Annotated in this window: 45 protein-coding genes; 11 read left to right on the forward strand and 34 right to left on the reverse strand. The window is 36.7% G+C overall.

What is annotated here, in order from left to right:
• Positions 1–75: 75 nt before the first annotated feature.
• The 9 genes from galU to KO495_RS01120 form a co-directional block, all read right to left on the reverse strand.
• Entirely contained in the window at positions 76–1005 is a 930-nt protein-coding gene (gene galU, locus KO495_RS01080) for a UTP--glucose-1-phosphate uridylyltransferase GalU (RefSeq protein WP_215978550.1), read from the reverse strand.
• Between the two features lie 64 nt (positions 1006–1069).
• Positions 1070–2245, reverse strand: coding sequence for a nucleotide sugar dehydrogenase (locus tag KO495_RS01085; RefSeq protein WP_215978551.1), 1176 nt, complete (start codon positions 2243–2245; stop codon positions 1070–1072).
• Positions 2246–2306: 61 nt separating this feature from the next.
• Positions 2307–3434: a UDP-N-acetylglucosamine 2-epimerase (non-hydrolyzing) gene (wecB, locus tag KO495_RS01090; RefSeq protein WP_215978552.1), complete on the reverse strand. Its 1128-nt coding sequence runs from the start codon at positions 3432–3434 to the stop codon at positions 2307–2309.
• A 3-nt stretch (positions 3435–3437) separates the two neighbouring features.
• Positions 3438–4148 (reverse strand): WecB/TagA/CpsF family glycosyltransferase, encoded by a 711-nt coding sequence (locus tag KO495_RS01095; RefSeq protein WP_215978553.1) that lies wholly within the window; start codon positions 4146–4148, stop codon positions 3438–3440.
• Between the two features lie 27 nt (positions 4149–4175).
• Positions 4176–5267, reverse strand: a complete 1092-nt coding sequence (locus tag KO495_RS01100; RefSeq protein ID WP_215978554.1) for a glycosyltransferase family 4 protein — start codon at positions 5265–5267, stop codon at positions 4176–4178.
• Positions 5268–5274: 7 nt separating this feature from the next.
• On the reverse strand, positions 5275–6150 hold the full coding sequence (locus tag KO495_RS01105; protein ID WP_215978555.1) for a glycosyltransferase: 876 nt from the start codon (positions 6148–6150) through the stop codon (positions 5275–5277).
• On the reverse strand, positions 6143–7438 hold the full coding sequence (locus KO495_RS01110; protein ID WP_215978556.1) for an O-antigen ligase family protein: 1296 nt from the start codon (positions 7436–7438) through the stop codon (positions 6143–6145). Before KO495_RS01110 ends, KO495_RS01105 begins: the two co-directional genes overlap by 8 nt.
• Positions 7438–7989 carry an acyltransferase gene (locus KO495_RS17645; RefSeq protein ID WP_215978557.1) on the reverse strand — a complete coding sequence of 184 codons (552 nt, stop codon included), beginning with the start codon at positions 7987–7989 and terminating at the stop codon, positions 7438–7440. The genes KO495_RS01110 and KO495_RS17645 overlap by 1 nt, the downstream gene beginning before the upstream one ends.
• Complete coding sequence (locus tag KO495_RS01120; protein WP_215978558.1) at positions 7989–9209, reverse strand: glycosyltransferase; 1221 nt, start codon at positions 9207–9209, stop codon at positions 7989–7991. Before KO495_RS01120 ends, KO495_RS17645 begins: the two co-directional genes overlap by 1 nt.
• A gap of 246 nt (positions 9210–9455) precedes the next feature.
• On the opposite strand from KO495_RS01120, the gene rfbB reads away from it, so the two are divergent.
• Entirely contained in the window at positions 9456–10523 is a 1068-nt protein-coding gene (rfbB, locus tag KO495_RS01125) for a dTDP-glucose 4,6-dehydratase (RefSeq protein ID WP_215978559.1), read from the forward strand.
• A 1-nt stretch (position 10524) separates the two neighbouring features.
• The gene (gene rfbA, locus KO495_RS01130) at positions 10525–11394 is read left to right on the forward strand and encodes a glucose-1-phosphate thymidylyltransferase RfbA (RefSeq protein ID WP_215978560.1); all 870 of its coding nucleotides are present in this window, start codon (positions 10525–10527) and stop codon (positions 11392–11394) included.
• A 73-nt stretch (positions 11395–11467) separates the two neighbouring features.
• On the opposite strand, the gene KO495_RS01135 is transcribed toward rfbA, so the two are convergent.
• From KO495_RS01135 to KO495_RS01145, 3 genes are read right to left on the reverse strand one after another with little or no spacing between them, the layout of a single operon-like run.
• Positions 11468–12649, reverse strand: a complete 1182-nt coding sequence (locus tag KO495_RS01135; RefSeq protein ID WP_215978561.1) for a glycosyltransferase — start codon at positions 12647–12649, stop codon at positions 11468–11470.
• Positions 12650–13939, reverse strand: coding sequence for a lipopolysaccharide biosynthesis protein (locus KO495_RS01140; protein WP_215978562.1), 1290 nt, complete (start codon positions 13937–13939; stop codon positions 12650–12652).
• A complete protein-coding gene (locus tag KO495_RS01145; protein WP_215978563.1) occupies positions 13940–14881 on the reverse strand; it encodes a Wzz/FepE/Etk N-terminal domain-containing protein in 942 nt (313 codons plus the stop codon).
• Positions 14882–15105: 224 nt separating this feature from the next.
• Here KO495_RS01145 and KO495_RS01150 point away from each other — a divergent pair, with 224 nt between their 5' ends.
• Positions 15106–16419 carry a flippase gene (locus KO495_RS01150; RefSeq protein ID WP_215978564.1) on the forward strand — a complete coding sequence of 438 codons (1314 nt, stop codon included), beginning with the start codon at positions 15106–15108 and terminating at the stop codon, positions 16417–16419.
• Positions 16420–16453: 34 nt separating this feature from the next.
• A complete protein-coding gene (locus tag KO495_RS01155; protein WP_215978565.1) occupies positions 16454–17500 on the forward strand; it encodes a sulfotransferase domain-containing protein in 1047 nt (348 codons plus the stop codon).
• A gap of 12 nt (positions 17501–17512) precedes the next feature.
• Here KO495_RS01155 and KO495_RS01160 read toward each other — a convergent pair whose 3' ends face one another.
• Entirely contained in the window at positions 17513–19378 is a 1866-nt protein-coding gene (locus KO495_RS01160) for an acyltransferase family protein (protein WP_215978566.1), read from the reverse strand.
• 230 nt (positions 19379–19608) lie between these two features.
• Here KO495_RS01160 and KO495_RS01165 point away from each other — a divergent pair, with 230 nt between their 5' ends.
• Positions 19609–20097: a DUF2919 family protein gene (locus tag KO495_RS01165; RefSeq protein ID WP_215978567.1), complete on the forward strand. Its 489-nt coding sequence runs from the start codon at positions 19609–19611 to the stop codon at positions 20095–20097.
• A 58-nt stretch (positions 20098–20155) separates the two neighbouring features.
• On the opposite strand, the gene KO495_RS01170 is transcribed toward KO495_RS01165, so the two are convergent.
• Positions 20156–20902 carry a Stf0 family sulfotransferase gene (locus tag KO495_RS01170; RefSeq protein ID WP_215978568.1) on the reverse strand — a complete coding sequence of 249 codons (747 nt, stop codon included), beginning with the start codon at positions 20900–20902 and terminating at the stop codon, positions 20156–20158.
• A gap of 167 nt (positions 20903–21069) precedes the next feature.
• On the opposite strand from KO495_RS01170, the gene KO495_RS01175 reads away from it, so the two are divergent.
• From KO495_RS01175 to KO495_RS01200, 6 genes are read left to right on the forward strand one after another with little or no spacing between them, the layout of a single operon-like run.
• On the forward strand, positions 21070–22164 hold the full coding sequence (locus KO495_RS01175) for an aminotransferase class I/II-fold pyridoxal phosphate-dependent enzyme (protein WP_215978569.1): 1095 nt from the start codon (positions 21070–21072) through the stop codon (positions 22162–22164).
• Positions 22161–22868 (forward strand): WbqC family protein, encoded by a 708-nt coding sequence (locus KO495_RS01180; protein ID WP_215978570.1) that lies wholly within the window; start codon positions 22161–22163, stop codon positions 22866–22868. Before KO495_RS01175 ends, KO495_RS01180 begins: the two co-directional genes overlap by 4 nt.
• 33 nt (positions 22869–22901) lie before the next feature.
• On the forward strand, positions 22902–23861 hold the full coding sequence (locus KO495_RS01185) for a hypothetical protein (protein ID WP_215978571.1): 960 nt from the start codon (positions 22902–22904) through the stop codon (positions 23859–23861).
• A gap of 13 nt (positions 23862–23874) precedes the next feature.
• Entirely contained in the window at positions 23875–24834 is a 960-nt protein-coding gene (locus KO495_RS01190) for a hypothetical protein (RefSeq protein WP_215978572.1), read from the forward strand.
• On the forward strand, positions 24834–25286 hold the full coding sequence (locus KO495_RS01195) for a GNAT family N-acetyltransferase (RefSeq protein WP_215978573.1): 453 nt from the start codon (positions 24834–24836) through the stop codon (positions 25284–25286). Before KO495_RS01190 ends, KO495_RS01195 begins: the two co-directional genes overlap by 1 nt.
• Entirely contained in the window at positions 25279–26019 is a 741-nt protein-coding gene (locus tag KO495_RS01200; RefSeq protein WP_215978574.1) for a class I SAM-dependent methyltransferase, read from the forward strand. The genes KO495_RS01195 and KO495_RS01200 overlap by 8 nt, the downstream gene beginning before the upstream one ends.
• Before the next feature lie 338 nt (positions 26020–26357).
• On the opposite strand, the gene KO495_RS01205 is transcribed toward KO495_RS01200, so the two are convergent.
• The 20 genes from KO495_RS01205 to KO495_RS01300 all read right to left on the reverse strand — a co-directional run bounded on the left by KO495_RS01205 (position 26358) and on the right by KO495_RS01300 (position 48093).
• Positions 26358–28229 (reverse strand): hypothetical protein, encoded by a 1872-nt coding sequence (locus KO495_RS01205; RefSeq protein WP_215978575.1) that lies wholly within the window; start codon positions 28227–28229, stop codon positions 26358–26360.
• A 125-nt stretch (positions 28230–28354) separates the two neighbouring features.
• Complete coding sequence (locus KO495_RS01210) at positions 28355–28918, reverse strand: hypothetical protein (RefSeq protein WP_215978576.1); 564 nt, start codon at positions 28916–28918, stop codon at positions 28355–28357.
• 496 nt (positions 28919–29414) lie between these two features.
• Positions 29415–30872, reverse strand: coding sequence for a hypothetical protein (locus KO495_RS01215; protein WP_215978577.1), 1458 nt, complete (start codon positions 30870–30872; stop codon positions 29415–29417).
• A 315-nt stretch (positions 30873–31187) separates the two neighbouring features.
• Entirely contained in the window at positions 31188–33308 is a 2121-nt protein-coding gene (locus KO495_RS01220) for a secretin N-terminal domain-containing protein (RefSeq protein ID WP_215978578.1), read from the reverse strand.
• Entirely contained in the window at positions 33295–33822 is a 528-nt protein-coding gene (locus KO495_RS01225) for a hypothetical protein (RefSeq protein ID WP_215978579.1), read from the reverse strand. The genes KO495_RS01220 and KO495_RS01225 overlap by 14 nt, the downstream gene beginning before the upstream one ends.
• A complete protein-coding gene (locus tag KO495_RS01230; protein ID WP_215978580.1) occupies positions 33822–34406 on the reverse strand; it encodes a hypothetical protein in 585 nt (194 codons plus the stop codon). The genes KO495_RS01225 and KO495_RS01230 overlap by 1 nt, the downstream gene beginning before the upstream one ends.
• The gene (locus tag KO495_RS01235) at positions 34396–35568 is read right to left on the reverse strand and encodes a hypothetical protein (protein WP_215978581.1); all 1173 of its coding nucleotides are present in this window, start codon (positions 35566–35568) and stop codon (positions 34396–34398) included. The genes KO495_RS01230 and KO495_RS01235 overlap by 11 nt, the downstream gene beginning before the upstream one ends.
• A 2-nt stretch (positions 35569–35570) precedes the next feature.
• Positions 35571–36464 carry a type II secretion system protein GspK gene (locus tag KO495_RS01240; protein ID WP_215978582.1) on the reverse strand — a complete coding sequence of 298 codons (894 nt, stop codon included), beginning with the start codon at positions 36462–36464 and terminating at the stop codon, positions 35571–35573.
• A complete protein-coding gene (locus KO495_RS01245) occupies positions 36464–37162 on the reverse strand; it encodes a prepilin-type N-terminal cleavage/methylation domain-containing protein (protein ID WP_215978583.1) in 699 nt (232 codons plus the stop codon). The genes KO495_RS01240 and KO495_RS01245 overlap by 1 nt, the downstream gene beginning before the upstream one ends.
• A 4-nt stretch (positions 37163–37166) precedes the next feature.
• Positions 37167–37583: a prepilin-type N-terminal cleavage/methylation domain-containing protein gene (locus KO495_RS01250; protein WP_215978584.1), complete on the reverse strand. Its 417-nt coding sequence runs from the start codon at positions 37581–37583 to the stop codon at positions 37167–37169.
• Positions 37573–38010: a type II secretion system protein gene (locus tag KO495_RS01255; RefSeq protein ID WP_215978585.1), complete on the reverse strand. Its 438-nt coding sequence runs from the start codon at positions 38008–38010 to the stop codon at positions 37573–37575. The genes KO495_RS01250 and KO495_RS01255 overlap by 11 nt, the downstream gene beginning before the upstream one ends.
• Positions 37994–39196: a type II secretion system F family protein gene (locus tag KO495_RS01260; protein WP_354668350.1), complete on the reverse strand. Its 1203-nt coding sequence runs from the start codon at positions 39194–39196 to the stop codon at positions 37994–37996. The genes KO495_RS01255 and KO495_RS01260 overlap by 17 nt, the downstream gene beginning before the upstream one ends.
• Entirely contained in the window at positions 39193–40851 is a 1659-nt protein-coding gene (locus tag KO495_RS01265; protein ID WP_215978586.1) for a GspE/PulE family protein, read from the reverse strand. Before KO495_RS01265 ends, KO495_RS01260 begins: the two co-directional genes overlap by 4 nt.
• The gene (gene gspG / locus KO495_RS01270; protein WP_215978587.1) at positions 40848–41243 is read right to left on the reverse strand and encodes a type II secretion system major pseudopilin GspG; all 396 of its coding nucleotides are present in this window, start codon (positions 41241–41243) and stop codon (positions 40848–40850) included. The genes KO495_RS01265 and gspG overlap by 4 nt, the downstream gene beginning before the upstream one ends.
• A 71-nt stretch (positions 41244–41314) precedes the next feature.
• Entirely contained in the window at positions 41315–42487 is a 1173-nt protein-coding gene (locus tag KO495_RS01275; protein ID WP_215978588.1) for a polysaccharide pyruvyl transferase family protein, read from the reverse strand.
• Positions 42488–42574: 87 nt separating this feature from the next.
• Positions 42575–43654, reverse strand: coding sequence for a nitroreductase family protein (locus tag KO495_RS01280; protein ID WP_215978589.1), 1080 nt, complete (start codon positions 43652–43654; stop codon positions 42575–42577).
• A gap of 121 nt (positions 43655–43775) precedes the next feature.
• Positions 43776–45431, reverse strand: a complete 1656-nt coding sequence (gene fadD, locus KO495_RS01285; protein ID WP_354668351.1) for a long-chain-fatty-acid--CoA ligase FadD — start codon at positions 45429–45431, stop codon at positions 43776–43778.
• A 342-nt stretch (positions 45432–45773) separates the two neighbouring features.
• Positions 45774–46757, reverse strand: a complete 984-nt coding sequence (locus tag KO495_RS01290; RefSeq protein ID WP_215978590.1) for an alpha/beta hydrolase — start codon at positions 46755–46757, stop codon at positions 45774–45776.
• Between the two features lie 10 nt (positions 46758–46767).
• Complete coding sequence (locus tag KO495_RS01295) at positions 46768–47460, reverse strand: M50 family metallopeptidase (protein ID WP_215978591.1); 693 nt, start codon at positions 47458–47460, stop codon at positions 46768–46770.
• 192 nt (positions 47461–47652) lie between these two features.
• A complete protein-coding gene (locus tag KO495_RS01300) occupies positions 47653–48093 on the reverse strand; it encodes a hypothetical protein (protein ID WP_215978592.1) in 441 nt (146 codons plus the stop codon).
• Positions 48094–48199: the final 106 nt, after the last annotated feature.

The raw sequence follows: 48199 nt of genomic DNA on the forward strand, positions 1-48199 counted from the left end.
TTCGTTTTTTGTTTAATTAACTTTGCTTTGCTTAAGTTAACTTAGTTTGATTTAGCTTAGTTTAGTTAGGCTCATTCAAATTAACGCCTTTAAAAAAGCTTTAAAGTCTTCACCTAGTTCATCATGACGCAGCGCATACTCAACATTGGCCTTCATATAACCCAATTTAGAGCCACAATCGTGCGACTTACCAGTCATATGAAAAGCATCAACAGGCTCTAATGCCATTAAACTAGCAATAGCATCAGTTAACTGAATTTCATCCCCCGCACCAGGCCTTGTTTGCTCAAGTAGCCCCCAGATTTTCTCAGATAAAACATAACGCCCCACTACCGCTAAATTTGACGGAGCTTCATCAATACTCGGTTTTTCAATAACCGCCGTCATCGCTTTAGACTCGCCAGCTAACAGCATTGTTCCACCACAATCAGCAACACCATAATTACTAACATCTTCAATAGCAACAGGCTCAACCATAATTTGGCTTACACCTGTTTCATGATAACGACCTAGCATGGCAGACAGGTTTTCAGTCTTTAAATCACTACTAGCATCGTCTAAAATTACATCTGGAAGTACAACCACAAAAGGGTTATCGCCAATAATAGGGTAAGCTTTTAGTACTGCATGCCCCAACCCTTTAGCTTCACCCTGTCTGATATGCATAATAGTGACATCTTTAGGGCAAATGGCCTGAATTTCATCCAGTAATTGACGCTTTACACGCTTTTCTAAAGTTGTTTCTAACTCAAACGACTTATCAAAATGGTTTTCAATAGCATTTTTTGAGGAATGAGTGACTAAGACAATTTCTTTAATACCCGAAGCGACACACTCATCGACAATGTATTGAATCAAGGGCTTATCAACAATAGGCAGCATTTCTTTAGGAATAGCCTTAGTTGCAGGTAACATGCGGGTACCTAAACCTGCCACAGGGATTACTGCTTTAGTAATTTTTGTACCTTGCTGCTTGATTGATTTACTTACTGACTTAATGCTCATTATTATCCTTATTACTCAACTAGCTACTCTAACATTAATACTTAAGTGCTAGCTGTATATCAATTTAATCTTTACCAAATAAATCACGCGTGTAAACCTTACCCATAACATCTCTTAAATCATCAGCCATTCGGTTTGAGACAATCACTTCACTTAACGCTTTAAACTCAGCTAAACTTGCGATAACACGAGAATTAAAAAATTGCTCTTGCGCCAAGTCAGGTTCATATATGATAACTTCAATACCATGGGCTTTAATACGTTTCATTATGCCTTGAATTGATGATGCTCTAAAGTTGTCAGAGCCAGTTTTCATGATTAATCGGTATATACCGACAACTTTTGGCTTTTTCTTTAAAATAGAATCGGCAATAAAGTCTTTACGTGTAACATTGGCATCAACAATAGCACTAATTAAGTTGTTCGGTACATCTTGATAGTTTGCCAATAATTGTTTGGTATCTTTCGGTAGACAGTATCCGCCATAACCAAAAGATGGATTATTGTAGTGATTGCCAATACGTGGGTCTAACCCCACCCCTTTAATAATTTGCTTAGCATCTAAACCATGCGATTCAGCGTAGCTGTCTAATTCATTAAAATAAGAGACTCTCATTGCTAAATAGGTATTCGAGAACAGCTTAACCGCTTCTGCTTCGGTGGGATCTGTAAATAAAACCTCAATATCACTTTTGATTGCACCTTGCTTTAATAACTCGGCAAATTTATGTGCTCGAGGAGTCTCCCCTCCTTCATCACCAATAATAATGCGTGATGGATGTAAATTATCAAAAAGAGCATGCCCTTCTCGTAAAAACTCTGGAGAGAAGATTATATTATTACAATGATATTGTGCTTTTATTCGTTGCGTAAAACCCACAGGAACCGTAGATTTTATCACCATAACAGCATTCGGGTTTATCAACATAACGTCGTTAATTACCGACTCTACCGAGCTGGTATTAAAATAGTTAGTGTCTTCATCGTAATCTGTCGGCGTTGCGATAATCACAAAATCAGCATCACTATAAGCACTATTTTTATCTAGCGTTGCCGTAAAATTCAGCACTTTATTCTGCAAAAAATCATCTATTTCTGAGTCGCTAATAGGAGACTTTTTATCATTTAATAGCTTGATGCGAGCTTCGACTATATCTAGGGCAACTACCTCGTTATGCTGAGCTAGCAATAATGCATTTGATAAACCAACATATCCAGTGCCGACTATGGCTATTTTCATTTGTGCCTACTTAGAAGAATAAAGAAAACCAATCACAACTTACGATTAAACATTTATAAGATTAGTCGTCTTTAGTGCTATATAAAAAATCAGCAATACGCTGACAGGCTTTACCGTCGCCGTATGGGTTATGAGCAAAAGTCATTTTTTCATAAGCTTGGGCATCCGTTAGTAACTCTGTAACACTCGACACAATAACATCGACATCAGTGCCAACTAATTTCACAGTACCCGCTTCAACAGCTTCTGGTCGTTCGGTAGTATCACGCATCACCAACACGGGTTTACCGAGTGATGGAGCTTCCTCTTGTACCCCGCCAGAGTCAGTTAAAATAATGGTCGCTTTATCCATTAAATAAACAAAAGGTAAATAGTCTGCGGGTTCAATTAAGAAAACATTTCCTTTATTAGCCAGTAAACGATTTACCGGCTCTCTAACATTAGGGTTTAAATGCATAGGATAAACAAACTGCGCCTGTGGGAATTTATCGGCTAACTGTGAAATAGCCTGACAGATACGCTCAAAACCGCCACCAAAACTTTCTCTTCGGTGACCTGTAATTAAGACCATAGGCTTATCGTTATCGATAAAAGCAAACTTAGAAATCATTTGTTTTTCAATTTCAGAGTCTTCAGCTAACTTTGCTTTTACTTCAAGTAACGCATCAATCACAGTATTACCCGTTATGGTAATTTTATGCTGTGATACACCTTCATTAAGCAAATTCTGCTGAGAGGTTACGGTTGGCACAAAGTGCACTTCCGCTAAGGCACCTGTTAATTTGCGATTTCCTTCTTCTGGCCAAGGTGAATACAAATTACCTGTACGCAAGCCAGCTTCAACATGCCCAACTTTAATTTGTTGGTAGTATGCCGCTAAGGTACTAGAAAATGTTGTCGCGGTATCGCCATGAACCAATACATAATCTGGTTTAAATTCAGCTAGAACGGGCTTTAGGCCTTGTAATATGCCACAAGTAACATCAGTCAGGTCTTGGCCTGGCTTCATTAAATTCAAATCGTAATCTGGGGTTATCTCAAAAAGTTCTAGCACTTGATCAAGCATTTCTCGATGCTGGGCAGTAACACAAACTTTCGCATTAAAGCGCTCATCTTCTGCTAATTTTTGCACTAAAGGCGCCATTTTTATAGCCTCAGGGCGCGTACCAAATATAGATAATACTTTCATATGTTAACCTTTAAATAACCAAATAAAATAACTAAAAATTTTTTTATAGCGCGGTAGTCTTCTTAAATCACTCAATAAGCGAAAAAGCCATTCAAGCTTTATTTTCTGCCAAACAGAAGGCGCTCGTTTTAACTCGCCAGAAAGTACATCAAATGCTCCACCAACGCCAATAAAAATACCGTTAATACCTGACGCCTTTAATAAAGCGATAACTTCATCTTGTCTGGGCGCGCCCATGGCAATTGCAATAATGCTAGGATTAAGCGCCTTAATTTCTGTGGTTAGTGCTGAGATAGTTTTATCATCAAGAGAAAAGAAACCATCTCGATAACCACATACATGAGTTCCTTGCTCTGTAAGGTTTTCAGCTGTTTTAGTTACCGTGGTTAATTTAGCTCCCAGTAAATAAACACCTTTTTCACCTAACTTACTATCTCTAAGCAAAGCCTCAAAAACATCAATACCAGGGACTCGCTCACTCTGATAGCCAGCCCAAGATAGCGGTAATGCGACACCTATACCATCAGCAATTACTAAGTCTGCTTGATGAAAAATATTAGCAAAAACAGGATTATTAACCGCTTCGTAAATTATCTCAGGGTTAGCAGTAATAATATGGTAAGGCTTTTCAATGTGACAGTGTTGATGAATATGCTCTATTACCGCAGCTTTTGAGTCAAACGGAGTTACATTAAATGTTGTTAAGTCTTTCACTTAGATTTCCTAATACCTTTCTACTGACTAAAATATTGCTTCAATTGCATCATGCAAACGCTTGGCAACATGCGTCGATTTATATTGCTCAGCTGAGTTGATAGCACTTTGACTCAATACTAAGTAATCCTCAGGAGCAAGAGAGAAACAATGAGAAATACTACGATATAAATGCTCGGCACAACCATCCGTAAATAGAAAACCATTATTGTTATGAAATACCATATCGGTTAATGGCTCTATTTCACTGCAAATAACAGGCGTGCCACAACCTAGAGCTTCAACAGCAACTAAGCCAAAACTTTCACGTCGAGTAGGAAATAAAAAATAATCAAAGCTACGATATTTAGCGCCCAACTCTTTTTGGGATAATGGACCATAATAACTAACAACATCACCAAGGTTTAATTTCGACACCATATCAATAAACGCCGCCGTTTGAGCGCCTGCACCATAAACAGATAATGTCGCTTGGCTGTACTCTTTAGGGTTGTTTTTTTGCAAAAGTGAAAATGCTGTTAGCATTAACTCCCACCCCTTACCTTCATCAACACGCGATATATAACCAAAATGTAATCCAGTTTTAGCTTTAGTTAATTGTGTTGCATCTTTTGCATAAAAAATATCTTCTCGAAAACCTGCTGATTCAGAAATAATAATATGGCTTTCTTTAATAAAATTATGGCGAGCTAATAGTTGGCGCTTGAAGTATAACGATGGCACCACAACAGCTTCTGCATGTTTCAAAATATATGATGATGGCAGCCCCATAACTTTATGAATAAAACGAGTACCGACTAAATCATCGCCATGTATGTTAACTAAGTACTTTATTTTTTTAAACGGCAATACCGGCAATAAGCATAATGTTGAATACGTTAAATAGTGGATGTAAAAAAAATCATATTTATTACTTAATAAAGCACTCACTCCTGAGCTAACAAACTTGACATACGCAAGTAGCTTTTTCAAGGCAGAAACCCTAGCATCAATAACGATAGGCTCAGATAACTGATACCCCATAGCTTGCAATTGTTGATAACTTAAACCGACAAAACTACCAAAAGTAGGGTCTTTTTTTGACGGAAATAAATTAGAAATAAAACCAATTCTTTTCATTATAACTCTATTTTTTTCGTAAACGGGCAAGACGTTTTTCGGCTAACTGCGGAAATTGAGAAGCAATGAAATAACGTATAATTTGTTCTTTAATCGGCCAGTTAAATAAACATAAGAACTCATAAATACTTAGTCGTTTTTCTGCGTTATAGCATCTTAAAAAGTCGAAACACTTATTATTTTGTGCCGTCATTAAATGTTTATGTTTACTATAAAACTGTTCAAGCCCTTTAAGCCGATTACTTATATTACCTGTAATTCTCGGTTTATCGTGAGCAGTATGCACAATATAAGAAGCGCCAGCTATGCGTAATGCCGTACCATATTTAATAATAAGTCGCGTCCACATGTCCCAATCTTGACAAGACGTTAGATCTTCATCAAATAACCCAGCTTCAATAATACGTTCCCTACTCACTAAAGCCTGATTAGAGGTTTGGTTAAAGTTTAACTGAGCATGTAAATCTACGTCCATTGCGGTATCTATTTTAGCTTTACGGTAGGCGCCATAATCCCAAAAGTATCCCGTACAAACAAAAGCAAAACGTTCATCATAAGCAGCAACTAACTGTTTTATGCGCTGCGGTAAAAACTCATCATCATCATCAAGGCCAGTAACCAGCTCACCTTTCCCGTGCATAATCGCATAGTTTCGAGCTGCGCAAGCACCTTTATTTTCAGTAAAGCGATGATAAACAATATTATTATGCTTTGCTTGATACTCAGCAACAACCGCTTCAGTATCGTCAGTAGAGCCATTATCAACAATAAATATTTCAAGGTTGCTATAGCTTTGACTTAATACTGAGTTAAGCGCGCGTTTTAACATCTCTTGCCTATTCAATGTTGGGATCCAAACAGTAACCAAAGGTAAATTATGCATTTAATCTTTCCTTTGGCTTATTCTCAAGCAGTAATAAAGCATTTAATAATCCCAAACCAATTCCTAATGTCCCTGACATCCATACATGCCCACTAAATTGGGCTAAAAACAATAATAATAAGTTCACTAATAAAACACAGGGAGCAAACTGACTATTTGAATGTAAAAATAATTTTGCTGCGCTTTTAATAAAGTAAAATGACATACTTAAACAGACCAATAACCCAGTAAAACCGAACCAAACCAAAGCATCAACAATATCAACCTCTGCTGAATACTTTTTACCTATATGTTCAAAAACACCACCGCTACCTTGGCCAAAAACTTGTTGAAATAAAGTGCTTTGATCAATATAAATAGTGAGTAAGTCTAATGAAAACTGATCACGTCCTGACCAAATAACTCCAATCACACCTTTTTGCGATAACACCCACAACATTTTATCGTATAAACCTAAACCTTGAAGTAGGTCCACAATAAAGATAATTACCGCCCCTAACAAAATTAAAGCGGGTAATAATAGTTTTATTTTTAACCATGTAAGACGGAAAAAAAGGTTTCTCTCATTCACTAAAGGAATAAGAAAAACCAATAAGAATGCTGATAACATTGCTGTTTTAGTTGCTATTAATACCCCACATAATAACGATAAAATAGACATAGCAATATAATAACGACGGTATTTATTCCAGAACATATGCAGTGCAAACCCGAATAGAACAATGAGAATGGCGCCTAATTCATTAGCTGCGTATATATAACCGTTAGAGCCAACAGTTTCATCATTTGACAAAGTATAAGATGAGCGCCCAAATCCCATAGCACCTAACATTAGGTTAGCTATCAAAATAGAAAAATTTGACCATAAGCCAAAAACAATCCATTTTTTAGTAAACCTCGGCGCAACTGGATAAATAGCACTGAAATAAAAAAAGACTGCCAAAGGCATCAATATCTTGATGATATAACCAAAGTCAGAAACAAAATGCGGTATATTGGGTAAGCGAAATAACTCAGCCACTGGACTAACAAATAACAGTAGTATAGTGAACAGTATCACTAAAAAAGCATTGAATTGATAACGAGCCAACATTAAGAGTAATAAGACAAAAAGCACCATTTTATAAAGTAAAGATACTTTTAAATCAACTCCAAGCTGAATTACAAAAAATCCAGAAACAATATCAGCTAATAAATAAAAGCTAAACATCCAGACAATAATATGATGACAGAAAACTAGTCGCTCTTTAGTAGCATCGAATGGCTGTTGAACCGTAGCATCAAACATTAAAAACGCTCCGGGAAATCACTAAGGCGCTCATAGTAAGACAGCTTATAACTTTCAATATCCTTTAACACCTTTGCAGGGTTCCCAGCAGCGACGCTATTCTCAGGAATGTTTTTACTGACAACACTTCCAGCACCAATAACGACATTATCACCAATAGTTACACCGGGTAATATAATAGAGCCCCAACCAATAAAAACATTATCACCTATGTGGATTGGATCTCGATAGGAACGGCGAGCACCAGGTAAATAAGCGGGTTCAAAATTGACTAATTCGGGTAAAAAAATGGTTGGTGATGCATCATGCGCTAAAAGTGTAACTCCTGTTAAAGTGCAATTATTACCAATATAAAAACGATCACCTTTACTTGAGCCAGACAGTTTACATTCAATTAGCGTAGTTCCTTCGCCAATTTCAGCACCTTGCATACGATACTTTGCAAGACTGAACTCTGCATAATACCTAGCAATACGCTTATGAAAAAAGCGATTTAAGGTGATAAGCTGAAGTATTCTCCATAAATAAAAACGTAATTTTAAATAAAGCATTAGCTACGCTCACTTAATAAATCTTTGGCGAGTGCAGCCCAACTAAAGCGCTCTTGAGCTTTCTCTCGATTAAAATGGCTGATTATTGAGTACTCAGCCGCTGACATTTCTGCCACTTGCATAAAGGATTCAGCGAACGCCTCAACACTATGTTCGCGTGTAAATATGTTTTTATCATCATCAAGCACCTCATGGCTTGCCGTTACCACATTTTCAGAACAAGGAGCAGCAATAACCGGCAAACCACAAGCCATAGCTTCTAAAATGGTTTGTCCTAAAGCTTCATGAATTGATGACATTACAAACACATCAGCGGCGCGATAATATTTTTCAGGAGCCTGTTGGCGCCCTAAAAGTTTAACCTGCCCCTGACAACCTAATTCTATAATTAGCTGTTGAAATGTTTCTAATAATGGCCCATCACCAAGTAACCAAAGCTCCATATTTTTCTTTTTAGCACCGGCAATAGCTCTGATAGCGGTATCAAAACCTTTTACTTTCACCAAACGACCTACACATAAAAGTACCTGTCGTTGAGTTACTAAACCTAACTCTTGGCGAGCCAAGCCTTTCTCTTTCATTGTTAATGGGTAAAACCGTTCTAGAGATACGCCAGGTTTAGTAATATAAACATCTGCTCTTGAGGTTAGTTCAGCAACTTGCGAACGCATATTTTCACTAAAAACATACAGGGTTTTTGCTTGCTTAACCGCTTTAGCTTGTAAATATTTATGAAATGCAAAAGAAAGGTTGTTTCGTATCTTCGCAAGACCAGTCTGCCCTTGTTGCATACTAATTTTGGATTCATTTTTAACGATGCTTGGAATCAAATAAAGTACACCTTTACAGCCTGCAAGCCCTAATAACACTAAGTTAAAGTGATAGCGACAAACAACAGTCAATGGTTGGTAATCTTTTAATATTTTCTTATAAAGCTTAATTGCGTGATTAATATGCTTTAAAAAGCCTATTACACCTTTTTTAGTACATGCTCTATAACGAAATATTTCAATATCTTCATCAACTTCATATTCAGGTAGAATAATACCTGCATCATTGATATCACTGGTAACAATAATAGGAGAATAACCTAATGCTTTATATTCAACAGCCAAGTGATATAGCGAATTTTCAATACCGCCAACACTAGGTCGATACATATTGCTGGTAATCAATACATATTGATTACCAGAAGAATGATTAATTAACGCATGTTTCAAAAGTAAATTCCTATTGAACGTACAATAAAATGTATAGATGAACTAAGAAAAAAGCTAATAACAATTTTATGCTGAATAAGTAAAAGTAAATTAAGTCTCGATTATAACAATGAATTTTTCATATTGATATTAATAGTACAGAGCGATTGAGCTTTAAAGGGACTTCAAGTAAAATCTTTTGAAAGTGAGTTAATTCTCAACCTCAGAATTTATTTAACAAGCACTCCCCGCCTTAAGGAAACTTATATGAACATAATTATTACCGGAGGGGCAGGTTTTATTGGCTCTTCGGTTGTTAGACACCTAATAGATGCAACTAATGATAATGTTCTCAACATAGATAAACTAACTTATGCTGGTAACTTAGCCTCTTTAGCTGGTTATGAAGATAGTGCTCAATATCAGTTTGCTCAAATTGATATATGCGACCAAGCACAATTAACGAAAACACTGTTTGATTTCAAACCGGATGCTATTATGCATTTAGCAGCTGAGAGTCATGTTGATCGCTCGATAGATGGACCAGCCGCTTTTATGCAGACCAATATTATTGGTACATATAATTTACTAGAAGCTAGCAAAGCATATTGGTTAACACTAACTGCTAAGCAACAACAAAATTTTCGCTTTCATCATATTTCTACTGACGAAGTTTATGGTGACTTAGATAGCCCCGAAGATTTATTCACCGAAAAAACAAGTTATCAACCCAGCAGCCCTTATTCTGCGTCAAAAGCGGCTTCTGATCATTTAGTTCGAGCATGGCAGCGAACTTATGGCTTACCTACGATTATAACCAATTGTTCTAATAATTATGGTCCATACCACTTTCCTGAAAAGTTAATACCTTTAGTAATAATTAACGCCTTACATGGAAAACCATTACCTATATATGGCACAGGTCAGCAAATAAGAGACTGGCTTTATGTCGAAGATCATGCCCATGCACTAGTTACGGTTATGAAGCAAGGTAATATTGGCGAAACATATAATATTGGCGGCCATAATGAAAAAACCAACCTAGAAGTCGTCAATAGCATTTGTGATATTTTGAATATGGAGATTACTGAAAAGCCAAATGCAATTAAAGACTTCAAAAAATTAATAACGTATGTGGAGGACAGGCCAGGTCATGATTTACGCTACGCTATTGACGCAAGTAAAATACAAGTAAAACTGAACTGGGTGCCAAAAGAAACCTTCGAAACAGGTTTACGAAAAACAGTTTTATGGTATTTAGAAAACAGAAAATGGTGGCAAGACATTTTAGATGGCAGCTACCAAACTGAACGACTTGGATTACAGGGAACATAAAATGAAAGGTATTGTATTAGCAGGTGGCTCAGGAACACGTCTTTATCCTATCACTCAAGGAATATCTAAACAGTTATTACCGGTGTATGACAAACCGATGATTTATTACCCATTATCAGTACTAATGTTAGCGGGGATCAATGAAATACTGATTATTTCAACTCCTGAAGACATGGATGGATATAAACGGTTACTTAACGACGGCTCACAACTAGGTATAAACATTAGCTATGCTGAACAACCTAGTCCTGATGGCCTAGCACAAGCCTTCATTATCGGTGAAGAGTTCATTGGTGATGATAGTGTATGTTTAGTTCTTGGTGATAATATTTTTTACGGTCAAGGTTTTGTCGATAAGCTAAAATCAGCTGTAATACAACCTAGCGGTGCAACTGTTTTTGGTTATCAAGTTAAAGATCCTGAACGCTTTGGTGTGGTTGATTTTGACGAAAACTATACAGCCCTCTCCATTGAAGAAAAACCAATCACTCCTAAATCTAATTGGGCTATTACTGGTTTATATTTTTACGATAATAACGTAATAGAAATGGCAAAGAAGGTTAAGCCATCGTCCCGAGGTGAGTTAGAAATAACTTCCATCAACCAAATGTACTTGGAACAAGAAGAATTAAATGTACAAATATTGGGCCGAGGTTTTGCTTGGTTAGATACTGGCACACATGACTCTTTACTTGAAGCAGGTCAGTTTGTGCAAATAATCGAGCATAGACAAGGTTTGAAAATTGCTTGTTTGGAAGAAATTGCATTCAGAAATGGCTGGTTAAACGAGAGTGACTTACAAAAAATTGCCAAACCATTGGTAAAAAGTGGCTATGGCCAATATTTACTAGCACTAGTTGATAAGAAGTAGCTAGCGGCTCATAAGTACTGTTATAACCAATAAGCGCCTGAGAACATAGCTCAGTTGAGGAGCAAAAAAATAATCAAGATGGCATCTTAGCTATTAACTCTTTATATATTTTTATAATATTTTCAGTATTTTTCTGTTGACTTAAACGTGTAATTACAGCTAAACGGAATGCTTCATCCCCAGAGAAATTACTATCATACATTTTTTGAATACTTTTCATCAAAGCACTAATGTCGTGTTGAGGATAAATACATCGAGCTTGAGTGTCAGGCCCATCCACAACCTCAGGTAAGCCCCCACAATCTGAAACAATAACAGGTAAACCAATAGATACAGCTTCTAAAGCAGCGACACCAAAAGATTCAGCTTGTAAAGTAACAGGATCAGTAATTGAAGCCTGAATATATAAATCGTGGGCTCTCATCGTTTCAGCAACTTGCTGATGACTAAGACTAGCAATAAACTCAACCTTCTCTTGTAAGCCTAAACTATTTACTAACGTTAAAAGCTCAGGTTTTAATGGACCGTCGCCGACTAAAGTTAAAGTAGAGTGGATACCAGAAGTCGCTAACCATTGGCTAAAGGCATGTAATAAATTTTGATGCCCTTTGCAGCTAACTAAGCGACCAACCATAATTATTTTATAGGGAGCTTGTGTACCTTGTTGATAAAAGTCACACTTAGGGTTATCTGAAAAGTGAGGACTAAAACCGTTTGGCAATAGACGTAATTTATCACTCTTAATAAAAAGGTTTTCAATCGCTTTTTGTTTTAAAAAGTGAGTAGGAACTGTACTAAGTGTATTAATAGCATTAGAGAACTTTGACAGATCTCTCTGGTAAAAGCGCCTTTTAAGCGGCTCACTAGTAACATCAGATCCATAGTAAGCAATAACCACTGGGATCTTCAGTTTTAATTTATTCAAAATATGATAAATAGTTTTGATACCATTACCTGTGTGGCAATGTATTACATCAGGCTGCTCTTTTGCTAATACTTCTCGCCACTTATCATAATCAATAAAATAAGCCAGCTGCTGAAAGCGAAACGCAAGAATTCCAGTTATGCGTGGTGAAATAAACTGCTTAATAGGAATATGGTGAATATTATCAAAGGGGCGCGACTCTAAATTAGTTAAATATGAGGCAACAATAACATTATCAAACTCGGCATATTTTTGCACCGCACATATTTGATCATAAATAAACGTTTCCGTTTGCATCGAATAGTTTGGTGTGTAATGTAATATTTTCATTTAAGATGTCTTTAATGTACGTTTGATTAAAAATAATTTGATCCCAATAGTGCCAGCATACTGTATAGCTAAAGCGATAATCACGCCAAACAGGGCAATATACGCACTAAATACATAAGTGCATAATATAAAGGCAATATTCAAAAAAACAGTTAACCATAACTGCTCTCTAACAAAGCCTAAAGCAACAAATAATGGATGTATTCCCATAAAGCTTACCGTTAACGCCTGTATAATAAAAAACACGCCTAGCTGAATAACATAGTCGGACATATATTGCCCAAAAATAAGTGGCAACCAATAAACCGCACTTAAAGAGAGTACGATAGCAAAAGGTACTGCTACCGCCATAACAACTGAGGTCACTTTAAATATTAACCTACTTGCCTGTGCATATTGTTTGTCTGCCAGAAGTTTAGAAAACTCAGGGAATAAAACTTGCGCTACAGGTCCGGTAAACTTATCAATAATAGTACCTAACTGCCTAATAATTTTATAAACACCTGCAGCTTCAACCGTCAATAAAGCACCGACAAAAATAGTATCTAAAAATTTAACCGGTATGTCTGCAACGTTAGTAAAGTGGGTATATATATTAAATCGCACCACATCTTTCCAATTAAAATTCTTGGAAGTTATCCCCTTTAATGTAAAAGTTCCCACTTGATTTTTTAGTGAGTACAGTCCCAAAAAAATTAAAAGAATAGCCCCTAATGACATCGATAGCGTTAATAAGAATAAAATATCACTAATGGCTAACTTATAATATATTGTCGCCAAAGCCACAGCGAAATTTATCATTGCAGCAAAGACTACCTGTAATGCAACGGTTGAAAATTTTCCTGCTAAACGAAGTACCCCAATTCCCAGCCCTATTTGACTAAAAAAAATAACAAGACAAAAAAGCTGGAGTGGTTCAGCCAACGTAGCTGATAAATTAAAGTAGCTAATAAAGTAAGGGGATAAAAAATACGCAATAATTGCGCCTAAACAAGCATAAATAATGTCTTGTATAGCACAAACAAATACAACGGCTTGATAAAGCAAGTTATTCGAGTTTTTGTGTTCAGCGCCAAATTTAATTAACGCCTGCCACGATTGCGGATTAGCTAAAGCACAAAATACAAAGACGTAGCTCTGTAATAAGACCAACGTACCAAATTCAGCAGCACCTAAATAACGGGAATATAAAGCAGTCGAAGCAAAAGCAAGAATCGCCGCAATTAAATTGCCTGAGAGGGCATGTGCTATACCTCTAACAAGCCCTTGAACTTTCATTGTAAAAAACAATTAGCTACCTTCTACTGGTCTCATTGACGCATAAACAAATGAAAAAACCAGAGAAAATAAAGCACCAAAAAAAGTACCAACCACACACAATAAAGCACGTGATGGTGCCGACTTATCTTCAGGTACCACAATAGGCGCTAAAGTTTTAAACAAATACTCTTTCCTTACTTCTGCAAGTAAGTTTTGTTTAGTTTGCTCAGCAATAATCGTATAAAAAATAGTGCGCATTTCGGCATTAGTAGTACGCTCTATCTGTTTGTTCAAATAGTCAATGCTATCATCAGCCAGCTTCTTTTCTTGTGAGCGCCAATAGCTATTTAAATCAGCAATCAACCAACCCAACCATTTAGCCGACAACTCAGGGGAAAGGTAGGTTAATGAAATATTAACGACACCTTTTTTACGTAAATATTCAACACTAATTAAATTTTTCAGTGAATAATAACCTTCCCAGGGGGTTGGAATAACGGCTTTACTAGGAGGAGCGCCTCTAACCCATTTATTATTTGTACTATCATAAATGGTTTCATCATAAATAAAGGTCTTAGTGGTTTGATCCCAACTTTCCCCGGCAAGTAGCTCTGGTAATATTTTTCGCTTTTCGATAAAGGCTTGTAAGAAGCTTCTTGACTGAAGTAATTCAACGGCAACTTCTGTTTCATCAGTACTACCGCCACCTAAATTAATCCCTGCCATACTCGCTAAACCGCCAAACTGCCCTGCAAGTTGTGAAAGACCGCCACCCGATTGGTCTTTGGCTGGCACAAACATTCCTTTCGCGGTATAAACATTAGGCATGTTTTTAGCGTAATACACTGAGGCAGCGGCAAAGGCTAACGTAGTTAACAAAATGAACCACTTCATACGAAAAATAATGCGAAAGAGCTTTTTAAAACTCACTATATCGCTAGAAGTTTCCAATGCTGATAATTCATGCTTCATTTTTTACGTCGTCCTGTAATAATTAATGGCGCGCATTGTAGCATTTTACCCAAAGGAAAAAACTACAAATATGTCAATAAAATCAAGTAGCAGGTTCACCTTATAAAAAACAAGAAAAAATTTTGTATATTAAAGAGCAATAAAAAGATAAAATAAAGTAAAGTGCATACTCTTCAACATGATATATTACCTCCAATATTAACTAAGATATTAAACGCAGATTTATGCAACTTTCAATTAACGTGAAAAATAGCCTTTTGCTTGTTGGTGAAAAAGCTATTTTGTTAGGGATGGGCTTCATAACAAGTGTTTTAATGGCTCGAATTGGTGGCCCAGCGTTTTTTGGTGACTTCTCATATATAACTGCTTTTGTTGCATTATTTATTCCCCTTTGTTCTATGGGCTTAAACAGTGTTTCCACAAAATACTTCGTTTTATATCCTAAGCACAATCATATCCACTTTAAAACCATCTTACTTTTAAGAGCATTGGGAGCAGTTTTTTGTATTACCATTGGTACATTAGCAGCTCTGTTCTTTCTCCCTACAAATGAAAGTACCATTTATATATTGGTGCTATTAGCACTACAAAGTTTTTCCTTTATTTATCTAGTAGAACATTATTACCTTGCTAAACAAAAAGTTACTTACACATTAAAAATAAGGCTGATTGTTTGCCTACTTATTAGCGTTGGAAAGATTATCGCGCTGTTGTTAGAGTATTCCTTATTAACCCTTATTTTAATACACGGACTTGAGTTTATTCTAATTGGCATCAGCTATATCACGTTATATTACCAACACAAACCAACACAAAAAGAACAACTCTATACTCGTCTATCTACTGGTACTGCTTTAGCTTTTTTTCATAAGGGAAAGTGGCTACTATTATCATCTTTTGCCGCTATTTTATATCTTAAAATAGATCAAGTAATGCTCGCTAGTATGTATGGTACTGAAGAAGTAGCCTTTTATGCAGCAGCATCAAAACTTTCTGAATTTTGGTATGTATTTCCTGTATTGATTGCTAATGTGTTTCACCCAAAGCTACTTAAATTAAAGCAGCAAGGACAAGTACTATATAGCCACTTCCTGCTCAAATCTCTTAGCTATATGGTCGCTATATCTTTACTTATCAGCACAGTCATATTCATACTGGCACCCATGATTATTAATATAATATATGGAGAAGAATACAAGGCGAGTGCTTCTATTTTAAGTATCCATATATTTGCCACACTTTTTATTTTCCAACGAGCTATTTTTAGTAAGTGGCTAATAATTGAAGGCCATTACAAGTTCAGTTTATTTAGTCATGCTGCTGGTGCTATAACTAATATCACACTTAATTTAATATTAATTCCAAATTATGGCGGTGTAGGTGCTGCTTGGGCCACCTTGTTATCCTATATGGTGGCAAGTTTTCTTAGTTTAATCGTTACAAGAAAAACACGTGAGTTTATGCTACTTATGATAAATGCTATGATTATGTGGCCTAGATACCTAACCCCAACTAAAGTAGACAATGCAGTTAAATAAACCTACTCGACCTCTGATTTCAATATAAGTACACATGAAAAGCACCATAAAAAAAATACTAATGTCATATATTCCCTTTGCATGTAAAAAATACCTTTTTAAATGCAAACTGTATCTACGTGAACCAAAATTACTATTATTAGCCAATTCAAAATACCGCACTAATGCTCCAACACTTTTATTATTATCATTTCCAAGAAGTGGCTCTAGTTGGGTTGGCTCTATTTTAGGCACAGGTGAACATGTTCGCTATTTAAGAGAGCCAGTTACAACAAGTTATACACTACAAAAAAAACACAGAATTTCAGTATTTGATAAAACAACTTGTGACAATTGGAATGAGTACCAGTCATACATTGATAAGAGTTTGCACGGAAGCGCTAACTTCTCCAGCTCAATCATCAAGTTCACTAAGCAATGGCTTAAACCCCACTTAAAAAAAACCTTGGTCATTAAAGAGGTTAATCCGTTAGTTATTGATAACTACCTTAGCAAACCAATTAAATTGGTCTATCTAGTAAGGCACCCTTTTTCAGTAGCTAAAAGTTATAGTGCGCTTAACTGGCAACCAACAGAAGTATTTTCAAATAAGTTTAATAAGGCTACGCTAAACACTTTACAGCAAATAACGCCAAACCTTTTACAACAAAGTTTTTGGTTTCAAATGGGCTACTTACAAGGTTGGGTTGAAGCAACGGTCAAACGTGAGATATCAGTAGCCCCAAAAAAAAACAAGGCAATAATACTCGTGAGGTATGAAGACATTTGTAGAGAAGCAGAAAGTGAGTTTATAAAACTATTCAGCTTTGCAAATTTACCTTTTACTGAAAAAGTGAGTTCAGCTATAACCAACTCACTAAAAAGGAAGGAAAAAGTATCCGCAGGAGACTTTAGCTTGACGCGAAGTAAAGAGGATATCGAAACAATAAAAGTAAACACGAACGAACAAGAAAACTACCATGAATTAATGCTCGCATATCATCAAGCAATATTAGACTTTTGTCAGCACCAATCACCTACAATAAAAAACATTACACCATCATTTACCCTCAACTCTTCGCTAGTAAAATTACTTAAATAAGAGCAGCGTAGTTTAAAGTTGTAGTACGATATAGTTAACTAATTCAAGGGCACCTTCATGTGTTAAGTGACCGTAGTCATATTGTAAAGGTACTCCTTCTTTAGTACTTGTTTGACATAAAGCTTGTTGATTACACATCAAGTCAAGCATCGATATATAGTGTGTTGTTGTTGAATTCAGAGTACTTGAAAATAATAGATCTCGTTCAAGCACACTTTCGTAGTTACTGTAAGAAGGCAAATCTTCTGCTTTATTTGTTGCTAACAACCTTGGCAAAGGTAAACTGTACTCAATAATTGGTCCAAGTATAATCACTTTTTTCGCATATTGTTCTAGCAAAATCCGGGTTTCATTAAGTGCTTCGACGTCTGAATTAAACCATCTAGCCGAAAGAATGACAGTATCAAACCGTTTATTGGCAACTAACTCAGTAAATACCCACTGCATTAGCTCTGTACAGCGTTTTGCACCTTTATAAAGAGTAACGGGTTTACACCCTGAGGATGTTGCCTGAGATAATGTATAGTTTTCAGGTAAAGCTATTGCCAAAGAGCTATACCAATGCGCTGCATGACTATCGCCTATTAATAACGCATTATGCTTTTTGGTATCATACTGAATACACTGTTCCTCTTTAAAAAAACTTACGTCATTATACTTAGAGGTTAAAAAACAACTTCCCTGACGGTAATAATCCTTCCGATCGTAATTCATATAAGAAGAGTAAGTTAATTGCTGTTCATTATATCTATAAGAGAACCCCGTCATAAATAAAGCAGCAATTATCACAGCAAAAATAGTCATAATCACTGAGCCACCGACAATCTGAATCGCTGACTTGCTCGTTAAATATTTCGCTGTAGGTTGCTCAACACACAACCAACTTAAATAGCCGGCACTAATAGACAAAATAAATATCGTCATTTGTTCGTACATTGAGAGAGTGCTATCTACACCTAAAATGTAAAACGTAATAATTGGCCAATGCCATAAATATAGCGAATAAGATATTTTGCCAAAAAAAGCCGCTACGGCACAAGAAAGTAACCGATAACTATAACTATTATTGCGGCATGCAAAAATAATTAGCACCGTTGCTAACGACGGTAGAATGGCGTTAACGCCAGGAAATGACATCGTTTCACGATAAAAAAACAAACAAGCAATCAATACCCCTAATGCACTTAATGAGATAAGTTCTAATTGAGTATTCGAAAAGTAGCGCTTGCTAAGCTCAAATTTAGGGCTTATAGCAACAATCCCCCCCAAAATAAACTGCCAAAATCGAGAGGGTGACGCATAGAACGATAATGAAGGGTTTATGTAAAGCAACACTTCACTTAGTACAAAGCTCAATAGAGCAAGCGTAACTAAGAACAAAATTATACAGGTGCTTTTACGGTAGAAAATACCGAGCATAATTAACGGAAAAATAAAATAAAACTGCTCTTCTACCGCTAACGACCATGTATGTAACAAGGGAGAAGTAGCTAATGCACTATTAAAATAATCAGACTGTGCGTAAAAGTAAAAGTTAGACACATATAAAAGTGAAGAGAGTAAACTCGTGCCATAATTAACGGTCTCTGTCGGCAGTAATAGAAAATATGCCGCGACGCTAGCGCAAGTAACCATCACTAAAAAAGCAGGGAGTAAGCGCTTTATTCGACGGGCATAAAAATCTAATAAGGTAAAGCTTTGCTGTTGTAAGTCACGCCAAATAAAACCAATAATTAAATAGCCCGAGATAACAAAAAAGATGTCTACCCCTAAAAACCCTCCAGGTAATAAATTAGGGTTAATATGAAAAACAACAACGGCTAATACGGCAATAGCTCGTAGCCCTTGAATATCCCATCGATACACATTGTTACTCATGCACAAACACCTTTAGCATTAAGTCGTTTGAAAATATAAAGTTGTCGCTATTATAAGGTGAATCATATGGAAAGGAATAAATACCCACTTAAAAACAGAATTAACTTTTGTAAGCTAGGCACAAACTTTATTTTTACGTATAGTAACGTCAAATAGCGTCACGTAATTAAAATATCGTCACTCAACCTATAAGCAACACAAAATAACTCGTGAGAACCTTTGGAAAGAACATGGATAAAAAGACACTTAAAAACCTCCCTTTAACTGCTTTTAACGAAGCTGGCTGGCTTAAGCCACCACTATGGGTTTACATCAACTTAATCTTTATGGCGAAAGGGTTAATAATATTTATTCTTTCACTTGCCTCGCTACGTACTGGTGATCAAATATTGGCGGTACTTTACCCAGACAAGAATACGCTTTATATTGCTATAGCGTTATCTGTTGTACCATTAGCGACATTAGTATCATTTACCTTAGGTGAAATCCAAGACAATTTAAAACTAAAAAAACTCTTGTTTTTATTGTGTGCTGCTGAAATAGCGGGTGAAATTTCATTTGCAATAAAGGTGATAGCAATGGACTCACAACCTTTATCTTCACCGACTCTCAAGTTATTAATCATTCAAGTTTCATTATTATTCTTTGCAATAACCTCAAAAAAAGTTATTGCCTTTTTTCAACAGATAACCAATGAAGAAGCCATACTAAAAGACTAAATTGAGTATAATAAGAAGCTTCATGATAAAACTAGCTTCTTATTCCCCAACTAACAGACTAACTACCAAGTAAGTATTGCTTAAATGAGGTAATCGTTTCTTTCGAAAAACCGTCCCTTTGTTTTTTCATGGTAGTTTTAAACTCTCCTTGATAATCAATATCTAGTAGTTCAAATAGTTTTTTGTAGTCATTAGGCGTAACCAGTTGACAGAAATCTTCGTAATAAAATTCCGCATGCGTAAAGTCGGCTAACTTCTCTTGGTAAGCAGTATCTGACTCAATGATATACTGTAATGATTGAGCAATACCTGCATTATTAAGCTCAGCTAACTTATCTGTATCTGGTTTAACATCACTCGACCAAGAGTCGGTCAATTTAGATTTTTCAAGAGAAACGGCTTGCGCAACTTTATCTTTACGCGACACATAAACAACAGCAGTAAAACCGAGTTTGAGTAAGTTAATATTTTTATTCAGCAGAAAAAACATGTGCTCTATATGAGCATTTACAGCAAAAACACCTGTATTTCCTACTGTTTTTTCAAGAATAAAGTTTAGATACTCATCAAATTTAACATTAGATGTATTGGTCATCCGGCCATAGGCGTTTATATAGCGTTCATTAAACCACTCGGCACACTCCCCAATTTGAGCGGTATTGTTTAAGACATCACAAAATAATGATGAGCCAGAGCGTGGGGTAGATAAAATTAAAACCTTATTCTTAATTGTACTGGTTGCAACACTGTCATTTTTACTTAATTTAACCATTAAGTTTAACAACACATCATCAGTAGCGAGCATATTTATACTTTCCTTTTATATTTACGTAAACATGCAATATGTTAACAATTAATTCTTAATTCTTAAAATAACTAACGATGATATTAAAGGCATACAAGCATTGCTCGTTGTTTTTACGAAAAAGTCCCGTTAATATATAACAACTCATTATAAATTTAAGATTAGTTGTGCAAAAAAACGTTTATGTCACCCGCCCTTATTTTCCTCCGATAGAAAAGTACTTTAACTATATTCAAGGCGCTTATGATAATGAGTCATTAACCAATAATGGACCTTTAGTTCAAGAACTTACCGAGAAGCTAAAAGGTAAATTAGGAGTTAACCATCTACTACTAGTAAGTAACGGTACCGTCGCTTTACAAATTGCTTACCGCCTTAAAGAGCTAGCAAATAAAAACGTTATCACTACTCCCTACACTTTTGCAGCAACCTCTACCGCTTTAGCGTGGCAAGGTGCTAACCCAACTCTTGCTAATATTAATAAAAACAGTTGGAATATTGAGCCAAACGAAGTAGAGAAGCTATTAAAAAATCAACAGGGGAATGCAATTGTTGCAGTAAACTTATTTGGACAACCTTGCGACTTGGACGCTTTAGAGTTGCTTGCTCAAAAATACAATGTCCCCTTAATTTATGACTCAGCTCATGCATTATTAAGTACATATAAAGGTAAAAGTATTTATGAGTATGGCGACATTCATTGCATTAGCTTTCATGCCACAAAGTTATTTCATACCATAGAAGGCGGAGCTATGGTGTTTAAAGACGAAGCCGACTATTTATTAGCAAAAAAGTTAATTAATTTTGGTATTGCTGAAGATGGCATTATCGAGCAAGCCGGCATCAATGGCAAACTAAGTGAAATACATGCGGCTATGGGCTTATGCGTATTCGATGACTTACCAGCACTAGTATTAGAGCGAAAAGAGCTTATTGCTTATTATCACGAGCTATTAGGGAATACGGTTACATACCAAAGTGATAGATTCCCTCACGAAACGCAACCTATTTACATGCCAGTACAGTTTTCTTGTGAATCGCAAGCCCTGCAAGTAGAAGAAGCTCTTAATACTCAGGGCTACTACCCTCGCCGTTACTTTATGCCTCAGCATTATCAATTTTTATCAAACGCACAAACCTCTATAATCAATGACTGTAGCTTATTAGCCAATAAAACATTATGTTTACCATTAATGAATAATATGAAGAAAGCAACGGTTAATAATATCTGTGAAATTATCTTAAAGGTATTGCGCAAATGAAACTAGCTATCATGCAACCTTATTTTTTTCCTTATATTGGATATTTTCAGTTGATCAATGCTGTTGATGAGTTTGTTATATATGATGATATTCAATACACAAAAAAAGGTTGGATTAACCGCAATAGAATCCTGCAAAATGGCTCTGACAGCTATATTACTCTGCCACTAAAAAAAGCATCAGATTACCTGAACGTCAATGAACGATTTTTATCTGACACTTGGCCGAAAGAGCGCCAAAAGCTACTTAATAAAATAGCAAATAGCTATCGTAAAGCACCATACTTCTCAGCGGTATATCCAGTAATAGAAGAAATAGTAACATATGAAAGCAACAACCTTTTTGACTACTTATATAACAGCATCACTTTATTAATGGAGTATATGAATATAACAACTAAACTGGTTGTTAGTTCAACTTTGGCCATAGACAATAACTTAACTTCAGAAAACAAGGTTTTAGCTATTTGTAAAGCGATGATGGCCACTGAGTATATTAACCCTATCGGCGGCACTGATTTATACCAACATGAGCACTTTGCCCAAAATAAAATTAATTTACATTTTTTACAATCAGAGCCTCTCAGCTACCCACAATTCAATAGTGAGTTTATTCCGTGGCTTTCAATCATAGATATTTTAATGTTTAATTCATTGCCAGCCGTAAAGGAACTTCTGACATCACGATACCAATTAATTCAATAAGTAAAAACGAACAAAATACCCTTAAGGATAAAAATGTTTAAATGGGATAAGCTTGGGAAAGTATTTGACCCAACAACCGTAAATGACAGACCTTGGTTAAAAGAGTTTGCTCAAGCACCAAGTACACTGATATTCGATAACTTTGTTAGAGTATATTTTTCATGTCGCCCTCCCGCGGACAGTAATGGTCAATATGCTAGTTACTCTGCTTTTGTGGACTTAGATAGGAATGACTTAACTAAAGTAGTCGCGGTTGCAGAACAACCAATCCTCCCTTTAGGCGGGCTAGGCGAGTTCGATGAGTTTGGCACCTACCCGGTGTCCGTATGCCGTCATAAAAACAAAGTTGTTGCTTATTATGCTGGCTGGACACGTTGTGAAAGCGTTCCATTTAATACAGCTATAGGTATGGCAACAAGTGATAATGAGGGGATATCTTTTCAAAAGGTTGGTAGTGGCCCCATTATCCCTTACTCCCCTTTTGAGCCATTTGTTATGAGTGGCCCGAAAATACGCTACTTTAATAATCAGTGGTATTTATTTTATATTGCGGGCACTCAATGGATACTTGATGAAGGTAAACCCGAGCCTGTTTATAAAATACGTTCAGCAACCTCTTCCGATGGTAAAAACTGGGTTAAAACCAATAGCTGCCTTATCCCCGATGCTATTGATGAAAATGAAGCTCAGGCAAGCCCTGATGTGTTTTTTAGTAACGGCCGTTATCATATGTTTTTCTGCTACAGGCATGGCAAAGGCTATCGCGGCAAAGAGAAAGGCTATCGCATTGGCTATGCGTATTCAGAAGATCTACTCAACTGGGAGAGAGATGATAGCAAGGTTGGCATTGATGTGTCAGACAGCGGTTGGGATAGCGAAATGATTAGTTACCCACATATTTTTGAATTAGATGGTAACATTTATATGTTTTACTTAGGTAACCAAGTCGGTAGATGTGGTTTTGGCCTAGCTAAACTCAACGGAAAATTATAGGTAGAATAGAATCATGAAGTGGAAAAAACTAGGTAAAATATTTGATCCTACTGAACATCACTTACCTAACAACTGTATTGAGTATGCACAATCACCGCAAGTCGTTGTTAAAGATGACGTTGTTCGTATTTACTTTAGTACACGAGAAAGAGATCCCAAAAATGGTAAATTTCTTAGTCACGTAGCTTTTGTTGATATGGACAAAAAATTTGAAAACATAGTAAAAGTTGCTGATAGCACTGTAATTCCTTTAGGTGAACTAGGCACTTTTGATGAACATGGCATATTTCCAATTAATTTACTCAAACAAGGTAATGAAATATTTGCGTACACTTGTGGTTGGAATCGACGTAGTTCTGTATCAGTAGATACAGGCGTAGGTTTTGCCAAAAGTACCGATGGTGGCTTAACCTTCAACAAGCTTGGTAACGGCCCGATTTTAGGGCCGTCGATCAATGAGCCTTTTTTGGTTGGTGACGCCTTTGTGCAGAAATATAGCGATACTTTTCATATGTGGTATATGTTTGGCACTCAGTGGCAAGCATACGAAGCAGGAGCGGCTCCCGACAGAACTTATAAAATAGGCCATGCAACTTCAACAGATGGTATTAACTGGCTTAAAGAAGATGGTATTCAAGTTATTCCCGATAAGCTCAATGCTGATGAGAGTATGGCATTACCAACCGTAGTAGAACATAACAACCAATACCACATGTTATTTTGTTATCGTGAATCATCTGACTTTCGTAATACCAGTAGTAGAGGCTATCGCCTTGGTTACGCCGTTTCAAATGATTTAGAAAACTGGCAACGAGATGACGAGCAGGTTGGTATAGATGTTAGTGACGATGATTGGGATTCAAAAATGCTGTGTTACCCGCACCTTTTTAAATGCGATGGAAAAGTGTACTTACTCTATAACGGTAATGAGTTTGGGCGTTTTGGCTTCGGTTTGGCTGTATTAGAAGACTAATGTCAAAAGTGACTAACCACCAACAGACGGCTCAACACAGTGATATTGAAGCACACTTATTATCATGTGACGCTTTATTTACGCCAAAGCTTAGTAGCTATGTTAATATTCACGCCTACTCAGGTAAAATAGCTTCTAACGCTGTAACGTTTGAAGCCTGGAGCCAAAAAAACTTAATTGGTCTCGTTGCCGCTTATTACAATACCAGTGGCGAAGTATTTATCACAAATGTTAGCATTACAAAGCCTTTTACTGGTCAAGGTATTGCCCGTACGCTAATAATGCAATGTATTAAAAAAGCAAAAGAACACAGTGCTACTAGCATATGTCTTGAAGTTCATCCAAGCAATACAAGCGCTTTACTATTTTACAAAAAGCTTGGCTTCACAATAAAAGAACAAAACTCAATGACTGTTAATATGTCATACAATTTAGAGATAGCTCATGGATAACAAAAGAAATTACAACGAAGAAATAAAAGATACTTCAGATCATCAATACGCATACAACTTTGACTTTGATGTTATGCACCCCTATATGATTAAAGCGTTTAAACCTTTCTTTAATTCAGGAAACTTTCTGGAGTTAGGTAGCTTTAAGGGTGACTTTACCAAACGCTTTAGCAGCCTTTTTAATGACATCACCTGTGTTGAGGCTTCTGATGAAGCAATTACTCTAGCCAAAAAACACATTAGTGAAGATGTGAAGTTTATTAACTCTCGATTTGAAGAAGCTCAATTACCAGAAAAATACAATAATATTGTTATGACTCATGTATTGGAACATGTTGATGACCCTATTAAAGTATTAAAAAGAGTCAATGACGAATGGTTAGCTGATAATGGTCGATTTTTCCTTGTTTGCCCAAATGCGAATGCTCCTTCACGACAAATAGCAGTGAAAATGGGCTTAATTAGCCATAATTCGGCGGTTACACCAGCAGAACACGAGCATGGCCATCGTTGTACGTACACCCTCGATACTCTCGAGAGAGATGCTAAATTAGCAGGATTAAAAGTGGTTTACCGCTCTGGTATATTTTTTAAAGCATTAGCCAACTTTCAATGGGACAAATTACTACAAACTGACATTATCTCACCTGAGTATTTGGAAGGCTGCTACGAGTTAGGTCAACAATACCCTGACTTGTGTTCGAGTATATTTATACTATGTGAAAAAGGCTAAAACATTATTAACAACCCAAAAGCGCAAGATTAAATAGAGCACTTCAAAACACCTAAAAAAATACCACGATAAACGTGGTATTTTTATTTGCCTACTTAAACTCGTTGCACAGAGTAAACTTTACCATTCAAAAGCTACTCATTTAACCTGAGCTCGGCTTAACAAATGTTTCTCTAGCAGCTACTTGTCCTAACGTCTTCGTTAAATTTACTTGCAATAGGCCAGCTATTGACGCGAAATTTTCCTTGTTTATCACATGAAAAGAAAAACTAGCGATTCAGAAAAGTAATTCTTTTTGATATTTCAACTTGTTAAATATCTCTTAAATCAAGTTCAGGTTAATTTAATAAGCTATGCATCGCTTTAACTAAACGCAAATCACCTACTTCATCTTTATCGTCAAGTAGGAAACTATTAATATCTATCGCTTGAATTAAGGCCTTAAACTCACTTAATTTAGCACTATCGTTACCCAACTCTATCGCCCTAGTTACCAATTCACTTTGATCTTTACAAAGCCCTGTTAGCTCACCAAGTTCGTTCCAGATATAATAATCAGTAACACCGGGTAAATCACTGGTGTCTTTAACAAATAACTTAGGTATGCCTAAACGTGCGACATCAATATTACTGTTAGCACCACCAAAAGGCATGGTCGGCAAGGCAAACTCACATTGCGCTACGGTATTCATGTAATCATCATAAGTTGAATAAGGGTGCATAACAGCATTTGGCAGTTTACGGCGTAATATAGACAGCGCCGCATAGTAATCTAAATCTTGAATACCATGAGCCATAAAAAAGTGAAACACCACTTTTCTCTCAATACCTGCACTAATCTCCTGACATAAACTTAATACTTGTGAGGAAACCTTTTGTATAACACCATTTACCGCAATATTACATACCTCTGGCGTACTTGGTAACTCTCTTAATGTATAAGTATTAGGACTAAACCTAAGCGCTTCAGTTTCTATCACAACGGTTTTTTCAGTTGCTATTTTAGCAAGCTCATCTTGACTAAGCCCCATATCTTCTAATAATAAATAATCAATGGTATCAATGAAGCTACTTGCTGGATGGCCTGGACAAACACACTGAATTGGCGCAAGGCGAGTGGAAGCAAGCAATGGCGCAAAATTACTCATACCTAACGATGGATAAATAATAACATCAGGCTGAACTTTAACTACATGCTTTATAATTTTAGCAATATCGTTAACATCATCAAACTCTCTAAAGCTGTGGTGATCTTGCTGACCAACCTCGTCAACTAATCGAGTACCAGCCAAGCCAACAATATTATAATCGGCTTTTAACGCGCTAAATAAACTATGATAACAGCGATACATTGCATGGCTTTGTCGGTAATGCTCATGAATAATCAGTATTGTCTTTTTCTCACCTTTAGCTTTATTGCGTGCTTTTTCTAAGCTTAAACTGATAGATTTTTTAATACCGTCACTAATAAAGCCATCCATAAATTTTTTATAGTTGGCAGCCGCCCATTTCTTAAATTGAAACTTTTCATTACCAACAAAGTTGCTCACATTAAAAAAGGAAGATGACATAATTTCTAAGTTTTGCGGTTTCGCAAAAGTGACTAAAGGTATTTCTTTTGAAACATTAGCAATTTTGTTTGACTGCATAGCTGATGCATCTGATAACAACAAGCCAAAAGATGACATTAAACCTAAATAACCTCGACAAATCTCTGACGGCATATGTGCGGCTAACTTGCCCCAAGGAAGATCAAAAGTAGAATCAGGTACATAACAAATCATAAATTTACGAATGTCATTTTGAGTGAAACTGCCCTTAGTATCTAAGCCTAAATTTCTAATAATATGGTCGGTATTTTGGTAGCTACTAGCGGCAAATAAATACGCTAAAAACTTTTTACCTAAAACAAACTCCTGAAACATAGTATTAGACGGGTTATATTTAGTATCACTAAACATCATCGTAATTAGCGTCGCTAACTTTTCAATGATTTGATACCCCTCAGCATGCTCCTGTGCTGCTGATAATGCTCTGTCTGCGGGTTTTAAGTTAAACTCCATTTTGCCACGGCGCTGGTTTAGCATAATAATTTGCAACACTTTTTCGGCCTCTGGGTAATTACCACTGAGTACCGGTTGTTCAAACCCTGCTAAAGAAACTGATATCACTTCTTCTGCTGATTTCTTGTCTTCTTTTACCTTAGCCATTTACACTCCATTTCTATAATATTTTGTTTATTCTTAAAGTTTATACTTACGTTATTATTTAGCATATCAGCTAAAAGCTATTAAATTTTTACTCGTTAACTTTATATTAATCTATTTGATAAGTTTTACTGTTTTGGTATATCTAATGTACCAACAAAGCGAATAAATTCATCTTCTGCTGCTTTTGCAATAGAGCTGTCGGCACTAACGACTATATTAAACAAAACAGCTTTATTTTCATTTAAAATGTTAAGCATGTAAAAGGTTTGCTTAGTAGCACCTTTAGAGGCTTCAACAACGTACTCTTTGCTCAATAATTCACCTTGATAACGCTGGGCATCTTTTTTATAGCTAACAAATTCAACCTCTTTAAAACCCTTAGTTGCCAGCTCGGATAAACTATTATCAAAAATACGCTGCCACTCATCTTCAGCGCCAGTATAATTGGCACCAACTAAACGCTGACATGATACAAAAGTCGCTAACTGAGCGCTGTTAACACTTTGTGAGCTTAGATACTGTTTAGTATAAAGACTAACTTGTTCACTTAATTGATAAGTTTTTTTAGCAACCTGAGGAATATTTTTAAATTCAGCATTTACACCACACTCTTGTGCCGACAAACTTAACGGTATCAAAGCAACAGAAGCTAAAGCCAGGGGTAATAATATTTTTTTAGTAAATTGCATAACACACCTACAGTAATGCTCCACTACAGAGCTAAATAGTTCATAAAAGGGAATAAATTAACCTGAGCTCGGCTTAACAAATGTTTCTCTAGCAGCTACTTTTCCTGACTTCTTTGTTAAACCTCTTAAATCGAGTTCAGGTTAAGTTAAAAATATAAGCCGTCAAAGTCAAGTACATAAGCACACAAGTACCTACGATAAAATATTGTTGATAACCTAATAGCGATAACAGCTATTGTATAACAAAGTTTGTACTTTTCTGCCATTTAAGCTCTGTAATTTATATGGGTAAGCCAGTATTAATATTCAAGCTTAACCATATAAACTTTTAAGTAAATAACTAGCTTTACTTAGGCATTAGTTAGGCCTTAGTTAATAATGAATTCTTCCATAAAAGCTCTCATAAGCCACTTACTTAAAGTCCTAAATTTTTTCTATAAAAAAGCCCGGCATTGCCGGGCTTTTGAGTAAAGTTAAATTTTTAATTAATTAAAAATTATAAACCTTTACCGTCAACTTTTGCTTGAGAGTTAGAAACTTCAGAACGACCAGTTGAACTTTGAACTGTAGCGTATGCTGAAATGTCTTGAGCGTAAGCGTCAATGTTAAATGTAACACTTAACTTAGCAGAACCTGTAATACCAAAAGCAGTTGCTAATTGTGCAGCAGAGTACTTAACAACAGTGTTAGCTGGAACGTCACCTAAGTCGAAAGACGCAGAACGCTCAGCGTCAACGCCGTCTACAACACCGTTAACGATGAATGTAGCCATTACGTTAGCAGACTCGCTACCGTCGTTAGCAATTTCAACTGAAGAGAAAGTACCAGCACTTGCGTAACCTACTGGTAAGTAAGGAACGTTAATTACTGTAGCGTCTAACATCCACTCACCTGCGTGACGAACGATTTTAGTAGACTCTGTACCGTCTGTGAAGTCAGCAGTAGCTGTAATGTAACCAGTTTGTGGAATGATAACGTCTGTTATAGCAGCGTTAAATGTTACAAAACCAGTTGCAGAAGTACCAGCGTTAGCACTTTGAGTACCAAAGTCAGCGTTAGGAACTACGAAAGTGATTTCGTCTTCATCGCCATTTACTGCTGGAGCATTAGTTAATGCAGCAGCACCAAAGTTAGCAACAGTTAAGTCAGCATCAACAACACCAGTAAAGTCACCAGCGAATGAGATGTTAGCATCAACGTTAGCTAAAGCAGCAACTAAAGACTCGTTGTTACCTAGTTTGAATTTAACTGTATCAAGATCTACATCAGCACCGTCGTAGTAGCGAGAGAAATCTTTTTGATCGATACGCTCAATACGTGCATCCCATTGTTGCTCAACTGTGAAATCGAACTGAGAAATAACTTCAGAGATTGGTGAACAACCTTCTTCAATTAATACGTCGTTAGCATCAACAGACTTGTAACAAACTTCAGCAGAAGTATCACCAAGGTCAAAACCGTTAGTGTCAACGTCGTCTAAAGTAAGACGGAAAGCTGAGCTAGCAGTTAAAGGGTTACCTAGGTTTACGTCAAACGCGATAACGTGTTTGTCATCAGCATTGTCTGTATCTACACTGAACTTATCAAATGTAAATGAACCAGTACCGTAGCTGAAGAATGATGAGTTAGTAGAACCACCACCAGTTGCATCGATGTCGATAATACCAACACCAGTACCAACTACGTTGTTAATGTCTGAGCTAGCAGCTACAACATTAGTTAAATCAACACCTTTACTGAAAGTTAAAGAGATAGTTGATGCCGCAGGAGTTAATTTATCTACTACGAAATCTAAAACAAAAACTTTACCAGCTGTAGAAGCTACAACTGCAGTGTTACCTGCTGCAACACCTTCTGCAGAGATTTTAGTTAAATCACTTGATACTGTAACAGCTTGTGCACCAAATGCACTTACAACAGCAGTTGCGACTAGCGCTTTTTTGAATAATTTCATTATTTTCCGTTCTCCAAGTTTCATGAAACTGATATATCGTAATGAAGCAATATACCATGAATTTTTTTGTATTTCAGCTGGAGTATAGCTGAATCATTGCCAATTTAAGGGTAAGCCCATAATAAGTCAAGTCTTAGGTTATTATTTTTATGATATTTATTTAACCAAATTAAAATTTAACCAACAGCATTAAGTGAACTTTTTCATAAATTGTACCTAATGATGAGCTATTCGCTTCCTTAGTACATTCTAAATTTATAACAAGCTGCACTTTCCAGCCACGAAAAGATATATATTTTTGAGCAGAGGGTCAAGTTAAAACTTGATATTTTCTAACCCTTTAGCAAAACCATTTTTAACCATTTCCCAGTCACTACGGGTACTAATAATACGTGGGGTCACTAATACTACCAATTCAGTTTTGTCAGACTCTTCAGTATCTGTTCTAAATAAATGCCCTAAAAGTGGTAGTGAGCCTAAAACAGGGATTGAAGTAGCCCCAGTATTTTTATTTTCGCTAATTAAACCACCTAGCATTACCGTTTGCCCGTCTCCCGCCACTACTTCAGTACTAATAGTACGCTCAAAAACGGCAGTAGAGCCACCAATTGAAGGCCCTGTAGCCGAGATATTAGAAATATTTTGCGCAATAGTCATAATAACCGTACCTTGGGCGTTAATTGTGGGTGTTACACTTAAGTCAACACCCGTTTTACGATAAACAATACTCGTTGTTTCACGTTCGCCATTAATAGGGTCTGAGGTGGTACTACCAATAGTAGGAATATCGTCACCGACACTAATACTTGCCATAACACCATCTCGTACAACTAGGGTTGGTTTAGATAGTACATTAATCAGCCCATCAGTTTGACTTAAGTTCACATTGAAGTTACCTGGTAAGCCTACAATGGAGTAATTGAAGCCACCTTCAGAGCTAAAACTGAAGGTACTATCTTTACTTGTTGACGAACCATTAGTTAATGCAAATTGAACGCCTTTAGCAAAACTACCGGTTAATTTAACCTCGGCAATGACGACTTCTAACATGACTTGCTTAGGCATAATATCAAGCTGTTTAATAATAGGCTGCAACTCTTGAAAGTGTTTGCCCGTAGAATAAAAGATTAAAGCATTAGCTCTTTCATCGACAACCATGCGTAGATTGTCACCCTCTACTGTTTTAGTCAGTTGCGCTTTTTTGTTTTGCGCTGCTGCTCCACCAGCAACAATGCCACCTACAGGTGATGTGGTGGTGTTACCTGCTTGACCATTTATGCCGCTACTAGAGGTACTGTAGTCAAAGCTATTTTTAGAGCTTACGAGTAAAGGCGCTAATGATTTACCTAAGTCAGAGGCTCTCGCATACTTAGGGTGATAAAGGTAATAACTTTGTTCACTACCCGAAGCTGGCTTATCGATAAGTTGGCTCCAATATTCTATTCGATCAAGAATATTATCATCAGTAGCAAACACGACTACTTTACCTAAGTGTTCTAGAGGTATGAAATTAACACTAGATGCACCGCTACTACTACCTATATTGACATCAATACCATCTTGCAGTAACAACTCTGATATTTTTTCAATAAAGGTATAGCTATCTATATAGGCAAAACTTAATAGCGCTGTTGATTTTTTATGTAGCAGCGGACTGTCTAATATTTCAAGTAAAGAGATCGTACGTAGCACTTGTTCTCTGTTGCCCTGTACAAAAACCAAGCCTTGTTCATGATCAATATCAATAATAGCATCAACTAAATTTGATAACGTGCGCTTAAGCCCTTTCGCAATTTGATACTTAAGTGGGATAAGTTGGTTAATATCACCCGATACCATAGGAACGTCTTGCTCTAAACGACCAAAACCGAATGCTCGGTCTGACTTTGCCCCCTTTCTTGTCATGGGGTAAAGATAAAAAACATCATCATTAAGCATAATGCGGGTATCATTTTGAATCAGTACACGTTGTACTAATTGAAATAAACCTTGTGCTGTTACGGGTTCTTTTAGCTCTAGGGTAACCGGCGTAGTAATGTTTTTAATTGACGGCTCAATTAAATAAGAAACTTGAAGTAACTCACCTAACACATAATGAAGAAAGTCATTAAATGGTAACTCATTAGTAGAGAACTTAAAGGTTTCATCACTCGTAAAATGCTTCGACAAGTCTACTTCTAATGTTGCGCCGTCATACTTTGCGTCTTTATTTAGTCGGGTAAACTCTGATTTAGCTACATCATTGTCAACTGCCTTAACATTTTCAGGATTAGTTATTAGCTCATCTTGTTTTAAATAAGAGTCACCTGCACTCAACGGCGCTTGCTCTAATGGCACTTCAGGTTCAATAATTGATGCACACCCTGTTAAAGCTAACGCGAGTGTTATCGATAGTGCTAATTTACTTTTGTTTAACGTTATATTAAGGAGTGTCATTGCTGTTCCGCTCGAAAAGTTTGAATTCAAAAGTACCTTTGGCACCTTTTAAAGTTATTTTGTCTGAAGATAGTTGACTAAGCACTATACCCGCAGTAATTTCCTGCCCCAATAGCACTTTCATGGTGTTGGAGTGATTGTGATTTAATTTTGACTTTCTACTAACCTTGCTCTTATTTCTTAATGAAATCAAAATAAAAGGGTTGTCTGTTGCCATAAATATTCCTAATAAATTATAACTATTGTCACCAATCGTTAAGATATTTTCATTAGGGTCTGCTACATCTACGTTTTTGAGAGCGAGCTTTTCCGCTTCTGCAAGATCCGCACTCGCCTGTATTGCTAGCCAATCTTCTTCTACTGCTAACAACTCATTATCTAGTTCTGACGGGGTGTGAAGCACTTGTGTTGCCATATCACTATCTGTTGTACTGTCATCTGACTTGTATTCCCAAAAGTCAGAACTCAGCCATAGTAACGTGATCATTGAGATAACTAAGGTTAGTTTATTCATCACTCCTCCTCAGTTGATGTATTGAGTTCACTGGCTTTTACATAGTGTAAAGCAAATAGTTCAAAGGCAGCACTAACTCTATTACCTACCTGACCATCTATTCGTCTGGCACTAATTGAAAAGTCTTTCACACGAATAAGTGGTATAGTGCTATCCAATGCTCGCGTGACTTTAATCATACAAGCTGGGTTGCCTTTAAACCTTGCTGATAACTCCCAACTATTTAAGTCTTGGTTAATCACTGAAGAGCCTTTCCAGCTAATACGCTGCACTGTGCAGTCTGCACCTGTAATGACTTTTTCTAGCTGCTGCTGAACAACCAACTTAAATTGAGACTCTGTACTTTCTATAAACAAATAAGGTTCAATAGCTTGCTCTTTTGCCTTACTATCAGCCAACATTTGCGAATATAGATCGGATTTGGATAATAATTGTTCTGTTTTCATCATTTTACGTTCAAGTAAATCAAGCTCACCCCGTTGCTCTTTTTGTAGCTCCCATAAAGGTATGGTGACATAAGAGAGTATTAATAGGGCAGCTAATAGAATGAGATAGTGTTTATACTTTATAAGTTCAGCTTTCATTTTTTTCTCTTGAACTAACAACGTGTTTAGTTGTATCAAACTGCAATAGAATGGTGAATGAGTCCATTCCTCTTGATTTACGAATGTCGCCACTAAAAGTAGCACCGCTAACCGATGGCATTTTATTGAGTTCGCCTAAAATAAAAGAGGCTTTCTCAGCTCGGCCAGTTAACTCAACGCCTTTTTCTGTACGCTTAAAGCGCGAGACTTCCATTCCATCATTTATAACTTTATAGACTAAAGCCCATATTTGGTGTGTATTCTCAACCTCTTTAAAGGTACTATTAACCGAACTCAACGTACTTTCAATAGTATCTATTTTTCGCTTACTCTCCATTAATGCCATCGCCTCTGCCCTATTATCACTAATATCGTTAAGCAACATAGATTTACTCATATAGAAATAGCCACTCACACTAACAGAAAAAATAGTAGCAACGAGTAATGGTGCTAGATACAGCTGGTGCAACTTATTTTTATTAATAGCGTTAGTGAAGTTAATAGATGCTATCGCTAATAACTTATCAAGTGTTGTGGTTTCAATTAACTCAAAAAGTAAAGCGGTATATTGCTCGGCATTAATGCTATATACATCGGCATTTTCAGGTAGACCAACGCCTTGCAAAAAGTTACTAATATTACTCAATAAGCCTTTTTTATAAGCACTAAATGTTTTTCCGCCAGAGTGCGCCCAAAATAATGTCCCTGCAGGAGTTTCAACTTCTGCGACACTTTTTTTATTTAAGTTGAAGAAGTTAGCTAGCAACTCTGTTTCAGGAAGTAAAACAGCTTTTGCCGAGATAAAGTTTTGTATCAGCTCATGAAAAACAATGGTGTGAACATCAAACCCATCTTGTTCTTTATTGGTTATGATGCGCTGAATTGGCTTTGCTCCTTCAACTTTGCTGTGCTGTAACTTTAATATTTGCTTTAACTCTTTTAAGCTAATCGCTGAATATGTTTTCCAACTTTCGCTGTAATGTTTTTTTGCAACGATAATAATAGGTTTAGGAGTGTCAAGCTTATACAAGCCTCTTAATTGTGAAGAAGTTTCAACATCTTGGCCTTCATTAGCAAATAACCCGTAGAGTTCATTATCTAAGTAAGCGATATTATTCTGTAATAACAGGGATAGCTTTTTATTTTGAGTTATTAACTTCAAGTTCACTTTTTATTCCAACTTACATCTGTGATTATGACAGGACGTTTAGGATCGTATGGTTTTACTTCAACGACAAACTGCTTTTTTAAATGAATATTGCCCGATTCAGCCAGTAATTCTACCTTAATTTTGCGACCAGTAGCAAAATTAAAGTATTCGTCATTATCTATCCCTGTCATTTGAGTAAATCTTAATGGGGATAGTTCTTTGCTGTTTCGCATAGCAATAATATCATCAGTTCGCGATTGGTCCTGTAGCAAAGCTTTTAATATTAGTGGTGGTGCATTGAGCGGATTGAAGCTAGTCGTGAGTTGTTCGGTAAAGTAGAGCGCCCAGGTCTCTAGCGGTAATATATCACCCATTTTTATAGATAATACTTCATTGAAGGTTTGTAATTGCCCATCTCTTGGACCGACTAGGTTCATACGACGATAATAATTTTTTTCTGCACCATTGATATACTTCAAGTCATCTTTATCAATCCAGTCTTTTAGTGAGTCTAAAAAGGTTCTTGCTGGGTGATCTTCTACACCTAATTCAGCTAATAGACTTGCAGCTAATGAGTGGCTCATAACATTAAAGCTTAATAATCCATTCAAATCTTGCATTTTAACCATAACATAGTCATTTAATTGAAAAGGCTCCCCATAGAAATTCCAACGTTTAACTAATGCATTTTCACTATCTTTATCTGCATAACGAATATTGGTTAGTAACTCTTGAATTAAAATAGCCTCGGCGGTTTCTATTTTTAGCCCCAAATCAACATTCGTTTGAATTTTCAATGCGGTATTAACCTGCCCCCGAATAGATTGAGTAATAAAAAGCCCTAGAATTGTTAGTACCATGGTAATAATAAGTACTTGGATTAGTGCAATACCTTTATTTCTTAGCATTAAACTTGTATCCCTATATAACGATACAGAGCATGCTGCGTTTGTTGAGGTAACTGAAATGGAATAGACAGTTCTTGGCCTCCTTTGACACTATAAGTGAGGCTGATACTTAAAGGTAGCAATTGCCTTTCTTCCATTTGATGTTGATTATACCACTGTGGTTCTATTGGCGCTTCATCGTGCAATAGATTATCCCTTTGTAATTCATAGTGTTGTAACTGTTCAAGGTTATCCCAACCAAAAAACTCAAAGCGAGCTGCAGTTAAATAATTAAGTAAAACTATACTATGTTGCCATTCCCTTTGTTCGTGCTGATTAAATAGTGGAGCTTTAAGCAAAGTACTCTCTCTATACACTAAAGAGCTACCAACGAGCTGAAGCTCTACTACTGCCGCTTCATCAGCAAAAATAGGAGACTTCGAAACAAAGCGGATATGATGAGGTGTCGCGATAAAGTAGAGACTTGAATTATCATTTATATTGTCAACTATATACGGATGGGTTGCTTCAATAACTCGCGTTAACGACGTTAAATTAACTCCTTTATCTGTTGCCTGCCAAAAAGCATAACTTTGTTTTTTCCATGAGTTAGAGTACAAACTATATGCAAAATATCCTGCGTACATGACAAGCATAAGTAAACTACTTGCTATCATTAGCTCTATAAGTGTAAAGCCTGACTGATGTTTTTTTTTCATACTTCTACCAGGTTGCAACTGCAAAAGTGTATTCACCTTTAACATCGTTATGTTGAGTAAAGACCGTAACGTTGAACAGACCAAATGTAGCTGCCCTAGCGACATTACTATCTGGCTCCAACGGTGGAGAAAGTAAAGAGATCCTTTCTGCTTGCCATTGAAAGTCAACACCAAAAGCTAATAGTTCACCACTAAACGACGACAAGCTTAAATCGACTGCTTTACTTTGAATTTCTGATTTAATTATTCGGTTGATCAATGGTACTGCTTGGTTATACTCCGCAACACGAATCGCTTTTTTTGATGATAGCGATGATGCAGAAAATAACTCGGCAACAAGTGCTATAGAAGCAAACAATATAATTGCTGCAATTAACACTTCTATCAGTGTAAAACCTTGATTGGCACGATTATTCTTCATTATCATTAAACTCATAAGGCTCGAAGACGCTGCCAACAGCAAAGTGACGCGGTGCCTCCTGCCAAAAAATACCAAAGGTTGTTGGGGTTATAACCGCTTTGGTTGATATGCTGTAATCTTGGGGAACAAAAACGAGCTGTTTAAAGCTAATAACTTGCTGTTGCTCATTTTGGGTGATTTGTATCTTATTTTCTTGCAGTGTCACTTGAAAGGGCAAACCTTCATAAAAGGCTCGATAGCTTAACTGTTTAAAAAGGTGTTTTACTTTTTCTAATTCAACCTGACGCTCTTGCTGTGCCACTGTTTTAGTAACTAAGCCACCGGTCATCCCCATCAAGATGGAAATAATAGCCATGACAACCATAAGTTCAATTAACGAAAAACCCGATAGTCTTGTGGTGATTTTAGACTTAGAAAGGGACATCATTAATTGATACCATACTCATTAGCATTGAAATTACGATACCACCAACAAACCCCCCCATAAAAATCAACATAATTGGTTCTAGCATTGTTGTTAACTTTTTAATCACTTGCTCTAAGTCATTTTTGCTTCGGCTAGCAACTTCTTTAAATACTCGAGGTAAGCGACCAGTTTCTTCACCAACCTTAATAATAGATAAGAAAAAGTCAGGAAAAATACGTGTTTTTGCTAACACCTGACTCAGCTGTTTTCCTGATTTCAATTGTTTAAGTGCTTGTTTAGCATCTCGTTTTAATTCATCTTGTTTTAATGTGTTTGCCGTTAACTCTAATGTAGTATCAAGCTGTAAACCGGCCTCTAACATCATTGCCATTGACTGTGCAAAACGTATACGTTCAGCCGTTAAAATAATACTCCCAATACCAGGCAAGTGCGAAGCCTTAACATAAAACCAGCTTTTAACTTCAGTTTTTTTCAATGCATAACTCAAGGCCACTAACAAGCCAACAACGCCACCTATAATAATAGCTTGATAATCAACAAAAAAGTTACTGACATTGATAATTACTTGCGTGTACCATGGCGCTAAAGATAAGTCGGTAAAAATACCGGCCATTTTAGGCACAATGAAAGTCAAAACGAAGTAAACCGCCATAATACAAACAAAGAATATTACTGCAGGATAAGTTAGTGCCGCGGATATTTGAGATCGTAAATCTTTTTGGAACTTTAAATCATCAGCAAGGCGATTTAACACCTCAGGTAAGTTACCTGAGGTTTCACCAATTTTTAGTAAGCTGATATATAAAGGACCAAAAATACTTTCATGTTTAGCAAAAGCTTCACTCAGTGAAGCCCCTTTTTTCAAGGCCGATGATATTTGATTTAATAAGCGGTTTAATGCTGGGCTCGCATTAGATTGACGGATGATATCAATCCCTTTATCGACTCTAATACCACTTTCTAGCAGCAATGCTAATTCACTCGTAAAAAACTCAAGTTGATCCAATGTGACATTTTGCGAAAATAGTCCTGACAAACCGGTATTTTTTGATACGGCCTGAATTGACATAGGGTTTAACCCCTCATGTTGCAGCTTCTTCAGCGCTTCAATTTTATTTTCAGCGTCAATAGTCCCTTGATGGCGATCGCCTTGAGAGTCAACAGCCTTATATTCAAACTCAATCACCCTGCAACCCTTAAAACTTCTTCAATCGTGGTAACACCTGTAATAACTTTATATAAGCCATCCTCAAGTAAGTCACGACGCTTTAATTGATGATTGTGTGCTTTAGCTTTGTTAATGAACTGATCATTTTTAGGGATTTCTTTAATAGCATCATCACAGCGCAAATATTCATTTATAGCAATACGCCCTTTATAGCCACTATGATTGCAGTGCTCACAACCAACAGCTTCTTTGATAGTAATATCTTGAATGCCTGCATTATCAGCTACTTTTTGTAATGGATATTTACTCATCAGCTCTTCAGTATGACTAACGGGAGTTGCACACTTTTCACATAACCTGCGAGCGAGACGCTGGGCTACCACAGACACTAACGCAGCATTAAGTAAAAACTCATCAACACCTAGATCCAGTAAACGGGTATAAGCACTTGCCGCATCATTTGTATGAACAGTACTAAAAACCAAATGCCCTGTTAACGCTGATTGCAATGCAATACGTGCCGTTTCTGCATCTCGTATTTCACCTACCATAATAATATCGGGGTCTTGACGAACGATAGAGCGAATACCAGCAGCAAAGTCAAAACCTATATCAGGATTCACTTGTACTTGGTTTACGCCATCAAGTTGGTATTCAACAGGATCTTCAAGTGTAATTATTTTTACATCTGGATTGTTTAGTTCATTTAAGAACGTATAAAGTGTCGTTGTTTTACCTGAACCTGTAGGGCCCGTTAATAGAATAACCCCTGTCGTTTTCTTTAGATCTTGTTGGATAAGTGTTTGAGTATCTTGAGATAACCCTAGAATCGACATATCGTATTTAATAGACTCTTTCAGTAAGAAGCGAAGTACAATACTTTCTCCGTCATTCAGTGGTAATGCTGAAACACGAATATCTAGCTCTTGATTAGCTATGCGCATTTCTATCTTTCCATCTTGAGGGCGGCGCTTCTCAGCAATATCCATCCCCGAAAGAATCTTTAAACGTGTGGTGATTGGTAACCGCATCTTAGGTGCTAGTGTTTCGACTTCATGTAAAACGCCATCAATACGGTATCGAACACGAAAACGACCGATATGTGGCTCTAAGTGCATATCTGAGGCACCTCGAGCAAGTGCTTTTGTTATTAAAGAGTTTAATAAATTAACTGTGGGCGCTTCTGATGCAAGTTCACGTAATCTCGCTTCTTCATCACCTGTTAACTCTTCATTTTCAATATTAATATCACTTTGACTTTGAATTTCATAAAAGAACACTTGCAATTGCGACTCTGACGCAACAGAAATATCAAACTCAACATTTTGATTTTGTAAGTACTGAATTAGATCAATATTTAACGGGTCTTTCGCTGCAATAGTCCAAGATTCACTGCTCACTTTTAATAATAAGCAATCATAAGACTTTAACTTTAATAATATAGAGATATCTACAGTCGGTAACTGCCAGTTAGGCCAATTATCTGCATTAAATAACGGATAAGATAACAACTGACTATAAAGCGGCGCTAGATCATCTTCAGTTAAGCAGCCCATGTTGACCAAAATCTGTTCTAAACGACCGTCGTAACGATTTTGATAAGCTTTCGCTTTTTCCATGTCTGTAACACTAATATCAAAGCGTTCTTCTAACAATTGAACAAGAGCTATCATTGATGAATAACATCCGCACTTTCATCTTCACCACCTTCTTTACCATCTAGCCCATAAGACATGATGCCGTAAGGTGCATTGTTAGGTCCTGGTACGGTATAAATATAAGGTTTTCCCCAAGGATCTAAAGGTAATGCTTTAGGTAAGTATGGACCATCCCAGCTTGGGTTCTCACTGCTACGTAGCTCTTCTAAGCTTGAAGGGACACTACCAATATCTAAACGGTAAGTGTCAATAGCGGTTTCAAACATTTGCATTTGCGCTACTGCGGTTTTCTTTTTTGATGAGCTAACTTTTGAAAATAGTTTTGGCGCAACTAATGAGCCCAATAAGCCAAGTATAATAAGTACAATCATCAGCTCCATTAAGCTGAAACCTTTATTCTTTTTCATTTTTAACTCCTAATAAACCACGGTTTTCTGATCGCATGAGTTTAACAACTCACTATAGCCTTGTCGATATACTATGCCTTAAGGATAGTAAAAACTTGTTTCCACATATTTCTAGTTTGCTCTTTAACTAGCTGAGCATGAGTCAAACATTGTGTCTTTTGAGCTGTAAGGCTGTCATTAAAAACGGTACATTGATCGACCATATCGTTTTTTGTCATTTTAAAATCAAGTACGTTGTCACTAACACCGTACTCTTGAAATAACATTTGATACTTATGACTCCAACTTGTTGCTAAACAAGGGACACCTTGAATTAGAGCACTGACACAGCCATGAAATCGACTCGATAATACCGCGTCCATTTCGCCTATATAGGCTTTAATACCCACAGCTGATAGACCTTGCTTAATCGTTATATCACCACTTAATTGCTCTGCTATTTTTTGGCAGATTGCCTGATCTTCATGACCCTCATGATTCAGTAAAACCACTTGCCAACCTAAGCCTTGATAATGCTTACCAGCGTTAACTAAAAAATCAAGGTAACTTTGCTCATCAACACTGGCATTTTCATGGTGGAATTTAGAGACCATTTTATTATTAGGAATAATGCACAGAGTTTGTGCCTGGTTTTCACTTTTCTCAATTGAGCAATGCAGCTCTGGTTCAACTAAGCATGTAAAGTCAGGGCTTTGTATAACGTGTGCTATACCTTGATTAACAAGCAATTCTGTCACCGCTTGATATGAACTATCATCGCGAGGAAAAACTAAGCTTGCTTTGGAAAAAACAGTTTGCCCATAATCACGAATATTAGCGCGATAAAAAGGACCTAACGCCTGAGGTAGAAAAATATATTTTTTACCTTGCTGGTGAAAACGCGCAACTTCTTTTGCGGTGTGAGCTAATGACTTAACTCCCCATTGTTCACCATAAGCAAAACCGCTTGCATCGAGTATTACATCAACATCTTTCTCAGTAACTAAGCCATAGCGCTTAAAAAAATTAAGTAACCTAGTTGGCAACTTAGCAAAAAAACCCGTTAGGTCTATTTTTCCACGACGAAAGCTTAATTTTTGCCATGCACCTAATCGTGCTCTTTGTTGATAAGGAAGATGGGGACCTGGAGATAAAGTGATCTGATATTCTCCTAGCTCTTTATCTAGCTGTTCGAGAATAGCAACTAACATCAATTCAGCACCTTTATTAGAGAACTGAACGCCTTTAATTTCAATATTTAACAATCTATTGTCCTAATTATTTCAAATGAAGCCTAAAACACTACCTCTCGATATTGTTTTATAGACTTCTGATAAGTTTACTTTATTAAGCTACTCAGAAGTATTAACAAAGTGTATTAATTGCTCTGCAGACTTTTTCTGAGAGTACGGTATACCACCATCTGATACTGGCTCCCCTACGGCAATTAACATGATAGTTTTTTTATAATGTGGCAACCCTAATAACTGGCTTATTTTATTATCAACCACTTTCAGCTCAGGCCAGTTCATCGGACAAGATGCCAACCCTAGTGTTGGTAATGTTTGCATAAATTGCATTGCGGCTAAGCTTGCATCTATGTAAATAACGTGACGATCTCTTTCATGTTCATAGCATGAGTAATCACCAATAAGCGCTATTAAACAAGGAATATTATCCGCAAAGCCACCACCACCAATCGCCAGCTTACTCACTTTATTAAGCAGCGGCTCTTGGTCTATTACATAAAACTCATAAGGCTGTCGGTTACAGGCACTCGGAGCTTGTGAGGCTAATGTAACCGCTTGCTTGATTTTTTCACGGCAAACAGGGCTTTGCTTAAACCAGCGCGTTGAACGCCTAGTATCAATAAATTGCGCAAACTCTTGATAAGATAATGGTGCTTTCGCTAATTCACTATTTTGATAAGGAGTTAAGCTTAAATCGTATGCAAACTGCTTGTTGTAAAACTCAGCTGCTAAGGTAGCTAATAACGTACTTTGTGTTAAGTCTACACTTTGATAAAACCTTGCAAGTACTGCACTTGCCCAAGCTATTTCATCAGCTTGATGTTGCTCTGAGTTGATAGCGAAAAACAAGGCAGCTTGAGTTTCTTCAATATAGTCTAAGGCAAAAATAGGCTTTAATGGTTTCATTATTAAGCCTTTTTCTAAGCGGTGAGTATTGCGTCTTAATAATGGGTTTGATGTTTGTTGCGCAGAGTGTTTAGTGCGAACATTATAATTTAACATGCCTTGTAAAATAGAAAATTGCTCTCTTTGATAAGCATTGTTAAAAAAACTAAAGTAGCATTTGGCTAAAAAGGGATTTTTTGCAAAAAAAGGTAGAGAGGCTTGATGAGTACGATGAATTAATGCTTTTATTTGTAAAAGTAGCTTACTGGGTAATATTTTTTTGATCAATTGACGCATGAGTTCAGAAATGCTGCTAAGTAAATGACATATCGATCGTTAAAGTATAAACAGCTAGCTTATGATTAGCTAGCTGTTTATATTGAGTAGCCCCTTGGTTTAATTGAGCAACTAAGCAGAATTAACGTAACTCTCGCCTTAGTATTTTACCCACATTGGTTTTTGGTAACTCTTTCCTAAACTCAACAATTTTAGGCACTTTATAATTAGTTAAGTTTTCACGGCAATGTTTAATTAATGTTGCTTCATCTAAGGTTTCATTCTTAGCGACAACAAATAATTTAACCATCTCGCCACTAACGTCATGTGGAACGCCAATGGCCGCAGCTTCAAGTACGTCTTCATGCATTACCGCCACTTCTTCTATTTCATTAGGATAAACATTAAAGCCAGAGACAATAATCATATCTTTTTTGCGATCAACAATAGTAAAAAAGCCTTTTTCATCCATAAAGGCAATATCACCCGTCGCTAGCCAACCCTCTTTAAGTACTTCATCGGTTGCTTCTGGGCAATTATAGTAACCACGCATCACTTGTGGACCTTTTACCCACATTTCGCCTGACTCACCTAATGGTGCTTCATTGCCATCTTCTAACATAATTTTAATGTCAGTCGATGAAGCTGGAATACCAATACTGCCGTCGTATGCAGTTAAATTATATGGGCTTAATGTGACTAATGGTGCGCACTCGGTTAAACCATAGCCTTCAAGTAAACGTGTACCGGTAATATTTTGCCAACGCTCTGCTACCGGTCGCTGTACTGCCATACCACCACCCAATGACATTTTTAAGTGACTAAAATCTAACTCATTAAAACCTTGAGTATTTAATAAACCATTAAATAAAGTATTTACGCCAGTAATCGCCGTAAAAGGATATTTACTTAGCTCTTTAACAAAATTAGGCATATCTCTTGGGTTAGTTATCAGTAAGTTACTACCGCCTAAGGTGAAGAAGGTTAAGCAGTTAGCGGTTAAAGCAAAGATATGATAAAGCGGTAGAGCAGTAACTATTAGCTCTTCCCCTTCTTTTAATAACGGTGAAATAGCCGCTTTAGCTTGTTGTAAGTTAGCCACCATATTACGGTGGGTTAGCATAGCTCCTTTCGATGGGCCTGTAGTACCACCTGTATATTGTAAAAAAGCTAAATCATCGCCACATAATTCAACAGCGCTTAAGTTAAGGTTCATTCCCTCACTTACCGCTTTATTAAAACGTATAGTATTAGGTAAGTGAAATGCTGGCACCATTTTTTTCACGTATTTAACAACACTATTAACAATTGCGCCTTTAACAAAACCTAGGCGATCGCCAAGCGATGTCATAATCACACGCTCTACAGGTGTTTTATCAATAACTTTTTCTAAGGTGCTAGCAAAGTTTTCAATAATAAGCATTGCTTTAGCATTAGAGTCTTTCAATTGGTGCTCAAGCTCGCGCGCGGTATATAGCGGATTAACATTAACCACGGTCAATCCAGCGAGTAACGCACCAAATAAAGCAATAGGGTATTGCAAGCAATTAGGCACCATAATGGCAAACTTGTCGCCTTTTTTAAGTCCTAAGTCTTGTTGTAAATACGCAGCAAACGCTGTTGCTTGTGTCGCTAGCTCTTGGTAAGTAATACCAACGCCCATGTTAATGAAAGCAGTTTTGTCGGCATATTTAGTGGAATATTTATGAAACATAGCCACCAATGACGGATATTTATCTGCATCGATTTCAAACGGTACGTCACTTGGGTAACTTTTTTCTAACCAGATTTTTTCCACAATTACTTTCCTCGACAGCTGTTTCACTGTTATTTGTTATTGTTTTAACTATAGCGCAGATTTAATTATCGTTATTATACCTGTAATTAATCAAGACGCATGCCCCTGAGTGATGACTGTGCTTCAATTCATGACATTTGATGAACTGATTTCTTTGAATAATTTAATGATTATTGTACTTTTTATAACAACTATAGTTATTTTTATTGTTTTAATTATATGAACACTGAAGTTTTATCAAATTTATCTGCAATGTACCAGTTTTTTAAACGAGTGTTTTAATTTTGCAAATAAATAATACTTTTTCGTACACTTTAACGCCAGCGTGACTTGGTGTTACTCTTAATGCTGAACCGACCAAAATTCATTTAAAATTTTTGTAACCTCGCTAGGATTTTCCATATGAATATGGTGTCCGCCATGTAGTTCGGTAACACTAAAGTTAGCAATAAGTTGAGTTGCCGTAGCTAAATGCTCTTGTACCATTTTAAGGCCTCTATCTGCATAAATAAGTTTAACCGGACATTGTATATCTTGCATCATTTGCTGTGCTTGACCGAGGGTTAACCGATAAGGTGATAAAATTCTTAAACGACTATCTGAGCGCCAGCACATGCCTTGTTCTGTTTCAAGTAATCCCCGCTTAACTAATAACGTCGCGTTATTTTCTGTTAAGTCTGACACTAACAAACGCGCTTTAACAGCAGTAGATAAAGGAAAATATCGAATAGGATTACGTTGTTGTGCTTGCTTATTTTTAAGTCGTGCTTGCATACCTTTGCGCAATTGTTGCGTGGCTTGGCTTTCATCTTCGCAAATAAAGCCCAATGCATCGATGAGTGTTAATGTCCGTACTTTTTCAGGAAAAGCGGCAGCAAAAGCACTGGCGATCATACCGCCCATAGAGTGACCAACCACATCAACTTTTTGCCATTGATTTATTTCAAGTAACTCAAGAAGATCATAAACATAATCAAAAAAATGATAGTGAGCCCCAGGGCTACGATGCTCTGATAAACCATGCCCAGGCCAATCAATTGCGATAACTTTTGTATTTAACAAGTCAGTTTTATTTAAAGCCTCAAGCAGTGGCAAAAAACTCGCCGCATTGTCTAACCAACCATGTAAACATAAAACAATACGCTCATTACTGTGATTGGCATTAGCGTGGTTGTCATTGCTGTGCGTGACATTGTTATTAGGGCTGCTTTTATTAACACACGTTAACCCTGCTAAGGTTAAGGCATTTAATTGATACGCTATTGGCGCTATGATTGGCTTTACTAGTGGGGTTACTACTGGTGTGGTATTGTTTAGCGAAGTCATTTTTTACCACCTATTTTAACGAAGAAGCATTTTTAGGCGCGAGTGCGTACAGCGCAAATAATGCGATTAAACACCAAATAGCAACCCAAATAATCTCAGGGATAAAAGTCATGGAGGCTAATGTTGCACCATCACCGACATGGCGACCATCTAATAAATAAAACGGGCTAAATAAGCTATTTAATAAAATACTTATCCCTAAAAATTGCATAACAACTTGTAAGTAACGTAGCTGTTGCACTTTAATCGTTAACACAAAAATAGTGATTAAACACCCTAAAATAACCCAGGTTAATAAATCGCGACTCCAAAATATAACAGAGCAAAGTAGCAGCAATAAAATAGCACCCGAAAAAAATTGTGCGACACGCTGGTGAGCTTGTGCTAAACGATATATTCCCCAGCCCCAAAAGCTTGCGCCGGCATAACCTAAAAAGCTAATTAAAAAACTAAAACCACCTTGCGTTGTACATAAGCCAGCACCATTAGCAAACAACTGAATACGTATAATATTACCGCCAGTAATTAAAGCGGCAACACCATGACTTATTTCATGAAAATAACTTTCGAGCCAATTAAAAGGAAGAGCAACAAAGGGAATTTGTCGAATAATAATCGCGGCGATGAGTAACCAATAAAATTGGTATTTTTGCCAAAAGCCAACGGTTTTATTGCTTGAGTTGTGAGTAGAGTAGTTGGTCATATAAGGTTATTTATAAAGTAAGTTATAAAAATTAATTACAGGAAAAGAGCGATAAAAAAGGCAAGCTAATGGAATAATATGAACGAGTATAGCGAAAACTGCACGTTAAATATTGTTTAAATACTACATGAGTAGTGAGCTAATACCATAACAGCTACTATACATAACAACTATACATAAAGTGATATAGCATTAAGCAAATAAGTCGACGCCAAAGAGCTTTTGTACGCTTTCACGTTGCGCTATATTGTTAACGGCTGAATAGGTAGAGACCGCTATATGGTTTTGCGAAGAAACTTGCTCTTTATAACTGCCTTGGTTAGTTTGAGCAAACGAAGCGCTATTTGAGTTAGATGCTAACTGGGTATTACCTGCATGAAAGTTATGCTCACTCGCTTGGTGCTTTTCTATGATCGCTAACTTGCTGTCATTAAGCTCAAAGTTTTGCTGCTCTTGCTTCGCTGTTGTTTGATTACTTTTTTCATCTGGATTAATGGCATCGCGTCGAGCCCTATTGTCTCTAAGCTCTAACGAACGGACAGCGTCAAACGCTACGTCATTTTCTGAATTAGACGCGGTACGATTAACACCAGCGTTAGCGGCTAAGTGAGTAGATGAATTAATTATTTGCATAAGCTCAATTTAGCAAAAAAAACTTGTTTTGACTAGGGACTGTTGATCTTTCGCGGTTAAATTTTGTTCGAGATAAAAGCGTTTTAATCGCGGCGGACAGTGTGTT

It is taken from the genome of Colwellia sp. D2M02, assembly GCF_018860755.1.
Classification (GTDB): domain Bacteria; phylum Pseudomonadota; class Gammaproteobacteria; order Enterobacterales; family Alteromonadaceae; genus Colwellia; species Colwellia asteriadis.

Coding starts and splice junctions, on each gene's coding strand:
- galU (WP_215978550.1), bottom strand. CDS start 1,005: ATGAGCATTAAGTCAGTAAGTAAATCAATCAAGCAGCAAGGTACAAAA.
- KO495_RS01085 (WP_215978551.1), bottom strand. CDS start 2,245: ATGAAAATAGCCATAGTCGGCACTGGATATGTTGGTTTATCAAATGCA.
- wecB (WP_215978552.1), bottom strand. CDS start 3,434: ATGAAAGTATTATCTATATTTGGTACGCGCCCTGAGGCTATAAAAATG.
- KO495_RS01100 (WP_215978554.1), bottom strand. CDS start 5,267: ATGAAAAGAATTGGTTTTATTTCTAATTTATTTCCGTCAAAAAAAGAC.
- KO495_RS01105 (WP_215978555.1), bottom strand. CDS start 6,150: ATGCATAATTTACCTTTGGTTACTGTTTGGATCCCAACATTGAATAGG.
- KO495_RS01110 (WP_215978556.1), bottom strand. CDS start 7,438: ATGTTTGATGCTACGGTTCAACAGCCATTCGATGCTACTAAAGAGCGA.
- KO495_RS17645 (WP_215978557.1), bottom strand. CDS start 7,989: ATGCTTTATTTAAAATTACGTTTTTATTTATGGAGAATACTTCAGCTT.
- rfbB (WP_215978559.1), top strand. CDS start 9,456: ATGAACATAATTATTACCGGAGGGGCAGGTTTTATTGGCTCTTCGGTT.
- rfbA (WP_215978560.1), top strand. CDS start 10,525: ATGAAAGGTATTGTATTAGCAGGTGGCTCAGGAACACGTCTTTATCCT.
- KO495_RS01135 (WP_215978561.1), bottom strand. CDS start 12,649: ATGAAAATATTACATTACACACCAAACTATTCGATGCAAACGGAAACG.
- KO495_RS01145 (WP_215978563.1), bottom strand. CDS start 14,881: ATGAAGCATGAATTATCAGCATTGGAAACTTCTAGCGATATAGTGAGT.
- KO495_RS01150 (WP_215978564.1), top strand. CDS start 15,106: ATGCAACTTTCAATTAACGTGAAAAATAGCCTTTTGCTTGTTGGTGAA.
- KO495_RS01155 (WP_215978565.1), top strand. CDS start 16,454: ATGAAAAGCACCATAAAAAAAATACTAATGTCATATATTCCCTTTGCA.
- KO495_RS01160 (WP_215978566.1), bottom strand. CDS start 19,378: ATGAGTAACAATGTGTATCGATGGGATATTCAAGGGCTACGAGCTATT.
- KO495_RS01165 (WP_215978567.1), top strand. CDS start 19,609: ATGGATAAAAAGACACTTAAAAACCTCCCTTTAACTGCTTTTAACGAA.
- KO495_RS01170 (WP_215978568.1), bottom strand. CDS start 20,902: ATGCTCGCTACTGATGATGTGTTGTTAAACTTAATGGTTAAATTAAGT.
- KO495_RS01180 (WP_215978570.1), top strand. CDS start 22,161: ATGAAACTAGCTATCATGCAACCTTATTTTTTTCCTTATATTGGATAT.
- KO495_RS01185 (WP_215978571.1), top strand. CDS start 22,902: ATGTTTAAATGGGATAAGCTTGGGAAAGTATTTGACCCAACAACCGTA.
- KO495_RS01190 (WP_215978572.1), top strand. CDS start 23,875: ATGAAGTGGAAAAAACTAGGTAAAATATTTGATCCTACTGAACATCAC.
- KO495_RS01195 (WP_215978573.1), top strand. CDS start 24,834: ATGTCAAAAGTGACTAACCACCAACAGACGGCTCAACACAGTGATATT.
- KO495_RS01200 (WP_215978574.1), top strand. CDS start 25,279: ATGGATAACAAAAGAAATTACAACGAAGAAATAAAAGATACTTCAGAT.
- KO495_RS01205 (WP_215978575.1), bottom strand. CDS start 28,229: ATGGCTAAGGTAAAAGAAGACAAGAAATCAGCAGAAGAAGTGATATCA.
- KO495_RS01210 (WP_215978576.1), bottom strand. CDS start 28,918: ATGCAATTTACTAAAAAAATATTATTACCCCTGGCTTTAGCTTCTGTT.
- KO495_RS01215 (WP_215978577.1), bottom strand. CDS start 30,872: ATGAAATTATTCAAAAAAGCGCTAGTCGCAACTGCTGTTGTAAGTGCA.
- KO495_RS01220 (WP_215978578.1), bottom strand. CDS start 33,308: ATGACACTCCTTAATATAACGTTAAACAAAAGTAAATTAGCACTATCG.
- KO495_RS01225 (WP_215978579.1), bottom strand. CDS start 33,822: ATGAATAAACTAACCTTAGTTATCTCAATGATCACGTTACTATGGCTG.
- KO495_RS01230 (WP_215978580.1), bottom strand. CDS start 34,406: ATGAAAGCTGAACTTATAAAGTATAAACACTATCTCATTCTATTAGCT.
- KO495_RS01240 (WP_215978582.1), bottom strand. CDS start 36,464: ATGCTAAGAAATAAAGGTATTGCACTAATCCAAGTACTTATTATTACC.
- KO495_RS01245 (WP_215978583.1), bottom strand. CDS start 37,162: ATGAAAAAAAAACATCAGTCAGGCTTTACACTTATAGAGCTAATGATA.
- KO495_RS01250 (WP_215978584.1), bottom strand. CDS start 37,583: ATGAAGAATAATCGTGCCAATCAAGGTTTTACACTGATAGAAGTGTTA.
- KO495_RS01255 (WP_215978585.1), bottom strand. CDS start 38,010: ATGATGTCCCTTTCTAAGTCTAAAATCACCACAAGACTATCGGGTTTT.
- KO495_RS01265 (WP_215978586.1), bottom strand. CDS start 40,851: ATGATAGCTCTTGTTCAATTGTTAGAAGAACGCTTTGATATTAGTGTT.
- gspG (WP_215978587.1), bottom strand. CDS start 41,243: ATGAAAAAGAATAAAGGTTTCAGCTTAATGGAGCTGATGATTGTACTT.
- KO495_RS01280 (WP_215978589.1), bottom strand. CDS start 43,654: ATGCGTCAATTGATCAAAAAAATATTACCCAGTAAGCTACTTTTACAA.
- KO495_RS01290 (WP_215978590.1), bottom strand. CDS start 46,757: ATGACTTCGCTAAACAATACCACACCAGTAGTAACCCCACTAGTAAAG.
- KO495_RS01295 (WP_215978591.1), bottom strand. CDS start 47,460: ATGACCAACTACTCTACTCACAACTCAAGCAATAAAACCGTTGGCTTT.
- KO495_RS01300 (WP_215978592.1), bottom strand. CDS start 48,093: ATGCAAATAATTAATTCATCTACTCACTTAGCCGCTAACGCTGGTGTT.